The organism is Pantoea sp. OXWO6B1, assembly GCF_001641135.1.
GTDB classification, from domain to species: Bacteria; Pseudomonadota; Gammaproteobacteria; order Enterobacterales; family Enterobacteriaceae; genus Pantoea; species Pantoea allii.
Genome location: NZ_LWLR01000001.1, coordinates 3,070,464 through 3,128,134, shown reverse-complemented (window position 1 = coordinate 3,128,134; position 57,671 = coordinate 3,070,464). Strand labels below are relative to the sequence as shown.

The window sequence follows — 57,671 nt, the reverse complement described above, 5'->3', positions numbered from 1 at the left end:
GCGTGATGACCAGTAACAGGGTCAAAATGATCGCTTGCATAAAACATCATCTCGAAAAAAAAGCTTCAGAGCGGCTGCCCGGAAGCTTTTTTGCATGGGAGTCGAATCAGAAAACGCGCTTGAAGGGCTTCACACTGACTTGCTTATAAACGCCCGCGGCGATATAGGGATCGTCTGCCGCCCAGGCCTGCGCCGTTTCCAGTGACGGGAATTCAGCGACCACGGTAGAGCCCGTAAACCCAGCAACGCCAGGATCGTTACTGTCCACCGCAGGCATAGGCCCGGCAACGATTAGCCGACCTTCTTCATGTAACAACTTCAGACGTGCCAGGTGAGCGGGGCGCACGGCGTTGCGTTTTTCCAGAGAATCGGCGTTATCTTCAGCATAAATGACGTAAAGCAATTGGGCGCTCCCATTAACTCTTAAATTTTGCAACACGGTAAGTGATAGTTAAGTAGAGTGCAAACGAAACCTTGCGTCAATGACCTACGCAGCATATTGGGCTAAATAGGCTTTTTTAGCCGCATCATAAGGAGGTTATTGAAACTGATTGCTATTTGCATTTAAAATCGGGACTTCATTTCATTACTGCGATTGTTATGACCACGCTGACTATGCCCTTACCTAAACGCTCGCCTGTTGCTATGATCTTGTCTGTTGCGCTTCACGGTGCAGTCATTGGCGGGATTCTCTATGCGTCTTTTCATCAGACCATTGAGTTGCCCAAGGCATCGCAGCCGATTAGCGTGACCATGGTTGCACCGGACGTTCAGCCTGAACCTGCAGTCGCTCAACCCGAGCCGCAACCGGAACCCCAGCCAGAACCGGAGCCCGTGCCGGAGCCTCAACCCGCACCAGAGCCGCCGAAGCCCGTGCCTGTGCCGATCCCCAAACCGCAACCTAAACCTAAGCCGAAACCTAAGCCAGAGCCCAGGCACGAACAGCCAAAACGCGAAGTTAAACCGCGTCAGGATGTGAAGCCGCAGGCGAACCCGTTTAAGCAGGATGCGCCTGCAACGCAAAGTAAACCCACGACGGCCCCGAAAAGTACGCCGTCGGCAGCACCGACGCAGAGCGTATCCACCGGGCCTAAAGCGCTTAATATCAGTAAGCCGTCTTATCCGCCTCGGGCTGCGGCATTACGTATCGAAGGACGCGTCAGGGTGAAATTTGACGTGGATAGCGATGGTCGGGTCGATAATATCGACATTCTTTCTGCTGAGCCGCGTAACATGTTTGAGCGCACCGTTAAACAGGCTATGCGGACGTGGCGTTATCAAAGTGGTAAGCCGGGCAGCGGTTTGACGATGAATATCGTGTTCAAAATTAATGGCGGGGCCAGCATCGAGTGACGCCGGGGGCGAAAGTGATGCAGCGGTGAGCGATCTACACGTGACAAGCGCTCACCGCGAACGGGCTGTTAGCGGGATTGTAGATGCATCGCTTTATCAGGAAGGGAATGACTGATTATCCCGCCCTGCGGGCAGTTGGCGAGGCTGTCCTTCGTTATCGACAGCGACATAAATAAACACTGCTTCGGTGGCACAGTAGGTCTGCCCAATCGGTTCAGAAGAGACTTTCTTAATCCACACCTGAACGTTGATCGTCATCGAACTGTTGCCGGTTCGAATACATTGCGCATAGCAACTGACGACATCGCCCACCGCGACGGGTTTTAAAAACGTCATGCCATCGACGCGAACGGTAACAACACGGCCTTCGGCGATCTCTTTAGCCTGAATCGCGCCACCCATATCCATTTGTGACATTAACCAGCCACCAAAGATATCGCCGTTGGCATTGGTATCCGCTGGCATGGCCAGGGTGCGCATCACCATTTCGCCCTGGGGCAATTTATGTTTATCGTCCATTGCTCTGGTTTCTTATGTCATCGTAAGAGAAACGTTGCCCGCTAACACGGGCAACAGGATTATTTTTGTTCTTGTTGCGGCATCTTACGCCAGATATAGACGCCGCTCAGGAGCGTGAACAGCAGCGTAAGGCCGGTCAGTCCAAACACTTTAAAGTTAACCCAGAATGACTGGGGTAACCAAAATGCAACATATATGTTCGCCAGACCACAAATCAAGAAGAACAGTGCCCAGGCAATGTTGAGTTTACGCCAGACGTGCTCAGGCAGCTCCAGCTCTTTACCCAGCATGGTCTGAATTAACGGCTGCTGCATAAACCACTGGCTAAACAGTAACGCCAGCGCAAACAGGGTGTAAATAACCGTGACTTTCCATTTGATAAACTCATCATTATGGAAAACCAGCGTCAGCGTACCGAATACCGCCACCAGAACGAAGGTAAAGATGGTCATTTTCTCGAGCTTGCGATACAGCACCCAGCTCGCCACCAGTGCCAGACCGGTTGCGACAATCAGTGCGCCCGACGCCACGAAAATGTCGTACAACTTATAAAAAATAAAGAAAACAACAAGGGGAAGAAAGTCGAGTAGCTGCTTCATAGTCATTCCAGTTAAGGCTGCCTTTCCAGCCAGTGCGCCGGGCGGCGCACGGACAATCAACGTAACAGCATATAAAGCCGGTACAAATAAATCACTAACAGAGTGGAAACCAGGTTACCTATAGCGGTGAAAATGACCGTTGAAACGTTTATAGGTAATACCGTCAATGAGGTAAAGAAAAACATTACGGCAAGCTTCGCCAGTAACCACAGGATAATGGCAGGGGCAATCAGCTTCACGTTTTTCCATGCCATCCGCATGCTGGCGCGCATCGAGGCGATAACGCCGAGTTTTTCACTGGCCAGAATAATCGGCGACAGTGATAGCACAATAGTCAGCAATACGCCGGGCACCACCAACACCATAAAACCCAGTTGCGCCACTAAGGTGACTAAAAAAGTCAGCAGCAGTAACTTCGGCAGCAAGGGCGCGGCAGCGCCTATCGCACGCAGTGCACTGACACGCTGGCCTGAAGAGACTAACGGAATCAGACAGAGCATACCGCCTAACAGCAGCGTATTCCCCACCAGGCCCGCAAACGTCCCGGCTGCAGAGGCGCGGAGCAGCACCTGTTGCTGTTCGGGTGTCATACTCTGCACCAGGTCAAACAGCGACGTACTGCTTATCTCGCCTTGTTGCAAAATCGCCATTTGATCTTCACCGGGCGTTAAAACGTGTAACAGCATGACCGTCACAAACGCGGTCAGCAGCGACATTAACACCAGGGTGAACAATTGATGACGAAAAAAATTTCCAGTGTCACGGTATAACGAGCTTGCCGTGATAGACATGTACTCTCCTTGAAAGAACCGGGTTAATTAACCCGGCGATTGTACATGTTCTGGAGGCTCGCTGGCACCCGCAACCGGATAACTTTCTGTCATAACAGGTAAAGATGGGTGAAAAAGTGCGGGGAGGCCGTACCGTGCTCTGGCCCGATCGCAACCTTCATTCCAGACACCTTGTTCCCCGGACATGTCAAACTCACGACAGGGTGAGGGCCGGTTCTCATAAATACCGCAGGAAACGCAGCCGCCAATATCGCCTTTAAGGGCGACGCAGCGCGGTGAGCGATCGTTAGTTCCGCGCATATTCCGCATCAACAGACTCAACGGCTCGGTGAGTTCTGTGGGCACCAGACCGCCGGCATCATCGGCTTCAGCCCAGTAAAAAGAGACACGAAAGTGGGCACAGCAGGCACCACAGCTAATACAAGGGTTGATATTTTCGCTCATTTGATCGCCCGCCACCTCTAAGGCATCGAACCAAAATAGTCAGGAAAGAAGAGCAAAGTAATGCGGCGATATTATTTCGGCAAGAGATATTTAGCCTGCAGCAGCAGGTGTAAAATTGACTTGAATCAATTCATTGTTTTTTAAATCATTTTTCTAAGTTGATTTAGATGCATTTACCAAAGAATCGCGCTAAATCTGTGCGGGCAAAAATAATTCAGTGCAGGCATTTAATTTCTCACAGGAGTGAACATGAAACTGGCTAAATGCGCCATGCTGCTGGCGCTTGCGTTACCGCAATTTGCGCTGGCCCATCAGGCTGGCGATTTCTTTGTGCGTGCAGGGAGTGCTACCGTTCGCCCCACCGAAGGCTCGGACAATGTGCTGGGAATGGGGTCCTTTAGCGCCAGCAATGACACCCAGCTGGGCCTAACCTTTACCTATATGGCTACTGACAATATTGGCCTCGAGCTTCTGGCCGCCACGCCGTTTCGTCATAAAGTGGGGCTTGGCCCAACCGGCACCCTGGCGACGGTAAGACAGCTGCCGCCTACGTTGATGGCACAGTACTACTTTTTTGACAGCCAGAGTAAGGTCCGTCCCTATGTCGGCGTGGGGGTGAACTACACCACCTTTTATGATGCGGATTTTAACCAGACCGGACGTGATGCGGGCTTAAGCGATCTGAGTCTGAAAAATTCGTGGGGCGTAGCCGGTCAGGTCGGGCTGGATTATCAGATCAACCGTGACTGGATGCTGAACGCGTCTCTGTGGTACATGGATATTGATACTGACGTGAAATTCAAAGCCGGCGATCAGCAGCAGAACATCCATATGCGCGTTGATCCCTGGGTATTCTTCTTCGGGGCAGGTTACCGCTTCTGATAAAAAAAGGGCCACTGAAAAGTGGCCCTTCGTGTAATGGATACGGCGTTATTTAATTTGCATGTTATTGACGACGGATCTTACGCCGGCCACGCTGCGGGTAACCTGTACTGCATGGTTAGCCATCTGCGGCGAGCTGACAAAACCGCTGAGCTGCACTTTACCCTTAAAGGTTTCAACGTTAATTTCAGTCGATTTCAGCGACTCATCTTTTAACAGTTCTGCTTTCACTTTGGTCGTGATGACTGTGTCATCAATATAACCGCCGGTGCCTTCTTTAGTTGGCGTTGGCGCACAGGCGCTCAGTGTTAATGCAACAACAGCCGCGACCATGGCACTTGCCAGCACTTTAAACCATTTCATTGCTTCTCTCCCTGTCACAAATTGGATGCGACGTTACCATAACGGCGCCTGTTAATTGTGGTGCAGGAAATCCGAAATTAGCAAACCGGTAATGAAAAAAAACAGGGAAATCATGCCTTACCGGACGGTAAGGCATGAAGGCGATTAGCGGGTAGCGGCTTTCAGGTTACCAATGAAGGTTTTCAGGGCATCCAGCATCACCTCGGGTTCGGCCTGATGCTGCTCAATAATTTTGACCACAGCCGAGCCGGAAATCGCACCGGCAGTCCCCGCCGCGAGCGATTCTTTGACCTGTGAGGGTTCGGAAATCCCAAAGCCCTGTAGCGGTGGCGCGGCGTGATATTCACGTAGCTTTGCAATCAGGTGATCCAGCGGCAGGCTGGCCCGCTTCTCAGTCCCGGTGACGCCGGCACGGGATAACAGATAGGTATAACCGCGCCCGTGAGAGGCAATCTCACGTAGTAGCTCATCGCTGGCGTTAGGTGGGCAAATGAAAATTGGCGCAATGCCATGTCGCATCGCAGCCTGGCGGAACGGCGCTGATTCTTCCACAGGCACATCTGCCACAAGCACTGAGTCAACTCCAGCCTGGGCACAACGCGCATAGAACTCATCAATACCGTTGCTGAATACAAGGTTGGCATACATCAGTAAGCCAATAGGTAATTCAGGATATTTATGACGTATAGCTGCCAGCATTTCAAAGCACTGTGCCGTCGTGGTACCGGCCGCAAATGCCCGTAGCGTGGCGCTTTGGATGGTTGGCCCATCCGCTAACGGATCGGAAAAAGGGATGCCCAGTTCAAGCGCGTCAGCCCCACCTTCTACCAGCGCATCAATAATCCGTAATGACAGCGCGGGTGAAGGATCGCCCAGCGTGACGAAGGGCACCAGTGCGCCTTCTTTCTTCGCCGCCAGACGCGTAAACAGTTGATCATAACGTTCCATCAGATTTCTCCCTGCGCAGTCAGAATATCGTGAACGGTGAAGATATCTTTATCACCGCGACCGGAAAGGTTCACCACAATCAGTTGCTCTTTTTCCGGTTCTGCCTCAATCATCTTCAGGGCATACGCCAGGGCATGAGCCGACTCCAGCGCAGGAATGATGCCTTCGGCGCGGCACAGCTTTTTAAAAGCAGCAAGCGCTTCATTGTCGGTGACTGACACATAGTCGGCCCGACCAATGCTGTTGAGATGGGCGTGCTGTGGGCCAACAGAAGGGAAGTCAAGCCCGGCTGAAATTGAGTACGACTCCTCAATCTGCCCCTCATCGGTCTGCATCATCGGTGATTTCATACCGAAATAAATGCCGACGCGACCATGCTTCAGTGGCGCACCGTGTTCACCCGTTTCAATACCGTGTCCCGCAGGCTCAACGCCAATCAGCTTGACACCTTCTTCGTCAATAAAGTCGGCAAACATACCGATGGCGTTGGAACCGCCGCCAACACAGGCGATAATCGCATCCGGTAGGCGACCTTCCTTTTCCAGAATCTGTTTTTTGGTCTCTTCACCAATCATGCGCTGAAATTCGCGCACAATCGTCGGGAAGGGGTGCGGGCCGGCAGCGGTGCCCAGCATATAGTGCGAGGTTTCATAGCTGCCTGACCAGTCACGTAGCGCTTCATTACAGGCATCTTTCAGCGTGGCTGATCCACTGTGTACCGGAATCACTTCGGCACCCATCAGGCGCATACGGAAGACGTTCGGCGACTGACGCTCCACGTCTTTAGCACCCATATAGATACGGCATTTCATGCCCAGTAACGCACAGGCGAGCGCAGAGGCAACGCCATGTTGACCTGCACCGGTTTCGGCGATGATCTCATTCTTGCCCATGCGTTTCGCCAGCAGAGCCTGTCCTAAAACCTGGTTAGTCTTGTGCGCACCGCCGTGCAGCAGATCTTCGCGTTTCAGATACAGGCGGGTTTTTGTCCCTTTTGCCAGGTTGCTGCACAGGGTTAACGCCGTGGGACGGCCCGCATAGTTTTTCAGCAGGTCGGTAAATTCAGCCTGAAATTCAGGATCTTTCTGCGCGCTAACAAAGGCTTCTTCTAACTGTTTTAGCGCTGGCATCAAAATTTGCGGCACATACATGCCGCCGAAGTCGCCAAAATAGGGATTGAGTAAGGTCATGTTTTGCTATCCTTTTTTGTGGCCCGCCACAACACGGGCCCGGTCAATCAGTAGGCGCGAAGCGTCCGGAATACGGCGGCAATTTTGCTGGCGTCTTTAATACCTGGCTCGCTTTCCACACCCGAATTGAAGTCCAGCCCTGCACATCCAAGCTGCGCGGCTTCGACGCAGTTATCGGCACTCAGGCCGCCCGCCAGCATGACATTCTTGAGGTCCTGGCCCTGAAGCAGTGACCAGTCAAATGTCTGGCCCGAGCCGCCGTTGCCATTATCAAAAACATAACGATCCACATGGGGCCAGTTACGCTCAGGCAGGGCATGTTGAATACTCAGCGCTTTCCAGATTTGCACCTGTTCAGGCAAGGCCTGATAAAGCGCAGCTACATAGGCGGGGTCTTCATCACCGTGTAACTGCACGGCGCTGAGCTGTAGCACAGTCACTTTAGTGACAATGTCACTTATTGCTGCGTTGCGGAACACACCGACATACTTCAACGGCGCACCCGCGATAACAGCCCGCGCTTTATCGGTATCAACCTGACGCGGCGAACCCTCGACAAAGATTAACCCACCAAAAAGGGCGCCCGCATCACAGGCGGCGCAGGCATCTTCAGGACGGGTCAAACCACAGACTTTGTTGCTGCCCAGGGTGACACGACGCACTGCCGCATGAAGATCGTCTTCTTCCATTAATGCAGAGCCAATAAGGAAACCATTGGCGAAATGACTTAATTCACGGACATCACGATAGTTGTTAATGCCTGACTCGCTGATGACGGTGATGCCCTGGCCCAGACGGGGTGCCAGTTCGCGTGTCCGATTCAGATCAATCGACAGGTCACGTAAATCGCGGTTATTAATGCCCACCACTTTCGCTTCCAACGCAATGGCGCGTTCCAGCTCCTGTTCGTTACTGACTTCGGTCAGCACGCCCATCTGTAGACTGTGCGCAACCGCAGCAAGCTGACGATACTGCTCGTCATCCACCACTGACAGCATCAGCAGGATGGCATCGGCCTGATAGTAACGTGCCAGATAGATTTGATAAGGATCGATAATAAAGTCTTTGCACAGCACAGGCTGCGTTATGGCCGCACTGACGACAGGTAAAAAGGCGAAGTCACCCTGAAAATATTTCTCATCGGTCAACACGGAAACCGCAGATGCATAGTGGCGATAAACCCCGGCTATCATCTCGGGATCAAAATCATCACGAATCAGCCCTTTGGATGGAGAGGCTTTTTTGCATTCCAGAATAAAGGCAGTGCGGGTGCCCTGCAGTGCGTCATAAAAACTACGGTTGGAAAGCGTAATGCGCTGCTGGAAACTCTCCAGGGGTTGCTGCTGCTTACGTGCCTCAACCCAAATGGCTTTGTCTTTCACGATTTTATCTAACACTGTACCCTGCATGATTATCCTCTTGATGCCAGAGCCACCACGCGCTCATAGGCCTGACCACTACGGATGGCATTGAGCGCACGCTGTGCATTTTCACGGAGATCTTCATTACCAAACACTTTAAGCAGCATCGCCACATTTACGGCAACCGCCTCCTCATGGGCCTGCTCGCCATTACCCTGGAGTAAACGTGTAAGAATGTCACGGTTTTCTTCCGGTGTGCCGCCTGCCAGAGCCTCTTTAGGATGGAAGCCAAAGCCGAAATCTTCCGGGCCGAGCTGATAGCGGGTAATCTCACCTTCACGCAACTCAGCCACATGGGTGACATCGTGTAGCGCCACCTCATCCATTCCGCCACCATGCACGACCGCTGCGCGCTGGTAGCCCAGCACTTTCAGGGTTTGCGCAATGGGCAGCACCAGTTCAGGGCTGTAAACCCCAATCACGGCCAGCGGCGGGCGGGCAGGATTGATCAGCGGCCCGAGCACGTTAAATACCGTGCGGGTTTTCAACTGCTGGCGCACCGGCATGGCATGGCGAAAACCCGTGTGGTACTGCGGTGCAAACAGGAAACAGACATTCAGATCGTCCAGCGCTTTACGGGCCAGCTCGGCAGGCATATCCAGATTGATACCGAACGCAGCCAGCAGGTCAGACGATCCTGATTTGCTTGATACGCTGCGGTTGCCGTGTTTCGCGACTTTCAGCCCGCAGGTTGCTGCGACAAAGGCGCTGGCGGTCGAGATGTTAATGCTGTTACTGCCATCGCCGCCGGTGCCAACAATATCGGCAAAGGCGTAATCCGGGCGTGGAAAGGGTTTGGCATCTTCCAGTAAGGCGCTGGCCGCCCCGGCGATTTCCTCGGGGTTTTCGCCACGCACCTTCATAGCAATCAGAACCGCTGCCAGTTGAGTCGGTTCAAGCTGACCAGTAATAATGGCGCTGAACAGTTGATGACTCTCGTGTTGAGTCAGGATCTGCGACTGGTAAAGTTTTTCCAGAATCGTATTCATACTGTTCTCCCTGTTACTTCGCCAGCGCCCAGGCCAGTGTCTGTTCAAGCAGACGTGCGCCCTGAGTGGTTAAAATGGATTCGGGATGGAACTGGAATCCGCACACACGATCTTTTTCGTGGCGGACCGCCATGACCATGCCGTTGTAGCTGGCATTCACCGTTAATTCGTCCGGCGTATTACTGCCAACCAGCGAGTGATAACGGGCAACGGGAAGGGGATTGCTGAGCCCGGCAAACATCGCTTCACCATCGTGACGAATGGCAGAGGCTTTGCCATGCAGAATTTCGCCGGCCTGACCGACATGGCCGCCATAGGTTTCCACAATCGCCTGATGACCCAGGCAAATGCCGATAATCGGCAGCTTTCCGCGCATCGCGCGCAGCAGCTCTGGCATACAGCCCGCCTCTTTCGGCGCGCCGGGCCCCGGGGACAGCATCAGCACCGGATTATTCATGCTTTGCAGTCGATCGATCAACAGCGATGTCGGCATGTTATTACGGTACACCACCACGTTGTGCCCGAAGGTACGAAGCTGATCGACCAGGTTGTAGGTAAATGAGTCGATGTTATCCAGCAGCAGGATGTCAGCCATCAGAAAATCTCCTTGCAGTGGTGAGCAGTGGCAATCGCGCGCAATACTGCGCGGGCTTTGTTACGGCTTTCATCTGCTTCAGCCTGAGGGTCCGAATCCAGCACCACACCGGCTCCGGCCTGCACGGTGGCTACGCCATCTTCTACATAAGCTGAGCGGATTACGATGCAGGTATCTAAATCACCGTTGGCGGTGAAATAGCCCACAGCGCCACCGTAGATCCCGCGTCGTGTGCCTTCTGCGTCAGCAATCAGCTGCATCGCCCGGACTTTAGGCGCACCGCTCAGGGTGCCCATATTCATGCAGGCGCGATAGGCATGTAGCACGTCCAGGTCATCGCGCAGCGTGCCCACAACCCGCGAGACCAGATGCATCACAAAGGAATAGCGGTCAACTTTCGTCAGGTCGGCAACATAACGACTTCCGGGACGGCAGATACGGGCTAAATCATTGCGCGCCAGATCGACGAGCATCAGGTGCTCGGCCAGTTCTTTGTGGTCTGTGCGCATTTCTAACTCGATACGGCTGTCGAGATCGCGATCCAGCGAACCGTCAGCGTGCCGACCGCGTGGTCGGGTACCGGCAATGGGGTAAATTTCAATCTGACGAGACGCAGCCTCGTACTTCAACGAGCTTTCGGGCGAGGCACCAAACAGTGAAAAATCCTGATCCTGCATAAAGAACATATACGGACTTGGATTGCTGCGTTTCAGCGTATCATAAGCGGCGAGCGCAGAAGGACAGGGCAGCGAAAAGCGGCGTGATGGCACAACCTGGAAGATTTCACCAATGCGAATGGCCTCCTGCATCTTACGCACTACCGCGCAATACTCTTCATCGCTCTGGCTGACGGTCAGCGTCATCGTTTCGACAGGCTGAACGGGCAGCGCCGGTGCAGGCTGTAACATCTGTCCATGCAACTGTTCAATGCGGCGTTGCAGACGTTGAAATTCGTGGGTAGAAGGCGAGAACAGGCTGGCCTGCAGACGTGCGCTGCGCGCCTGGTGATCCAGCACCAGCAGCGTTTCCGCCAGGTAAAAGCAGTAGTCGGGACAGCGTTGCTCACTGCTGAGTTCTGGTAAATCTTCAAAGCCTGCCACCAGATCGTAGGCAAACAGGCCGCCGACAAACACGGCTTCGCGCTCTTCGCTTGGGGAATTCACCAACTGTGGAATGAGACGCAGTGCGTCAAACACCGACAGGGCGCGTAAGCGTGAGTCTTCATCCTGGTGATCCTGCACAGGGGTAAATGTCAGAACACGCCCGTCGGGGCGAGGTTCATTGATGATTTCAGAGGGCAGAGCGTCATCCAGCAGCGGCAGCAGCGCACGGCCATTGTCAGACAAGGCCTGTAAAGTGACGCGGTTTCCTAATGCGCTGATGCGCAGGGCGCTGTCAACAATCATCAGGCTTTTTAAGTTTTCTTTACTGTCGATATCTGCGGATTCAAGCAGCAGTGTCGCCGGGCGAGCGCCGCATAACTGATGAAAAACGGCGGCGGGATCTTCCCGATAGGGCGCGCTGCCGGTAATTAACTTCACTGTCGGTTTTGCATTAAGCATGATGATTTCTCTGAATATCGTCCAAAAAAAAGCCCGCTTGGAGGCGGGCTCAGGTATCTGCACAGTGTTTACGCAAGGTGTGCACGACAACGTCGCCCGTACTGGGAAACATTGCGCCACCAACCCATTAAAAGCGTAATTACAGTTTTCATGATCAAATACCCGTCTGCGGTGAACTTGTGTACTAGTTAACTGGTTCGTGACAAAAATGTCAATACACTTTTTCAGTGGCCGATAAAATCGTTATTATGCTGACCCGATCAGTAGCCAGCAGGAGTTGTTTTGAGCGATATCGCCCGTTTTCCGCTTTACGATCTTCATAGTCACACGCGGGCTTCCGATGGATTGTTGTCGCCGCAGGCACTGGTTGAGCGCGCAGTAGACATGCGCGTTGGGGTGCTGGCAATTACCGATCACGACACCGTCGCGGGTATCCCTGAGGCGCAGCAGGCCGTACTGAATCAGCAACTGCCCATAAAAATTTTAGCCGGTGTTGAGATTTCAACGCTGTGGGAAAACCATGAAATTCATATTGTCGGGTTAAACATCGACATCCAGCATCCGGTGATGACCCAGTTCCTTGCGGGTCAGTATGCGGCGCGACTGGAGCGCGCGCAGCGCATTGCTGAACGGCTGGATAAAGCGCAGATCCCTGACGCACTGGCAGGGGCGCAGCGCTTAGCCGAGGGGGGAATGATTACGCGCGGCCATTTTGCCCGCTATCTGGTCGATCTGGGCAAAGCGAATAACATGGCGCAGGTGTTTAAAAATTATCTGGCGCGGGGCAAAACCGGCTACGTCCCACCGCAATGGTGTACAATTAATCAAGCCATTGATGCGATTCACCATTCTGGTGGCTGTGCCGTGCTGGCACATCCGGGACGCTACGGATTGTCGGCTAAATGGCTAAAGCGCTTGATTGCCAGTTTTAGCGCTGCTGGCGGGGATGCGATCGAGGTCGCACAATGTCAGCAGGCACCCGCTGAGCGCACGCAGTTAGCGCAATATGCCAGAGATAACAATCTGGCTGCATCGCAAGGTTCTGATTTTCATCAACCCTGCCCGTGGATTGAGCTGGGCCGCAAATTGTGGCTACCTGCGGCGGTAGAACCGGTCTGGGAACGTTTTCCCGCAATGGCACCCGCAGTGGAATGTACGGAAAGGGGATAAGAGGTTTCTATGAGTCAACTGTTTCATATTCATCCAGATAATCCACAACCGCGCCTGATTAACCAGGCCGTAGAGTACCTGAATAAAGGCGGCGTGATTGTTTACCCAACGGACTCCGGCTATGCCCTGGGTTGTCGGCTGGAAGAGAAAGGAGCGATGGAGCGAATTTGTCGCATTCGTCAGCTGGACGGTCATCATAATTTCACGCTGATGTGTCGTGATTTATCTGAACTGTCTGTTTATTCTCAGGTGGGTAACAGCGCTTTCCGTCTGCTTAAAAATAACACGCCGGGTAATTACACGTTTATTCTTAAGGCGACGAAAGAAGTGCCGCGTCGTTTGATGAATGAAAAGCGTAAAACGATTGGATTACGCGTACCGTCGAATCCGGTAGCACTTGCCCTGCTTGAGGTGCTGAACGAACCCATGATGTCGACGTCGTTAATTCTGCCGGGTAATGACTTCACGGAATCTGATCCGGAAGATATTCAACAGCGTATTGGCAAGCAGGTCGATCTGATTATCGACGGTGGCACGCTTGGACAGCAGCCCACCACCGTCATTGATCTCACCAGTGATGCACCTGAAGTCGTCCGTGAAGGTGTGGGAGATGTGAAACCTTTTCTGTAACCCACTCAGGTTTTACGGGTGACGGGAATCGTCGCCTGTAACCAGTTTTTAAACTGGCCGTAAGGGATATAAAGTGAAACATCTTTTAAAATCACTTTCCCGCTACGGCCATTTTTAATTGCATCTGAGTAACCTACGATAACCCCACCCAACGTATCGTCGCTGTTATAGACGCCGCCGCCGGACATGCCCTGGACGACTCCCGCATTAGAGGCCATGGCAATACACGGGCTTTTATTCCAGGTATTACGTATCGCCGTGCGCGCCAGATTTACCCCTTTAGACTCAACGGGCAGCGCCGAAATATAGCTGTATCCGTACATTTTTACCGCATCGCCAATATCGGTGCTGCGGAATTGGGTTAGCGTATTTGGCGGATTCTTATGATAAATAATCGCGAGATCGCAATAAGGGTGATAAGACTTCACGCGCTGCACAGCAAATTTTGCCACGTGAGCGGCGGTAAGGCTGTAGTCTGGCGTTAAAGGAATGCTGGTGCCTAATGTACCTAAACCAAGAATGGTAGGGATACCTGTCACGCTCATATCAACGTGCTGCATCGCCGTACGGCTGTACTCAGTATGGCCCACAGAACAACCGCTCAGAGCCAGCGTCAATAACGCTGCGCACACAAACTGTTTTTGCATAGTGGTGTCTTCAGGTGAGCATGTCAGTAAAATCCCTGGTGAAGATTCAAGACATGCAAATTAAAGCTCATCAAGAGCCATATTAACGCAAATATTCCTGATGCGCCGGTGTATATATATTTAATAACAACCAGTTAGCGGTTTTTTCATACAGCGCCGTTTGAAACGTTGCGTCGTCTGTATGCTTATTAGATTAGGGCTGCTAAAAAGGTCGTATAATGGTTATCGGCTGAGATTGCCGCCAGTCCATTTTTTTTAATGTAAATTTATTGTAATGAGAGAGCGAATATCGACACAGCCGTCTGACCAAAAGTGAGTCGGTCAGATGGCATTATTTCGCACAGTATCCCGCAATAATTAAAATTGTACAACATATTTTTTCTTGTACAACTTTGTTGTGGGTTACTCTCTGAAATATCAAGTAAAGATGCGACGGAAAGCGGCGGTAAAGTGCGGTCAATGTGCAAAGCCCACCCTGCGGATGATTAAAAAAATAAATATTTGGCTTAAGTGTGGTTTTCTGCATTTTTAAATTAACTCAAATGACATTCCGCCTGTAAAAATAAAATTTTCTCACCAATATATTTTCACTGCTTTAGACAATTTCACTCGGCTTTTACTGTTATCGCGATAAACCTATAGCGTAGAAATCATTAAATACAAATCTTTTTAATGCGAATTCTCTAAGAAGGGTTAACGGTAAAATTATCTAAAACTGCTGCCGGTGAAACATTAACTTGAATTAAGTAACAAAGCGTTACTTTTTGCTGTTGAGGCAATTTATCGGTCATCAGTGCGCCATTTCACCACAATAAGGCAGGTAAAATTGATGAAACGTGAAGCTATAAAGCGTTTCCTGATGCTTTGCGCTTCACAACATGTCCTGTTGATGGCGAGGATAATCTCGATTCTTTAAGTACAGCGCGTTCATTATTATAATTATGCCTGCCGCTGATATCTGGCAGGGTCTGTTGCCAGACGAATGCGCGCCAGCGCTGCAGAAGGTGGATTCCATCAGGATAGCTGCCTGCCCGCGGTGCGTGTCAGGGCAACGCCATAATACGGGTTACATTACGAGGGACATCCTGTATAATGGGGCCAACAGGAAAATATAACCCATTGATTTTTAAGGTTAAATTCCTAATCCATCCGACGCCTGGGAAGGCGACAATGAGGTAGCTCCATGAGCGAAAAGTTACAAAAAGTCTTAGCGCGTGCTGGTCACGGTTCGCGTCGTGAAATTGAAACGATGATCGCTGCCGGACGCGTTAGCGTTGACGGTAAGCTTGCCACGCTTGGCGATCGCATCGAAAACAGCAAAGCCCTGAAGATCCGTATTGACGGTCATTTGGTTTCTATTGCGGAATCTGCAACGGAAGTCTGCCGCGTACTGGCCTATTACAAACCTGAAGGTGAACTCTGCACACGCAGCGATCCGGAAGGGCGTCCAACGGTCTTTGATCGACTGCCACGGTTGCGCGGTTCGCGCTGGATTGCCGTGGGTCGTCTTGACGTCAATACCTGCGGGTTGATGCTGTTTACCACAGATGGCGAACTGGCTAACCGCCTGATGCATCCCAGCCGTGAAGTGGAACGCGAATATGCGGTGCGCGTATTTGGTCAGGTTGATGACGACAAAATTCGGCAGCTCAGCAAAGGCGTGCAGCTTGAAGATGGCCCCGCCGCATTCAAAACGCTGCGCTTTGCCGGTGGTGAAGGTATCAACCAGTGGTACAACGTGACGCTGACCGAAGGACGGAACCGTGAAGTTCGTCGCTTGTGGGAAGCCGTGGGCGTCCAGGTGAGCCGACTGATGCGTGTTCGTTATGGCGATATCACGTTGCCAAAAGGCGTTCCACGCGGTGGCTGGATGGAGCTTGATCTGTCTGCGGTCAATTATCTGCGTAACATGGTGGGGATGGATGATGAAACCGTCACCAAACTGGCTGTCGAGAAAGACCGTCGCCGCACCAAGGCCAATCAGATCCGTCGGGCCGTGAAGCGCCACAGTCAGACCAGTGGCAGACCTGCCCGCCGTAATCCCGGCAGTAAGCGTAACGCAACCTGATATCGGTTTGCACCTCAGAACAGATTCATTAAAAAAGCCGCAACGATCATCGTTGCGGCTTTTTTGTTTTCTCACTGATCAGGTGACAACGGCTTACCGGTGAAACAGCGGAAACGCACAGGTAATTAACCCACCGGCCATCAGCACCAGGCTGATTAAAATTCCCCACTTAATGGCAAAACGCTGGTGGTCACCGATATCCACCTTCGCCAGACCGACCAGAAGATAGACCGACGGAACCAGCGGGCTCAGTAAATGGAAAGGCTGACCCACAATGGAGGCCCGGGCAATTTCCTCTGCGGAAATACCGTAGCTGGCAGCCGTTTGGGCAATCACAGGCAGGATGCCAAAATAGAAGGCATCGTTAGACATAAAAAAGGTAAAAGGCAGACTGATTAAGGCGGTAAACACGGCGAGATAGGGGCCAAAACTGTGTGGAATAAAGGCCAACAGGCTTTTCGCCATGGCATCCACCATACCGGTTCCCGAAAGGATACCGGTAAAGATACCTGCAGCGAAAATCAGCGCCGTCACGGCCAGCACATTACTGGCATGGGAACCAATACGGGCCTTTTGTTCTTCCAGCGTTGGATAGTTCAGCATCACCGCAATCGCGAAGGCCAGCATAAACAGGATCTGAATGGGCATGGCACCAACAACCAACAGGACCAGCAGCACCGTAGTCAGAACAAAGTTTGGCCAGAACATTTTAGGCCGACGATTGGCTGCACACTCTTCAGCATCACCCAGCCCCAACTCAATATTATCCAGATGATGGTCGCTGATGCTCATCACGCCCAGGCGTTTACGCTCCTGCAAGCCAAACATGAAGGCCAGGCCCACAAGGGCAACACAGGCGATAAAAATGGCAGGCAACATCGGTATGAAAATGTCGAGCGCGTCAATTCGCAACGCGGCAGCGGCACGTGCCGTTGGTCCGCCCCAGGGAGAGAGGTTCATGATGCCGCTGGCAAGGTTAACCAGACAGGTCATCGCCAGCACATTGATGCCCAGCTTACGGTAGAGGGGAAGGAACGCGGCAATAGCAATCATATAGGTGGTTGAGCTGTCACCATCCAGTGAGACCAGCAGCGTCAGTACCGCTGTACCTACCAGCACCTTAAGCGGATCGCCCCGCACGATTTTAAGAATAAAACGCACCAGTGGATCAAACAGGCCAGCATCAATCATCAGGCCGAAATAGAGAATCGAGAAGGTGAGCATGACGCCTGTAGGTGCCAGGGTTTTCACCCCATCCAGCATCATGGCACCCAGCCCCTGGTAGAAACCACCCAGCAAAGCGAACAGGGTGGGAATAAGAATTAGCGCTATCAGCGCTGACATGCGTTTGGTCATGATCAGATACATGAAACAAACAACCATCGTAAAGCCCAGTATGGTCAGCAAAATAACAGCCCTCTCATTGGCAAAAGTTATTCAATTGTTATCGAACAAGATAATAATTTATGGATTTACTTAGCGTGTTAAGGGTTAACCTCTTGTTTTGATTAACCATGCACAAAGAGATGATATTAAAGCTAAATTTTTTTTATCATTTTTTTAACATAAAAGAGTGATCCCGATCGGTTTTTGCGGCCGTTCACCGGGCATTATGTGATTGTGATCAATGACTGATGTAAATCATGGCGGTCAATTTCAGGTAACGGAACTGGAAAGGGCGCGTGAAGCGTAATCGAAAATTTACATTTATGGCTGGCAGGTTGGAGTAAACAGGCGCGTCAGAGATCGCATTTTTGCCGAAACCGACCCAACAGCGCGCTCGCGGCAAGCGGAATTCTGAGGTGCGACGGACGAGGGTTTAACGGTATTGGGCAAGAGGCTCATGTAACGATCGGGTGACAGGCTGACGATCAGGTTTACAGATTTATGCCGAAAAGATGCAGGTCAGACAGGCATCCCGTCTGACCTTTGCTGAATAGCATGTAATAAGGTTACCAGTCTATTCCCTGCTGGGCCTGAATACCGGCGTCAAAAGCATGTTTCACTGGCCGCATTTCCGTGACGGTATCAGCCATATCCAGCAGGGTGCGATGGCAACCACGGCCGGTAATAATCACGCTTTGCTGAGCAGGGCGCTGTTTTAGGGCAGTGACCAGCTCGTCAAGGGGCAGATAATCCATACTGACCATGTAGGTGATTTCATCAAGAATCACCAGATCCAGGCTGCTATCACACAGCATGCGCTTCGCATGCTGCCAGACGGCAAGGCAGGCATCGGTATCGGTCTGGCGATTTTGTGTCTCCCAGGTAAAACCGGTAGCCATCACCTGAAACTCAACACCGTGCTGTTCCAGCATGTTGCGCTCGCCATTTGGCCACTCACCCTTGATAAACTGGATGGCCGCGGCGCGCTTGCCATGTCCACAGGCGCGTAACGCGGTGCCAAAAGCGGCGGTGGTTTTGCCTTTGCCATTGCCGGTAAATACCATCAGGATACCTCTGACTTCACTGGCTGCGGCAATGCGGGCATCCACCTGTTCCTTTAAACGTTGCTGACGTTGCTGGTGGCGTTCGTCCGTCATTATTCAGCTGCTCCGGGTTTTCTGCCTGGCTGAGCATCAAAGCTCATACCGGTTTTACGGCGACTGTCGTCACCCATTAAATAGAGGTAGAGCGGCATAATATCGGCAGGCGTTTTAAGTTTACTGGCATCTTCTTGCGGAAACGCACTGGCACGCATTTTTGTGCGCGTGCCGCCGGGATTGATACAGTTGACGCGTAACGCGTGGTTTTTATATTCATCTGCCAGCACCTGCATCATGCCTTCGGTCGCAAATTTTGATACCGCATAAGCGCCCCATCCCGCACGACCGGTACGGCCCACGCTGGAGGTGGTGAAGACCAGCGATCCACTTTCTGATTTCAACAGCAGCGGTAGCAGGGCCTGGGTAAGGAAAAAGGTCGCATCAACGTTAATCTTCATGACCTGTTGCCAAACCTGCGGATCAAGGTCCGCCAGCGGCATGATTTCCCCTAAAATGCTGGCGTTATGTAATACGCCATCCAGATGCGAAAACTGTTGCGCCAGTTGCCCGGCCAGTTGATGGCACTGCTCTGGCGTTGCATCAGACAAATCAAATACCACCGAGTGCGCCGGGCGCTGATTCAACTGGCCAATCGCCTCTTTGGTGTGCTGCAGCTTTTCCGCGCTACGGCCCAGTAAGATGACTTCAGCCCCATAGCGAGCGTAGGTCAGGGCCGCTTCCCGGCCAATGCCGTCAGAGGCACCGGTGACAAGAATCAGGCGATTCGCGAGTAGATCATTTTTAGGTTGATAGTGCATGTTGGGAGCCTCCCGCAACGTGAGGGTTTCACGCTTTATGCCTCAATTCATGCCATGACGCAATTGGCAATAAGTACATTCTGTGCCAGGTGCTGGCATTTCAGGCGACGGGTCTGGATAAACCAGTTAAACTAACCGTTTGTCAGTAATCCTCTGTTTAATAAGGCGACACGATGGATCTTCTTTTGAGTTATGGACTGTTTTTAGCAAAAGCGGTGACGGCGGTGATTGCCATTGCAGCTATCGTAATGATTGTTGTTAACGCCGCACAGCGCAAACGTCATCAGAGTGGGCAACTCCGCCTGACGCGACTGGGTGATGACTACACCAAAATGAAAGAAGAGCTGCAGCTTGAGAAAATGAAACCTCAGGCTCAAAAGCTGTGGTTAAAAAACAATAAAAAGGCCGAAAAACAAAAGGCCAAAGCAGAGAAACGCGCAGCGAAGCAGGGCAACCAGGAAACCACTAAACCCACGCTTTACGTTCTGGACTTTAATGGCAGTATCGATGCCAGCGAAGTTAAGTCATTACGTGAAGAAGTGTCTGCGGTACTCGCTGTTGCTCAGCCGGGTGATGAAGTGCTACTGCGGCTGGAAAGCCCTGGTGGCATGGTACACGGTTATGGTCTGGCGGCGTCGCAACTGCAACGCCTGCGGGATGCCGGCTTAAACCTTACCGCTGCCGTTGACAAAGTGGCCGCCAGCGGAGGATACATGATGGCTTGTGTTGCCAGCCAGATCGTTTCCGCCCCTTTTGCGGTCATCGGCTCGATTGGCGTCGTGGCGCAAATCCCCAACTTTAACCGTCTGCTTAAGCGTAACGACATTGATGTTGAGCTACATACGGCGGGTCAGTATAAACGCACTCTGACGCTGTTTGGTGAAAATACGGAAGAAGGGCGGGAAAAGTTCCAGCAGGATCTGAATGAAACGCATCTGCTGTTTAAGCAGTTCGTGCATGAAATGCGCCCGTCACTGGATATTGACAAGGTGGCAACCGGTGAGCACTGGTACGGACGCCAGGCCCTGACGCTGGGCCTGGTCGATCGTATCTCTACCAGTGACGACCTTATTATTCAGCATATGGATAAATTTACCGTGCTCGGGGTTAACTATGTGCGCCGCCGTTCAAGGATTGATCGCCTGACTCATAGCGCGGGGCATGTCCTGGAACGCTTAATGCTGAAGTGGTGGCAACGCGGTGACAAACCGCTGTTATAAGGGAAACCCGGCCAAGGCCGGGTTTTTTTATATCAGGTGGTAGCGGGGCGACAGTTCAACCGCGAGGTGTTTAAAAAGATTAAAGACGGCAGTGGTTTTTGCCGTTGGCAGTCCTTGCGCATCCAAAAAATAGGGGCCACGGAAAACGAGGACATCACCCTGTTGACTGACCGCATCGGCTTTGATGTCGGCGAGATAATCATCATGTTGTACAAGCAGCGTATTGGCGATCTCCAGTATTGCCTGAGATGAAATACCCTGGGTCTGATTGTGCATGTGTCGGCTCCTTTTTGACAGTCTGTTAATTCTTTCTATATTACTTGCGTACCGCGTTGTTCGACAAACCGCCGTGAGGGGTAAAAAAGCGGCTTTACTCACAGCAGATGCTAATTAAGTTGCGTAACAGATTTTATCAGGTACAGTGTGGGCGTTTCAGATTCCAGGGATATTGCACCGGGAAGTGCGATTAAGTCAGGGAGAAAAAGCGATTTTTATCATAACGTTGCATGAGCTGTTTTCACTGACCAGAGATTGAGCCCCACGACCTGAAATGAAAAACAGGCGTAGCAAAAGTGAACTTCATGGGTTTTTGGGCATCCAATCCTCTCCCGTAGAGCAGGACGTATTCATTAGGTAAAGGTAAATATGGGTAAAGCACTCGTTATTGTTGAGTCCCCGGCAAAGGCCAAAACAATCAATAAATACCTCGGCAGTGGCTACGTGGTGAAATCCAGCGTGGGCCATATCCGGGATCTGCCGACCAGTGGTTCAACCGCCAAAAAAAGTGCTGAAACCTCGACAGATAAAAAAGTCAAAAAAGTAAAGAAGGACGAGAAGGCCGCACTGGTCAGTCGTATGGGCGTCGATCCCTATCACGGCTGGGAAGCGGACTATCAGATTCTGCCAAATAAAGAGAAAGTGGTTGCTGAACTAAAGGCTTTAGCCGAGAACGCTGACCACATCTATCTCGCAACGGACCTTGACCGCGAAGGGGAAGCCATTGCCTGGCACCTGCGGGAAGTGATCGGTGGCGATGACAAACGCTTTAGCCGCGTGGTGTTTAATGAGATCACCAAAAACGCGATTCGTCAGGCCTTTGAAACGCCGGGCGAGCTGAATATTGACCGTGTGAATGCGCAACAGGCCCGTCGCTTTATGGACCGTGTTGTGGGTTATATGGTTTCCCCTTTGTTGTGGAAAAAAGTCGCCCGTGGCTTATCGGCCGGTCGCGTTCAGTCGGTTGCCGTGCGATTAGTGGTCGAGCGCGAGCGCGAGATCAAAGCCTTCGTTCCTGAAGAGTACTGGGAACTCAACGCCAACCTGACCACACCGAAGGGCGACGACCTGGCGATGGAGGTCACCCACGCGGGTGATAAACCCTTCCGTCCGGTCAATCACGAACAGACACATGCCGCACTGGCGCTGCTTGAAAAAGCGCGTTTTGAGGTTACCGATCGTGAAGATAAGCCAACCAGCAGCAAGCCTGGCGCACCTTTTATCACCTCCACGCTGCAGCAGGCCGCCAGTACGCGCCTGGGCTTCGGCGTAAAAAAAACCATGATGATGGCACAGCGACTCTATGAAGCGGGCCACATTACCTATATGCGTACTGACTCGACCAACCTGAGTCAGGATGCGGTTTCCATGGTTCGCGGCTATATCGACGGCAATTTCGGTAAAAAATATCTGCCGGACAATGCCAATACCTTTGCCAGTAAAGAGAATTCACAGGAAGCGCACGAAGCGATTCGTCCTTCTGATGTAGAGGTGGTGGCCGATCAACTTAAAGACATGGAAGCGGATGCACAGAAGCTGTATCAGCTCATCTGGCGTCAGTTTGTTGCCTGCCAGATGACGCCTGCACAGTATGATTCGACCACGCTGACGGTAGCCGCGGGCGATTACAAACTCAAAGCGAAAGGGCGTACGCTGCGTTTCGATGGCTGGACCAAAGTTATGCCGGCACTGCGTAAGAACGATGAAGATCGCACATTACCGCCGGTTAACGTGGGTGATGAACTGAGTCTGCAGGCGTTGTTGCCAAGCCAGCACTTTACCAAACCACCGGCGCGCTTCAGTGAAGCTTCCCTGGTGCGTGAACTGGAAAAGCGCGGTATTGGTCGTCCGTCAACCTATGCTGCCATTATCTCCACCATTCAGGATCGCGGCTATGTCAGGTCTGAGAACCGCCGTTTTTATGCTGAGAAAATGGGTGAAATCGTCACCGATCGTCTGGAAGAAAACTTCCGCGAGCTGATGAATTACGATTTTACCGCGCATATGGAAAGCAGCCTCGATGAGGTCGCTAACAATCAGGCGGAATGGAAAGCGGTGCTCGATCGCTTCTTCTCTGACTTCAGTCAGCAGCTGGAACAGGCGGAAAAAGATCCCGAAGAAGGTGGGATGCAGCCTAACCAGATGGTATTAACGACCATCGACTGCCCAACCTGTGGCCGCAAAATGGGCATTCGCACTGCCAGCACCGGGGTTTTCCTTGGTTGCTCAGGTTATGCACTGCCGCCGAAAGAGCGCTGTAAGCAAACCATCAATCTGATTCCTGAAAATGAAGTCCTGAATATTCTGGAAGGCGATGATGCTGAAACCAATGCGTTACGTGCACGTCGCCGTTGCGAGAAATGCGGTACGGCCATGGACAGCTACCTGATTGATAACGGACGCAAACTGCACGTTTGTGGTAACAACCCTGAATGCGATGGCTATGAAATCGAAGAAGGCGAGTTCCGAATCAAAGGTTATGACGGTCCCATTGTTGAGTGTGAAAAGTGTGGTTCTGAAATGCACCTGAAGATGGGGCGTTTTGGTAAATACATGGCTTGTACCAATGATGAGTGCAAAAACACGCGCAAGATATTACGCAATGGTGACGTCGCGCCGCCGAAAGAAGATCCGGTACCCTTGCCTGAACTGCCGTGCGAGAAGTCGGATGCCTATTTCGTGCTGCGTGATGGCGCTGCAGGTGTCTTCCTGGCCGCCAACACGTTTCCAAAATCACGCGAAACCCGGGCACCCTTGGTTGAGGAACTGCAACGTTTCCACGATCGCCTGCCTGAGAAGTTGAAATACCTTGCTGAAGCGCCAGCGACCGATCCGGAAGGGAATAAAACCCTGGTCCGTTTTAGCCGCAAAACCAAACAGCAGTATGTTGCTTCCGAAAAAGAAGGCAAAGCCACAGGATGGTCAGCCTTCTATATTGACGGCAAGTGGCAGGAAGCGAAAAAGTAATTCCCCTAAAGGCCAGCGCCCGCTGGCCTTTTTCTTGCCTTATATCAATCCGTTCTACAGTGGTACTTAAAATGCTATAGTGGTTATAGCATTTCCGATCCCTTCTTACTGCTCAGCCATACTTCACCCGCCTGGGCGACAGTACGTCAGCCGGGGATGCGACTCTGTAACCGACCAGGATAAAAACAGATATGAAATTACAGCAGTTGCGCTACATCGTTGAAGTCGTTAACCACAATCTTAATGTCTCGTCGACAGCAGAAGGTCTCTACACCTCGCAGCCTGGGATCAGTAAACAGGTGCGTATGCTGGAAGATGAACTTGGCGTACAAATTTTTGCCCGCAGCGGTAAGCATCTCACCCAGGTGACGCCGGCGGGTGAAGAAATAATTCGTATCGCCCGTGAAGTGCTCTCTAAAGTGGATGCGATTAAGTCCGTGGCCGGTGAACATACCTGGCCCGATAAAGGCTCGCTGTATGTGGCAACCACCCATACGCAGGCACGTTATGCACTGCCCGGCGTGATTAAAGGGTTTATCGAGCGCTATCCGCGCGTCTCACTGCATATGCATCAGGGATCACCGACGCAAATTGCCGAGGCAGTTTCAAAGGGTAATGCCGATTTTGCGATTGCCACAGAAGCGCTGCACCTGTACGACGACTTGATCATGCTGCCGTGCTATCACTGGAACCGGGCTATTGTCGTCACGCCCGATCATCCCCTGGCAGGCAAAGGGCAGGTGACCATTGAGGAACTGGCCGATTTTCCGCTGGTCACTTACACCTTTGGTTTTACCGGACGCTCAGAGCTGGATACCGCCTTTATGCGCGCGGGCCTGACGCCGCGTATCGTCTTTACCGCGACAGATGCGGACGTGATAAAAACTTACGTCCGGCTGGGATTAGGAGTCGGCGTTATCGCCAGTATGGCAGTGGACCCTGTCGCTGATCCTGATCTGGTCAGAATTGAAGCCTCTGAAATCTTCATCAACAGCACCACCAAGATTGGATTTCGCCGCAGCACCTTCCTGCGTAGTTACATGTATGACTTTATCCAGCGCTTTGCGCCGCATCTGACGCGCGATGTGGTGGATACGGCGGTGGCGCTGCGTTCTAACGACGATATTGAAGCCATGTTTAAGGATATAAAGCTGCCGTTTAAGTAACCGGTAGGTGCAATCCATTAGTCTCAGGCTGCTTAGTGCAGCCTTTTTTTTGTTTGAACGTTAGCGCCATGCTTAGGTTGAAAAGTTTTATTATTTTTTTGTTAATGCTGTGTCGATCACATGTTTAAAGTTTGCTGTATCTTAAATGCGAATTACGACACATTTTTGACGTGATATCTTTGCGACTCGCCAGGATAATTCCCATACTCCAGTTAAGCCTTGACGGTAAAGCGTTTATTCAGGGGCTGCAGAAAGAGGAGTTTAGTTATGGCTGGATCTAAAGTTAAATTAACTCAAATTTTTGTGACCGCGATTCAGGTTTATTAATAATAAGTAATTAATCGTTACTTAAGTAATTTTAACCGTTTTGATAAATTGCGTTAATCGTTTTGTGCAATAAAAATTACTGGATTTTTGGCCTTAACGGGTTTAGGATTCTTCCTAAATCTTAATCGATGTTATCAATCGTTTTGTTGAGAGTGATTATCAAAAACTATGACTACGAGACTGACTGTAGACCCGGGTTTCCCGGTTAAAAGCACCAAGGTTAAGCGCTCAGGTAACACTCGTCGCAACGCCTGGTTGACTGTATTCGCTGCCTCAGCGCTGTTCTGGGTTGTTGTAGCATTAATGATTTGGCGCATTTGGGGTTAAGCCATGTGGGCAAACGCACTCTGCCATAAGCACACGACCACCACTCGTCAGCACCGTCTCTCTGGCTACAAAGCAAAAGAGCCGGTTGCAAAGGCGGAAAAAGTGTCTATCCCCGAGAACTGGGATTTAAATGATCATCAACGTAATTTCATCGAGTCTTTTCTGGACCCGAAAGCAAAATAATTAAACATCGCTCTTTTCTTTTAGACACATCTTCTGTCATTCAGGCTGCTTAATTAAGCCCTTTTCACACGCAGTATAAAAGATGACATCCCTTAAAAAGGATGGTTGTACGGCTTTTTATTGCCCATTCGGCGCAGGAGTAATCTTATGAATATGATTAAAATGACCTGGTTCAGTGCCTATGCTTTCTCCTTTACCGTGTGGATGACCGCGTTTTGGGCTGCCCTGTAATATAACGATTCCGGTTTATAAAAAATGCCTCGTAATTTTACGAGGCATTTTTGTTTGCGTCAGATTGTAGCAATTGGTGTTGTAATCAAAACGTTAACAGAAAAGTGGTCTATCTTTATACTAAACCTTGTTGTCTCTGAGGTTTAAAGACCATGATTATAAAGGAGGAGCTATGTCGTTAACACTACGCGAGCAGAGTCAGGAAACACTGCAGGTAGATAATCAAAACTATCACATCTTCAGTCTACCTCGCGCATCACAACATCTGGGCAACATTGACCGCTTGCCCAAGTCCATGAAAGTCCTGCTCGAAAACTTGTTACGTTGGCAGGATGGTGACTCTGTTACGGCAGAGGATATCCAGGCTCTCGTCGACTGGCAGAAAACAGCCCATGCCGATCGCGAGATTGCCTACCGTCCGGCACGTGTATTAATGCAGGACTTCACCGGTGTGCCGGCGGTGGTCGATCTGGCCGCCATGCGCGAAGCGGTTAATCGCCTCGGTGGTGACGTGGCGAAAGTGAATCCACTTTCACCTGTCGATCTGGTAATCGACCACTCGGTAACAGTGGACCATTTTGGCGACGATGAGGCTTTTGAAGAGAACGTGCGCCTGGAAATGGAACGTAACCACGAACGTTACGTTTTTCTGCGCTGGGGCCAAAAGGCCTTTGACCAGTTTCGGGTCGTACCGCCAGGTACCGGTATCTGTCACCAGGTGAATCTGGAATACCTGGGTAAAGCTATCTGGCAACAAAAAATTAACGGCGAAAACTATGCCTGGCCCGATACGTTAGTCGGCACTGATTCTCATACCACGATGATTAATGCCCTTGGCGTACTGGGATGGGGCGTGGGCGGGATAGAGGCGGAAGCCGCCATGCTGGGGCAGCCCGTCTCCATGCTGATTCCCGACGTGGTCGGTTTCAAACTCACCGGTAAACTGCGCGCCGGTATTACCGCGACCGACCTGGTGCTGACCGTTACGCAAATGTTGCGTAAACATGGCGTCGTCGGCAAGTTCGTCGAGTTCTATGGCGATGGTCTGGCTGACCTGCCGCTGGCTGACCGCGCGACCATTGCTAACATGGCACCAGAATATGGCGCGACCTGCGGATTCTTCCCGGTTGATGAAGTGACGCTGAGCTATATGACGTTAACCGGCCGCGATGCGGAGCAGGTGGCGTTAGTCGAACACTATGCTAAACGTCAGGGCCTGTGGCGAAACGCTGGCGACGAGCCTATTTTCACCAGCAGCCTTGCGCTGGATATGAATCAGGTAGAGTCAAGCCTTGCCGGTCCTAAGCGCCCACAGGATCGTGTGTCGCTGGGCGATGTGCCTGCCGCTTTTGACGCCAGTAATGAACTTGAAGTCAATCACGCACAAAAACCACATAAGCAGGTTGAGTACACCGACAGTGCAACCGGGCTGACGCATACGCTGACCGATGGCGCAGTAGCTATTGCGGCGATCACCTCCTGTACCAATACCTCTAACCCCAGCGTCCTGATGGCCGCAGGCTTACTGGCGAAAAAAGCGGTAGAGCGTGGTTTAAAACGTCAGCCGTGGGTGAAAGCGTCCCTGGCACCGGGCTCCAAAGTGGTGTCCGACTATCTGGCCGTCGCGCAGCTTACGCCGCACCTTGATAAACTGGGTTTCAACCTGGTGGGCTACGGCTGTACCACCTGTATTGGTAACTCGGGTCCGTTGCCGGATGAAATTGAGTCTGCGATTAAAGAAGGCGACCTGACGGTGGGGGCGGTGCTGTCGGGCAACCGCAACTTTGAAGGGCGAATTCATCCGTTGATTAAAACCAACTGGCTGGCCTCTCCACCGCTGGTGGTCGCCTATGCGCTGGCAGGTAATATGAAGATCAACCTGCAAACCGAACCGCTTGGACAGGATCGTGATGGCAAGCCAGTCTTCCTGAAAGATATCTGGCCGTCACCTGAAGAGATTGCGACCGCCGTACAGCAGGTGACCAGCGATATGTATCATAAGGAGTACGCGGAGGTCTTTGACGGCACGCCAGAGTGGCAGGCAATCAAGGTGAGTGAAGCGGCAACCTATGACTGGGATGAAGGTTCCACCTATATTCGTCTGTCACCTTTCTTTGATGACATGGAGAAAGAACCTAAACCGGTTAAAGATATTCATGGCGCGCGCCTGCTGGCGATCCTTGGCGACTCGGTTACCACCGACCACATTTCGCCTGCCGGTAGCATTAAAGCCGAAAGTCCGGCGGGTCGTTATCTGCTGTCGCATGGCGTTGAGCGCAATGATTTTAACTCCTATGGTTCACGTCGCGGCAACCACGAAGTGATGATGCGCGGTACGTTTGCCAACATCCGTATTCGAAATGAAATGGTGCCTGGCGTTGAAGGTGGCTATACCAAACACTATCCCAGCGGTGAACAACTGGCCATTTACGATGCTGCGATGAAATATCAGGCTGAGGGCGTACCTTTGGCAGTGATTGCGGGGAAAGAGTACGGGTCGGGTTCCAGCCGTGACTGGGCCGCGAAAGGGCCGCGTCTGCAAGGCGTTCGCGTGGTTATCGCCGAATCTTTTGAGCGTATTCACCGTTCCAACCTGATTGGTATGGGCATTTTACCGCTGGAATTCCCACAGGGTGTCACGCGTAAAACCCTGGGTCTGAAGGGGGATGAGTCGGTGGACGTTGAAAATCTGTCTCAGCTTAAGCCGGGATGTACCGTTTCGGTTACGTTAACGCGAGCTGATGGCAGTAAAGAGACGCTGGACACGCGCTGCCGCATTGATACCGGTAATGAGCTGACCTATTACCGCAACGATGGCATCCTGCACTACGTCATTCGCAACATGCTTAACTAATAAGACAGCCGGGGCGACCCGGCTGTTTCATTCAGGACTTAGGCAACAGATGGCCCATTTTTTCTGCTTTAGTATCAAGATAGTGCGCATTTTCAGGATTGCGCCCCACCACCAGCGGCACGCGCTCAACAATGTTAATCCCGGCTTCGCTGAGAATCTCGACTTTGCGCGGATTGTTAGTCAGCAGACGAACTTCATTCACGCCGAGTAACTTGAACATATCCGCGCACAGGGTGAAGTCACGCTCGTCAGCGGCAAAACCCAACTGATGATTGGCTTCAACGGTGTCGTATCCCTTATCCTGTAAAGCATAGGCACGAATTTTATTCAGCAGGCCAATGTTGCGACCTTCCTGGCGGTGATAAAGCAGTGCACCACGGCCTTCTTCCGCAATGGCATTCAGCGCAGCTTCAAGCTGGAAGCCACAATCGCAACGCAAACTGAACAGCGCATCGCCAGTCAGACACTCGGAATGGACGCGAGCCAGCACTGGTTGATTATCATTAATATCGCCAAAGACCAGAGCAACGTGGTCATGACCGGTTGCCAGTTCTTCAAAACCTACCATCAGGAAATCTCCCCATGGCGTTGGCAGTTTGGCTTCTGCCACCCGTTTAAGCTGCATGTGACTCTCCAGAACCCTCAAAGGATGCACTATCATCATAATAGTGCACAGGCCGATGCGGCCTGACAAACGAGGAATATTGTGCCACAACCGCGAGGCAGGCTGTTAATCTGTGTAAACGATTGTTGTGATAAAGCACGATTATCTAATCTGAAAAGGTTATGTTATTCTTTTTTAAGCTAAAGTTATGCTTTTGTTATAGGTTTTCACCAGGAGAAAGGAAAAGGGATGGTTAACATCTTTCAACGTACGCTGGCCGGAATGGTGCTGCTGCTCATTATGCCTGTTGCGGTCGGCTTGTCCGGTTGGCAGTGGCAGCCTGGCGAAAGTAATACGTTTCTTAAGATCTTGTTCTGGATGACGGAAACGGTCACGCGGCCCTGGGGCATGCTGACCAGCCTGGTGTTAAGTGCCTGGGTGATGTGGTGCCTGCGTTTCAGGCTTAAACCGGCGCTACTGCTGCTGTTGATCATGAACGCTACGATTTTAGCCGGCCAGTACACGAAATCCTTTATCAAAGAGCGGGTGCAGGAACCGCGCCCTTATGTTGTCTGGCTGGAGAAAACCCACGGGCTGGATGATAAGACCTTTTACCAGTTGAGCCGCGAGCAACGTGGCCAGCGCGTCACCGAGCTGATCGCGGATGAGTCGCACATTCCCGGCTGGCTGAAAAAACACTGGGCATTTGAAACGGGTTTTGCTTTCCCATCCGGACATACCATGTTTGCCGCCAGTTGGGCCTTGCTGGTCATCGGTTTGTTATGGCCGCGTCGGCATTATAAAACCATCGTGCTTGTCGGCGTCTGGGCCGTGGCCGTAATGGGCAGTCGCTTGCTGCTGGGTATGCACTGGCCGCGCGATCTGGCCGTTGCCACTTTCATTTCCTGGCTGTTGGTTGTCCTGGCGACCTGGCTCGCCCAACGCTTCTGTGGCCCACTGAGCTTGCCGCCAGAAGAACAGCAAGAGGTCGCTGAACGGGACCAAGGATTGTAATTGCAACATTCAGCACCATATCTTTATCTTGAGATTGAGCAAAAGCGCGTCATCTGATGCTGCCAGGAGCAGTATTTTTGCCGTAATTTTGGCATAATTCTTTTCGACTACCTCACAACGGGATGCACTGTGAAATATTTGCTGATTTTTTTAGTGGTTTTGGTCATTTTTATCATTTCCGTGACCCTTGGCGCGCACAACGACCAGGTTATCACCTTTAACTATCTGCTGGCGCAGGGCGACTTCCGTATCTCCACCTTACTGGCAACCCTTTTTGGTGTTGGCTTTTTGCTGGGATGGGTTATCTGTGGGCTCTTCTGGTTACGTATTCGCGTCTCTCTTGCCAATGCGCAGCGTAAAATTAAGCGTCTGCAGGCGCAGGTCGATCAGAGCACGCCAGGCACAAGTGGTAAACCGCTGCCGCCGGCTGTGCAGGAATAAGCCTCCATGTTAGAGCTGCTGTTTCTGTTACTTCCTGTCGCCGCTGCCTATGGATGGTACATGGGCAGACGCAGTGCGCAGCAGGACAAGCAACAGGAATCAAACCGCCTGTCGCGTGATTACGTGGCGGGGGTAAACTTCTTACTCTCCAATCAACAAGATAAAGCGGTCGACCTGTTCCTTGATATGCTCAAGGAAGACAGCGGCACCGTTGAAGCCCACCTTACGCTTGGCAATTTGTTTCGTTCCCGGGGCGAGGTTGATCGCGCTATCCGCATCCATCAGTCCTTAATGGAAAGCGCGTCACTAAGCTACGAACAGCGCCTGTTAGCGATTCAGCAACTGGGGCGGGACTACATGGCGGCAGGCCTTTACGACCGTGCCGAAGACATGTTCAAACAGCTGACGGATGAGACGGATTTTCGTATTGGCGCACTGCAACAACTTCTGCTTATCCATCAGGCGACCAGCGACTGGCAGCAGGCTATTGACGTCGCCGAGCGGTTGGTAAAGCTGGGTAAAGACCGGCAGAAAGGTGAGATTGCCCACTTTTATTGTGAACTCGCCCTGCAGGCGATGAGCAGCGACGACCTCGACAGAGCCATGACGCTGCTGAAAAAGGGGGAGTCGGCCGATCGGCAGAGCGCTCGCGTCTCTATTATGATGGGCCGTATCCTGATGGAAAAAGGGGAGTACGCAAAAGCCGTCGAGCATTTGCAGCGCGTTCTGGATCAGGATAAAGAGCTCGTCAGTGAAACCCTACCGATGCTGGAGACGTGTTTTCAGCGCCTCAACCAGCCTGATGCCTGGGCAGAATTCCTTAAGCGTTGTGTTGACGAGAATACAGGTGCTGCAGCGGAGCTTTATCTTTCAGAGATTCTGGAGCGGCAGCAGGGCGCCGAAGCCGCGCAAAATTACATTAATCATCAGTTACAACGTCACCCCAATATGCGCGTCTTTCATCGCCTGATGGAGTTTCACCTGCACGAGGCAGAAGATGGGCGTGCAAAAGAAAGCCTGATGGTGCTGCGCGATCTGGTTGGCGAACAAATCCGCACCAAGCCACGCTATCGCTGCCACAAATGCGGCTTCACGGCGCATGCGCTTTACTGGCACTGTCCTTCATGCCGGACCTGGTCATCCGTTAAACCGATTCGCGGACTCGATGGACAATAGCCCCGAAGCGCTGGCGTCGGTCGCTTTTTTTAGTTACAACATACTATTGGCGTTTATTCAAAATAACAGTCCAGCTCCGTGCGCATATCGCTTAGCAGAACAACAGGGATTGTGATGCGAAAAGCAGGCAGGTAGAATGCGTGCCGTTTGTCTAACGCGCCAGCAGGTGCCTACTGCAGAGGAAATAGCATGGCCTTATCCCAGACTTCGCCGGTGGTAGTGGCGCTTGATTACCACGATATGAATAGCGCGCTGCACTTTGTCGATCAGATAGAGCCGGGCAGTTGCCGCCTGAAGGTGGGCAAAGAAATGTTCACCTTGTTTGGCCCGCAACTTGTGAAAACCCTGCAGCAGCGTGGATTCGACATCTTTCTCGACCTGAAATTTCACGATATCCCCAATACCACCGCTCGTGCGGTTGCCGCCGCTGCCGATCTCGGTGTCTGGATGGTGAATGTTCACGCGAGCGGCGGGGCACGTATGATGAATGCCGCCCGTGAAGCGCTGCTGCCATTTGGTCAGCAGGCGCCTTTGCTGATTGCCGTTACCGTCCTGACCAGCATGGATGCCGATGACTTATTGGGCCTTGGGATCACCGTGTCACCCGCAGAGCAGGCTGAGCGACTGGCAAAACTGACGCACGAATGCGGACTTGATGGCGTGGTCTGTTCGGCACAGGAAGCCGCGCGGTTCAAACAGGTTATCGGTCATGATTTCACGCTGGTTACGCCAGGAATCAGGCCCCTGGGTAGTGACGCAGGGGATCAACGTCGCGTCATGACGCCGCAGCAGGCCCGGCTTGCTGGCGTGGATTATATGGTAATAGGACGTCCTGTTACTCAGTCCGCGGACCCCGCAGCGACGCTAAAGGCGCTACTGCAGGATTTGGAGACGGTAAAATGAGCCGTGATAACCCTTTAGTCTATTCTACGGACGCAGGTCGCCTTACTCAGTCCGAGCCAAAGGCAGAACGTCCTAAAGGTGACGGAATTGTCCGTATCCAGCGCCAAACCAGCGGACGAAAAGGCAAGGGCGTTTGCCTTATTACCGGCGTGGATATGGATGAATCAGCGTTGAATCAGCTGGCCGCTGAACTGAAGAAAAAATGCGGTTGCGGCGGCGCGGTAAAAGAGGGTGTGATTGAAATTCAGGGCGACAAACGTGACTTATTAAAAAGCCTGCTGGAAGCCAAAGGGATGAAGGTCAAACTGGCGGGTGGATAAAAAAACCGGGCTACAAAGTAGCCCGGCTTGTTATGTAGATGCGCTGCGTAGCCGTTATTATTTATTGTAATGCGGTTCTTAGTGAACCTGATGACCGATGATACCACCCACTGCTGCACCGCCGACGGTACCCAGCGCGCTGCCGTTGGTTAATACAGAACCCCCAATTGCACCGGCACCTGCACCGATTGCGGTGTTACGGTCACGCTTAGACCAGTTTGAACAGCCACTTAACGCCATAACCAGCGTGGTTGCTAATACAACAGCGGTCATTTTTTTCATTGTAATTGTCATAAACTTCTCCTTTATTGTGTATGCAGAGGCAACACAGTAAGTATAGCTGTGAAATTTTTTCAGGCCGCCTGTGTCGCATTATTACCGCATCCCTTTTGGTATAAAAACGCCAGACACCATGGAAGATCTGTTTGTAGCGGCTGAAAAGCATCATCGACAGGTGGATCTGTCGGATGCCTGACAGAATTCTATTCATTTTGAAGAATTTCCGAAGATAGATAATTCTTAATTCGCAGCACAATTTTTCATTCACAGCCATTTTCCGCTGCTTTTTAGCCATTTGCTCCATAACGCTTTTCCTGCCTGCTCAGCAGAATATTAAGACCCTTCTCAGCAGGAGAAAAAAATGCTGGAACATCTTAAACAACAGGTTCTGGAAGCTAACCTGGATCTCCCCAAATATAACCTTGTCACCTTTACATGGGGAAACGTCAGCGCCATTGACCGTGAGCAAGGCCTGTTAGTGATTAAACCTTCCGGCGTCAGCTACGATGTGATGAAAGTTGAGGACATGGTAGTGGTGAATCTGGCCACCGGTGAGGTGGTTGAAGGTGAGAAACGCCCTTCATCCGACACCGCAACGCACCGGGCGCTATATCTGGCCTGGCCCGAGGTTGGCGGAATTGTCCATACACATTCCCGCCACGCTACCATCTGGGCACAGGCAGGCCGCCCGATTCCTGCCTGGGGCACCACGCACGCGGATGATTTCTACGGTGAAATTCCCTGCACGCGAGCAATGCGTGACGAAGAGATCAAGAACCAGTATGAGTGGAATACAGGTGAGGTGATTATTGAAACCTTCGCACAACGCGGGCTTTCCCCGACCGCCATCCCAGCGGTGCTGGTAAACTCGCATGGTCCTTTTGCCTGGGGCAAAGACGCACATGCGGCGGTGCACAGTGCGGTGGTGCTGGAAGAGGTGGCCTACATGGGATTGTTTAGCCAGCAACTCACTGCCGGTCTTCCGCCTATTCAGCAAACCCTGCTTGATCTGCATTATCTGCGTAAGCACGGTGAAAATGCCTGGTACGGCCAGAAATAATTATGGGGGCGCAGCCTTGTCTGCGTCCTGACCCGTTTATTGCTGGCGGCATGTTAAGCGGTTTTCAGTCTCATCAATACCCGTTATAGGTTCGCGTCTTTCTGCGATTTAGCCTGACTTTATCAAGAAAGCATACTAATCATTTAAACCGAATGCATCGGGGATCACTCTGGAATTTATGTTGTAAATCAATCTCTCATTTGGTCTGGCCTCACTCTGGATTAGGCTGATGTGGCGCAATTAGCGCATCAAAATAACAGAGGATGAGACAATGACCGTGATTAACCAACCCACATGCAGACTGTTTTCCGAAGCCGGACACACTACGCAGTTAGTTGCCTATTACGAGGAAGGACGTCGCACCATGTGGATGATGTTGCGCGCCCAACCACGCCCCAGTTTTAATCATGAATTGATCGAAGAAATCATGAACCTGAGTTATACCGCTCAGCGTTCGGGCTTACCTATCGATTTCTGGGTAACAGGCTCGTTAGTACCACAAATGTTCAATGCCGGTGGCGATCTGCGCTTTTTTGTGGAATGTATTCGCAATAACCGCCGTGAAGCTTTGCGTGCCTATGCACGGGCTTGTGTTGACTGCATCCACTCGGCCGCCCGCGGATTTGATACCGGCGCGGTTACGCTCGCGATGATTGAAGGCAGTGCCCTTGGCGGCGGTTTTGAAGCCGCGCTGGCACATCACTTTATCCTGGCCCAGAACAATGCCCGGATGGGCTTTCCTGAAATCGCCTTTAACCTGTTTCCGGGAATGGGAGGCTACTCGTTAGTGGCGCGGCGTTCGGGCATGAAACTGGCTGAAGAGCTGATCATGGAAGGTGAGTCCCACAGTGCTGAATGGTACGAAACGCGCGGCTTAGTGGATAAGGTATTTCAACCGGGCGACAGTTACCGGGCTACCCGCACGTTTATCGATACATTGCGGCCAAAACTCAATGGCGTTCGTGCCATGTTAAAGGCGCGCCAGCGGGTATTACAGCTGTCACGCGCTGAATTAATGGATATTACCGAGGACTGGGTAGATTACGCATTTACGCTCGAAGCGAAAGATATTGCCTATATGGAACGTTTAGTACAGTTACAAAACCGCCACAGCGCATCACTGCGTAAAGCGGGTTAGCGATCTAGACGCGGGCAGGATGCTGAGCCAGCCAGTGCCCAAACTGTTCTGCGGGCATTGGTTTTGCGTAAAAATAGCCTTGTCGCCCATCGACGCCGCTTTTCACGACAAACTCTTCTTCATCGACAGTTTCAATGCCTTCGGCGATCACCTGCAAATCCAGCGCTTTCGCCACCGCGACAATGGCCCTGACGAGAGACTGCGATACTGGCCGTTTGTTCACATTTCGGATAAAGCTTTGATCCAGCTTAATGGCATTAATGGGCACGCGCGCCAGCTGCGACAGGGAGGAGTAGCCGGTGCCAAAGTCATCAAGGTGAATCTGCGCGCCCAGTTCCTGGAATTTACGCATCAGCTTCAACGCTTCGGCTTCATTCTCTATCAGGCAGCTTTCCGTCAGTTCAATATCTACTGGGGACTCGGTCAAACCCGCATCCGTCAGGGCTTGCTTCAGGTCACTGTAGATCGATTGATCGAGCAACTGACGCGCCGAGACGTTCACCGCGACGCGCAGGTGAATATTCTGCTGCCGCCAGGCAAGAATCTGCTTCAACACATTGAGCATGACCCAGCGACCAAGCGGCACGATCAGGCCGGACTCTTCCGCATAGGGGATAAATTCGCCGGGTGATACCAGCCCGCGCTCTGGCGAATTCCAGCGGACCAGCGCTTCCGCACTGCGTACTTTACCGTCAGAATCGACTTTGGGCTGGTAATGCACTAATAGATGGTCCTGCTCCAGCGCTTTACGCAAATTGGTATCGAGCCAAAGGTATTCAAAAACCCGCCGGTTCATCTCTTCAGCAAAAACACAATATCGACCGCGGTTATTCTCTTTGGCGTGATACATCGCCGTATCGGCGTTACGAATCAGACATTCACGATCTTCCCCATGCAGCGGGGCAAGGGCGATGCCGACTGAACAGCCGCTGTAAACTTCGATCAGGCCAATGCGAAACGGCTGACGCAGGCGATCGAGAATACGCGTGGCCATTGCCTCCAGCGCCGCCTGGCTGGTGTGTTCCGCCAGCACGACAAATTCATCACCGCCCAGCCGCCCGAGTGTCTGGTTTTTGCTCAGACAGCTCAGGATAGCCAGAGAAACGGCCTGTAACAGCTGATCGCCAAACATATGACCGTAGGCATCATTAACTTTCTTAAAGTTATCTAAATCCAGATAGACCACGCCGGTTTCGCTGCCTTCTGCACGCTCCAGCGCCTGGCTAATCTGCTGATGAATCGCATGACGATTGGGCAGGCCAGTAATACCATCGGTATTGGCCATAACGCGCAGTCGTTCCTGCGCGCGGCGTTCTTCCGTGATATCCGTTCCTGAACAGATGAGGAAAATTTCATTTTTACCGCTGCCGCTGTGAACAAACTTATTACGAAACAGAAACAGTCGCTGTCCCTTCATCGTTTTGATCCAGCGTTCGACTTCATAGGAGTTACCGTCGCGGAAGAAACCCGCAATGTTACGACGTGAGGCGGCAGCTTCCTGTTTGGTCATAAACAGCTGAAAAACATTCCGACCGATCACGTCCTGTTCATACAGGCCGGTGTACTCTTCACTGAGTCGGTTAAAGCGTTGAATGTTGCCGCGCTGGTCCAGGATCACAATGACGGAATTGGCTTCCGAAACGACCTGTTCAGCAAAAGACAGACCCAGCGTCAGGTCGCGAGCCACGGCCGAGGTATCACCCCATGCCGACGCGGTACCGGCCCAGACGGATTTATTGATCCTGCGACCAACAAAATGCATGGCGACCTGCTCGCCGTGTATTGTTAACGTCAGATTTATACTGGAAGTGATAACCGGCATCGCGCGAAGCAAACTGCATTGACCCGGCGTCAGGGGAACAGCCACGCTGGTGTTCGATGATTCATCTAAGGCAAATAGCAGCGCATCACTGTCCGCGTTTAATCGCCAATGAGGGCTGGTTGTACCAAACAAGGTATACAACAATGATTGCCCTTGTTCATCGGTCATGGTCACTCCCTCCAGGAAGTACATTGCTGGCGTTATCTCGTTATTTTAGCAACAGTATTCATCAACTGATGCCAGCACAAGATGAAACTGTATTTATTTTACTTTCCAGAAAAAACGGGCATAAAAAACCCCGCCGAAGCGGGGCTCAGTTTATGTTCAGCACGGACATTTACCCAGCTTTCCGGCCTGACTGGGAAAGCGGGCATCCAGACAATAACGATGAAACTCCCGCTCGCTCATCGGTGTCATTTCAGGATGCCGCCGCCGCATGTGCTGCAGGTATTTTTGATAATCCTGCACGCCAACCATCAAACGAAAACTTTGCTGAAGTCCCTGCCACAGTGCACGCCAGCGAAAGCCGGTGCGAACAGGGGTGGAAAGTAAATCGCAACGCATAATATGCCAGCTACCCTGGGGGCGCGCTACGCGATGGATGCTGTCATACATGGCGCACCTCCTTACGCAATTCCACATCTGACTCATGCGTGGTAGGCACGTTGCTGCTTAGCGCACGGCGAATCACAAAGAAGGCGGCAATCAGCATCGTGACGGCAACCAGCATAAAGAACCCGCACAGGGCAGCATTAATCTGGTTACTGAATACGATGGTTTGCATATCGGCCACGGTTTTAGCTGGCGCGATGATAACGCCTTCATCCAGACCTTTTCGGAATTTATTGGCTTGAGCAAGGAAACCAATTGACGGTTTTTCGTGAAAAATCTTTTGCCATCCCGCTGTCATCGAGGTAATAAACAGCCAGATCGTGGGCAGAATCGTCACCCATGCATAGCGCTGCTTTTTCATCTTGAACAGCACCACCGTGCCCAGGATCAGCGCCATAGAGGCCAGCATCTGGTTACCAATCCCAAACAGTGGCCACAAGGTGTTGATACCGCCCAGTGGATCGATAACGCCCTGATAAACGAAGAAACCCCAGCCGGCGACGGCGACGGTGGTCCCTGACATATTGCCCAGCCATGAACGGTTGTTCGCCATAGACGGCACGACCGTGCCAACCAGATCCTGCACCATAAAGCGGCAGGCGCGGGTACCGGCATCCACGGCGGTCAAAATAAACAGGGCTTCAAATAAGATGGCGAAGTGGTACCAGAAGGCCATCATGGCGCGGCTGTTAAACACCTCAGTAATGATATGTGCCATGCCGACTGCAAAGGTCGGCGCACCCCCGGCACGTGACAGGATGGAGGCTTCGCCCACATCCCGGGCGATACCGCTTAACATCTCAGGCGTGACCACAAATCCCCAACCATTGATGACCTGAGAGGCATTTTCTACCGTGGTACCAATCAGTGCCGCGGGCGAGTTCATCGCAAAGTACACACCCGGGTCCAGTACCGAGGCGCAAATCAGCGCCATGATGGCCACGAACGACTCCATCAGCATGGCACCGTACCCAATAAAGCGAATATGGCTTTCGCGCTCAATCAGCTTAGGTGTGGTTCCGCTGGATACCAGCGCATGGAAGCCGGAGATAGCGCCACAGGCAATGGTGATAAACAGGAACGGGAACAGGGCGCCAGAGAAGACCGGCCCCGAGCCGTCAATAAATCGGGTCACGGCAGGCATTTTCATTTCTGGCATGGCAAAGATGATGCCCACAGCCAGCCCGACAATGACGCCGATTTTCAGAAAGGTAGAAAGGTAATCCCTCGGGGCCAGCAGCAGCCAGACCGGTAGCACTGAGGCGATAAAACCATAGATGACCAGCACCCAGGTCAGCGAGGTGCCTTTCAGCGTAAAGAACGGGCCCCAGTAAGGATGCTGTGCGACATCACCACCGTAAATAATGGCCGCCATCATCAGCACAAAGCCGATCAACGAGACTTCGGCGATTTTACCCGGGCGCAGAAAGCGCATATAGATGCCCATAAACAGCGCAATCGGAATGGTCGCCGCGATGGTAAACAGCCCCCACGGACTGTTGGCCAGGGCTTTCACCACCACCAGCGCCAGCGCAGAGAGAATAATGATCATCACGCCCAGCGCACCCAGCATAGTAATCACACCGGCAAAAGCGCCCAGCTCCTGACGCGCCATTTCGCCTAACGAACGGCCATCACGTCGCGTAGAGATAAACAGAATCAGGAAATCCTGAACGGCGCCCGCCATCATCACCCCGATCAGAATCCAGATAGTGCCAGGCAGAAAACCCATCTGTGCCGCCAGAATCGGGCCGACCAGCGGGCCAGCACCGGCGATAGCCGCAAAGTGGTGACCAAACAGCACCCACTTATTGGTGGGAACATAGTCAAGACCATCGCTGAGGCGCTCAGCTGGCGTCAGACGGCGGTCGTCCAGTTCAAAAATATTGCGGGCGATAAACAGGCTGTAAAAACGATAAGCGATGCTGTAAAAGGCAACTGCGGCAACCACCAGCCAGACTGCGTTGACGTGCTCGCCGCGGTTAAGCGCCAGCATCGCGAACGCACCCGCGCCAATTAACGCCACTGCTAACCAAAGCACGCCGTTTTTGACGTTCTTCATAACTCACTCCTTGTAGAGACCGAATGGAAGGCGATCGAAGACAACGAGCTAACGTTAATGTAATGGAATGTAAGTGGAAGTTAATAAAGATAAAACTGTGAAGCGCGGAGCAAATTTAGCACGCACATGCAGAGGGAAGGCGAGGTGGAATGTGTCGGCGGGACAGACAAGGCTGTCCCACCGGTTTAGTCTCAGGCTGCGGGGCGTGCAACGACGCTGCGCGTTTCCATGCGGACTTCAGCAATGGTCACGTCAATCACGTCGGATACGCGGTAAACCACATCACCTTTAATCTGTACTGTACCGCTTTCCTGGCTGCAAACCAGTTCGTCACGCACGGCATGCAGGAACGGCGCTGGAATGAACGCCACGGCACCATTTTCCAGCAGGCGGACGCGCATGCCACCACGAGAAACATCGATGATTTCCGCGCTGAACTTACGATCCGTAGCCGCAAAGGGCGACAGGTAACGGGCATAGAGCCAGTCGCCCACGTCACGCTCCGCCATGCGGTTAAGACGACGACGTTCACTCATGGTGACCGTCAGCGCATCATCCGGACGACCGATTTGCTCACCGCGCACGATGGCCTTCAGCAGACGATGGTTGATCATGTCGCCAAACTTACGGATTGGGGAGGTCCAGGTGGCGTAAGCGTCCAGCCCCAGGCCAAAGTGCGGGCCCGGTTCGGTGGTGATCTCCGCATAGGTCTGGAAACGACGAATACGGCTGTCGAGGAACTGAGTAGGCTGTGCATCCAGTTCACGGCGCAGTACGCGGAACCCCTCCAGCGTGGTGATAGCCTGCGGATCGGCGGTAATGCCGTGAGTCGCCAGCACAGCGGCGGCCTGCTCGGCATTCGCCGTATCGAAACCCGCGTGAACGTTGTAGATACCAAAACCCAGCTTTTCGCGCAGCACATTGGCGGCACAGATGTTTGCCAGGATCATGGCTTCCTCAACAATCCGGTTCGCAATACGACGCGGTTCGGCGATGATTTCCAGCACTTCCCCTTTTTCGCCCAGCAGAAAACGGTAGTCAGGACGATCTTTAAACACCAGCGCATGGTTTTGACGCCATTCAGCACGGGACTGACACAAGCGATGCAGCAGGCGGATCTGGTTAGCGATAGCCTCGTTTTGCGGTTGCCATTCGCCACTGTTTTCCAGCCAGTCGGAAACCTCGTCGTAAACCAGTTTGGCTTTTGACTCGATCCAGGCTGCAAAGAACTGAACATCGTCAGCCAGGCTACCATCCTGAGCAACCGTCACGCGGCACGCCAGAACCGGACGACGCACGTCAGGGCGCAGCGAGCAGACATCGTCTGACAGCTCACGGGGCAGCATCGGGATATTAAAGCCCGGCAGATAGTTCGTAAACGCACGTTGCGCCGCCAGCTTATCCAGCTCGCTACCTTCTGCGACATAGGCAGTGGGATCGGCAATGGCGATGGTCAGACGCAGTGCGCCATCGTCCAGTGCTTCGGCATACAGCGCATCGTCCATATCTTCAGTGCTGGCGCTGTCGATAGTCACGAAATCCAGGGCGGTCAGATCTTCACGCGTCAGGTTTTCGTCCAGCATGTCGCCAAAGCCGATTTCTGGCGCTTCACGCTCCAGATTATGACGTGACAGTGTCACCCACCACGGGGCGAGGGGGTCGTCGGCTTTGACAATGAATTCGGTGAGTTCGGCATAAAAGCCACGGTCGCCTTTCAACGGATGACGACGCATTTCAGCGACGGCCCAGTCGCCATTCTGGAAATCATGGGTCAGTCCGCGCACCGGACGACACTGAATGGCCTCTTTCAGCAGCGGATGATCGGGCACGATAGAAAGACGGTCGTCTTTTTTCTGCACGCGGCCAACAAAGCGGCCCAGAAAAGGCTCAACCAACGTTTCTGGCTCTGCGCTTTCACGATCTTTATCGCTGTGGATGACGGCAACAATGCGGTCGCCATGCATCACTTTTTTCATCTGCGGCGGCGGGATGAAATAACTTTTTTGTGCATCGACTTCCAGAAAGCCGAATCCCTTCTCGGTGCCTTTTACAACGCCTTCTGCACGCGGCGTTTGCGAATGAAGCTTCTCTTTAAGCTGCGCAAGCAGCGGATTATCCTGGAACATGATTTTTACGTTTCGTGGCCTAATAGCGGCTGACAGTTTTACGCGAATCGGGGTCTCGCGGCAAGGCAAAAAGCCGGACGAACCGGCTTTTTGCCTGGAGAAAAGCCTGAATCAGGCGATACGTTGGGTGGTCAACGCCTGCGACAATTCCAGCTTAACCGGCACCGATTTCGAGGTCGGTGTGCCGCTGATATCGCCATAGCTGTTTAACGGGACCAGCGGGTTAGTTTCAGGATAGTAGGCCGCCAGATTGCCACGCGGAATGTTGTAAGGCACCAGTTTGAAGCCGCTCACGCGACGGGTGATGCCATCATTCCACAGGGTTTCAATATCCACATTCTGGCCTTCACTAAACCCTAACTCAGCCATGTCGTCGGGGTTAATAAAGACGACTTCACGCTGGCCGTACACGCCGCGATAACGATCGTCGAGACCGTAAATCGTGGTGTTGTACTGGTCATGCGAGCGCAGGGTTTGCAGCGTGAAAGGCACTTCCTGATCAAGCTTCGGAAACAGCGACTCGGGCAGCGCTGCCGGGTTAAACTCGGCCTTACCGGTCGGCGTATTAAAACGCAGCTCTGCCGCGGCATTGCCAAGATAGAAGCCACCAGGCTGATCGCATTTGGTATTGAAGTCGGCAAAACCGGGAATGGTTGCCGCAATATGATTGCGAATCAGGTTGTAATCAGCCGCCAGATCTAACCACTTCACCTTGTCATCACCGAGAACCGCATGGGCAATACTGGCAACAATCGACGTTTCAGAACGCTGTGTTTCCGCCAGAGGAATACCGACACCTTCTGACGCATGCACCATGCTGAACGAATCTTCCACGGTAATGAACTGGTTACCTGTCGCCTGCAGATCGCGTTCGGTACGACCCAATGTCGGCAGGATCAACCCTTCATGACCCGGCACCAGGTGGCTACGGTTGAGCTTGGTGCTGATGTGCACAGTCAGACCACAGCGAGATAAAGCTTCTTCAGTTCGCGGAGAATCCGGTGCTGCGGCGGCCAGATTACCGCCCAGGGCGATAAGAACCTTAATTTCATCACGCAGCATCGCGTTCAGGGCTTCAACGGTGTTATGGCCTGCCGCACGCGGAGGCTCAAAGTCAAAGTGCTGACCAAGCGCATCCAGGAAAGGTTTGGACGGCTTTTCATCAATGCCCATGGTGCGGTTGCCCTGAACGTTACTGTGACCACGCACAGGACAGAGGCCGGCCCCTTTTTTACCTAACTGACCAAACAGCAGCTGCAGGTTGGTGATTTCACGCACCGTATCAACCGAATGCTTGTGCTGCGTAATGCCCATTGCCCAGGTGCAGATCACCCGATCGGCGCTCTGATAGATCGCTGCCGCTTCGCGGATTTGTGCTTCTGTCAGGCCCGACTGCGCCACAATCTGCATCCAGTCTGTGTTATCTACGGCGTCGAAGTACGCCTCAACGCCGTGCGTTTTGGCGTTCAGGAAGGCCTGATCGAACAAGCCGCTTTCGCCCGCTGCAATACGCGCGCGATGGGTTTCCAGCAGGGCTTTCACCATGCCGCGCACGGCCGCCATATCACCGCCAAGATGGGGTTGATAATAGGCAGAGCTGATGGTGCCCGCTTTGGAGGTCACAATTTCGAGCGGCTTTTGCGGATCGGCAAAACGCTCCAGACCGCGCTCACGTAGCGTGTTAAAGGTAACGATTTTAGCACCATGATCGGCCGCGTGACGCAGGCTGTGCAACATGCGTGGGTGGTTAGTGCCTGGGTTTTGCCCAAAGACAAAAATGGCATCGGCATGATCAAAATCGTCAAGACGAATGGTGCCTTTACCCACACCGATGCTGCGTTTCAGCCCAGCACCGCTGGCCTCGTGACACATATTGGAGCAGTCCGGGAAGTTATTGGTGCCTGACATGCGGCCAAACAGTTGATAAAGCCAGGAGGCTTCATTACTGGCGCGACCCGAGGTGTAAAGCTCCATCTGATCCGGATTATCCATCGCCTTAATGTGTTTCGCGATGAGCGCATAGGCGTCATCCCAACTGATGGGTTCGTAATGGTCGCTTTCAGCGTTGTAGCGTAACGGATGCGTCAGACGGCCCTGATATTCCAGGAAGTAGTCACTTTGCGCATACAGTGTCGTAACGCTGTGTTTCGCGAAAAAGTCGGTATCGACCACGCGGCGCGTCGCTTCCCAGGTCACGGCTTTCGCCCCGTTTTCGCAAAAGCTAAATGTACTTTTATTATCATCGCCCCAGGCGCAGCCTGGGCAGTCGAAGCCACGAGCTTTGTTCATGCGCATTAAATTGCGCAGATTTTTCAGGGCAGCTTTACTGTCGAAAACAAAACGTGTGGTAGCTTCCAGTGAACCCCAGCCGCCCGCTGCGGCACGGTATGGTTTAATTTGACGCTTGAATTTCATCATAGGTGCAGGCTTATTTTTATGTTGGTCGAATGTTGCAAGGATATATCCTGATGGTAAATATTAGTGTGCTATCGACGACAAAGCTTGTCTAATTGATTGGCTTAATGGTGCGATAGCTGGCGTTTATCGTGGTGGCGCGCCAACTGTGATGATGTTCATGTTTTACCTTCTCGTAACCTCTCCATAACGGGTGTTATCGGCACATCGCGCTAATACTTGCTGTTTAAAACAGAAAAGGGCGCGACACCATGAAACAACTCACCAGCCAGATCCATGCGTTTGGCAAGGCGTTGATGATGCCGATTTCGGTGATCGCAGCGGCCGGTATCTTTCTGGGGCTGGCGGCGGCAATGCAGAATCCCGCCGTCACCGGCGAAGCTTTCGCACACATGCAGGTTGCCCAGCTCATCATCGGGTTTATTCGTAAAGTGGCCGGCGCGCTGTTTGCTAATCTGCCGCTATTCTTTGCCGTCGCCAGCGCCATTGGACTGGCGAAAGCAGAAAAGCCTACCGCAGCCTTTGCCGCCGTTATCGGCTATATCGCCATGAATGTCGGTATCAATGCCACGCTGGCGGCGAAGGGCATTACCGCAGCCACAACCACGCCGCAGGCGCTGCAACAGGCCGGGCTGGATCAGACCACAGCCATGATGACCTCGGCTGAGTACATTCAGATGCTGGGTATTTTTACCTACAATATGAGCGTACTGGGCGGTGTGATTGCCGGGCTGATCACCGTGATGCTGCATAACCGCTTTTATACGCAGCAGTTACCCACGGCGATCAGTTTCTTTGGCGGGCGTCGCTTTGTGCCGATCGTGACGGTGGTGTTCCTGCCGCTGATCGGCATCTTACTGGCGCTGGTCTGGCCGACCATTGGCGAAGGCATTGCCTGGGTGGGACAGATGATCGGCCGGAGCGGGCAGTACGGGGCATTTCTGTTGGGGGCTTCGGAACGCATTCTGATCCCCACGGGCCTGCATCACATCCTGAACGAAACCGTGCGCTTCACGCCCATTGGCGGCATGGCTATCGTGGACGGACAGACGATTGTCGGTGCGTTAAACATCTTTAATGCCTCGCTCACCCATCCCGGACTTATCCCGGACGCGACGCTTCGCACCGCCACCCAGTTCCTGGCCCAGGGAAAAATACCGGTCATGATGTTTGGTCTGCCTGCTGCTGCCCTGGCGATTTATCACACCGCGCGGCCTGAACACAAACAGCGCGTCAGGGCGCTGGTGATGGCTGGAGCACTGACGTCATTCACTACTGGCATCACCGAACCGCTGGAGTTTTGCTTTATCTTCGTTTCGCCGGTGCTCTACCTGCTGCATGCATTTTTAACCGGTCTGTCATTTATGCTGATGTCGATGCTGCATTTGATGATTGGAAATGTGCAGGGCGGTGTGATCGATCTGGTGGTCTTTGGCATGCTTGGCGGCAGTAAAACCCACTGGTGGTGGACGCTGGCGCTTGGGGTGATTTACGCCCCGGTTTATTACTATTCTTTCCGCTTTATTATTACCCGTATGCATGTTGAAACGCCGGGACGTGAAACGGATGATGAAAAACCACAGCTGGTTGAAGGCAGCGAGCGCACCAACGTGATCATCAGTGGTCTGGGTGGCGCAGCCAATATAGAGGATGTCGATTGCTGCTTCACGCGTTTGCGGGTTCGGGTCAAAGACATGAAAGAAGTGGTGGATCAGACGCTAATGAGCACCGGTGCCAATGGCATCAACCGCGTTAGTGAACATGATGTGCAGGTGATTTACGGCCCGCAGGTAGAGAAAATTGCACAAGAGGTGAAAGCGGCCCTGGGCGTCGGGTAATCACCATTCACCCAGTAAAGGTACAAGTGGGGGCCAGTCCCTTCAGCAAGTGATACCGGTCGTTCGATTTTGAGGATAAAACAATTATCGAACGTCCGTCCCAGCCTGTACCTACGGCAGCTCTCTTTAAGCGCTCTTGTTATCTTCCCCGTCACCGTCCTGATAATCGTGCAAGGATTCACCCAATAAACGCCCTGGCTTTCAACGTCATCCTAAGCCGCTCTGCGCTTTCGTTTTAAGCCGTATGGCCCACCAGGTTCCTGTCACAGCAGCAAAGATGATTGCGGTTGCAGGTAAGCCGATGAATAAAAGTGCTGCGTTCGCAGACATTTGATCTTCACCCTTTACCGGGCCATTAATGAAGCGGGCAAGTGATGGGAATACAATAATAAAGAGACCCGCGCCAACCGCCAGGCCAGCCAATGACGCCAGACATATTTGCAAAGAACGCTTCATATAATCTTCCAGAACCAGATTTCACGGGAGTTGAAGAAATCGCTGAGCACACCTTCCCAGTGTAGTCCCCACTGAATTCGGAGATAGCTTGATCTTGATGTCACTCGCTCGCCATTCCACAGGTCGATATGGTCTCCTGACCGGTTAGCAAAGCTCTCGCTTCCTCTGCGCCAGTAATCTTTAAAAAAAATGATGCCTGTCTGTCCGCGCAGCGTCTGTTCGAAGTTTTCAGGGTTTACTTTCACCGCACTGAAAACACCCGGAATTGCCGTTTTCTTTAGGGCGTTGGCCAGTTCTTCAGCCCTTAGCACATGACCAGCCTCCTTAGGATGATACCAGCACTGGGCTACTTTCAGGCGGCTTACATCGTATCCGCAGCGGGTTAATGCAGTGCCAATACGGATTGCGCACTGGTCATCAAAGGCTTTATGTCCATCGGGTTTGCGGCATGGATTGGCATCGCCTTTTACCTCAGGGTGTGCCTCCCAGAGCTGGGAAAATTTAATGGTCACTTGAAAATCCCTTATCAGTTCGAACCAGAAAAGATATTACCGGGAAGTTGGCTTTAATTACTACTCATACTGTCACGTTATAAAACCCGTCATCGACAGAAAAAAAGTCCCGTAAAAAAGAGCTGGGCAGAATGTGGTGACTGACTTTTTACGGCGTCGATGACTTTAGATATCAGCATGGGTGACACATCGGCTTCGTAAATTTCTTTGAAGGTGGCAACGATTTTGCGGATGGTCATGCATTTGGCATAAAGGAATAAGATCCGGCTGTCCAGGTGCGTTACGTACCTTTGATGCGTCTTAATCAACTGCGGTCCGAAGGTGTTTTCACGGTCACGAGGCGTGTTCAATTCCATCTCGCCGTCATCGCACAACAAGGTAGTTTTGATTTAGCCAGTTCAGCCACAGGGGGGGTTATGTTTTTTGTTAATAAATTGCCTGTATGGGCAGGGGGAGTGAACACACTAAAACAGGCAATTACACAATTTTAATTACAGTCTCCGCAGCTGCCGTGCTTTGGCGTTCGAAAGCCTAGTGCGTCATCAGCCTTCACCATAATACCCGTCAACGGTCTCTCCTCACGTTCGGTTTCTATGACTTTAACAAATTCATTACAATACATAAGTAATACTTTATGTTTCATTTTGTGATCGGGACTTGTACTTTACCGGTAACACTCTAAGGTAAGAGATGAATGTCAAATACACGCAATGAGCAGGGGGTTATTTATGGCTAAACACAGTCTGATTAAAATCTTTGAAATATCAGCAATTGTTATCTTCGCTTTGGTGGTGATCTACTTATTGGTCACGGGCGTTCTCTCTTCCACCGGCATTGATCACGCCTGGCCTTATCCGCACAAGTAAGCACCTGCAACACCAGGGAAACACCAATAAAAATTACAAATTAATGCGTTTATAAGATCATCAACACCGGTATTCACCTGTGAATGCTGACAACGCTCCCCCGATTATCTGACCTGCCATTGTGACAGCCACCTTCATAACCTTATTGCGCTCTGAATATGTTGCGTCTGTTTAAGGCCTTCGCGGTATTGGTTACGGCACTATCTCTGACTGGCATTCTGTTAATCCATCGGCACATAATAGGTATTCATAAAAACGGTGTTACGGCGGGTAAAGAAAATCGACATCAAACAGCTCATCTACCTTTGCAATCTCGAACGCGAGCGCCATTTTGGTCGTGCCGCCGAAGCCAGCTTTGTCAGCCAGCCTACCTTATCGATGCGGTTAAAAAACCTGGAGCGTGAGCTGGGTCTGTCGCTGATCAACCGCAGCAACAATTTTGCGGGTTTTACGCCGGAAGGCGACAGGGTACTGGCCTGGGCGCGGGAAATCGTTTCGGTTTATCAGGGACTCAAGCTGGAGGTCGAGTCGTTAAAACACGGGGTGAACGGTACGCTTCGTCTTGGTGTTGTTCCGCAGTGCAGCGTTTCGCTGGCGCAGTTGTTAAAAGCGGTGCAGGCGCGCTATCCACAGCTGGATTACCGTATTGCCGTATTAAGCGCCGATCAACTGCTGGAAGCGCTGAACAGCCATACGGTCGATGTGGGCATTGGCTTTTTTGAAATGGCGACGTTGCGGGAACTGCATTTTCAGGCATCCCTGCTGCCGGATAGTGGCGTGGAAGCCGTTTTTCATCCCGACCATTTTCAGCACTTATGCGCGCATGAAACGCTTGACCTGCCAACGCTGGCACAGCAGCCGCTGTGTCTGGCGGAGCCAACCCGCTATTTTCGCCGCTATCTGGATATGACGTTTCGCGACGTCGCGCTGGTGCCGCGCGTGGTGGTCGAAAGCGCGTCCATCATGCAGCTGTTACAGTGCACCCAGGTCGGTCTTGGCGTGCTGATCTCACCACGAGGACATTTACTGCCCGCCTCATTACATGGACTGGAAAAACGGACCATTGCAATGCCTAAAATGGCGCGCCAGGCGGCGCTGGTCGTCGCCGAACCTGGCCGGGCGACGCCGCTGGCGCAACATTTTTACGATGAAGCGCGCAGTCATCTCGATAGCTAGCGGGCTTCACCGCAGGCATAAAATAAACGGCTGTTCCAGTTGGCCAGCGCGATGGACTGAATCACGCTGAACCGCGCGGCATGTGACCAGCCTGCGTCAGCCAGCGGCTGAAGATCGCGCGCGTTAAAGCGCTCCGGCTGGCGGGTCAACTGCGCGGCCAGGGTCATAATCACTTGCTGTTCACCCGGCAGTTGCGCCGCATCCACTTCATCCAGCAGATTTTTAGCGTCTGTAGCCTGCTGACAGAGCCAGCGGCTGCCCAGAATCCTTGCCGCAGTGGCCTCTACAGATGAGGTCAGCGTATTTTCAAGCTCATGACGCAGGGCAAACCAGCTCTGCAATAACCCGGCAGCGTGCGCCAGCAGCCAGACAGCATCCTGAAGTGCGGGCGAGCCCTGGCACTGCGTGACCGCAGCATGTTGCTCCTCACTGGCATAACGCGGCTCCAGCGGCGTCAGGACCGGCTGCCACTGCCAGGGCTGATCAAACGTCGCTGCCTCGGCATCCGGGGCAGGTGACATCCCCGGCATCCAGCGTACCGGCAATTCCAGCAGAGCATGAATACCGGCAATGACGCGCGCCTGATAGCAGACAAAGCCCACTAAATGGTTAAGGGTGACGATATCGGCTTCGCTCAGCCCGGCCGCATGCAGCGCACGAATACTTTCAGCCGTGATTAGCGCAGGCTGCATCGCCAGCAAGCGCGCATATTGCGTAATTTGTGTCAGGCGATTGTTACTTTCACGGGAGGAATCTGGACCCGGCAGGGGATTCAGTCGGGCGGAATAGTGATTACACAGGCGCTGAATGCCTGTCACCTGGGCGACGGTCAGCGCGGTACTTAACCGATCATACAGCGTGAGCGTATGCGTCAGCGTGGTATTCACCTGGTCAGGAAACAGCCGGAGAACGACGTTGTGGGCGATCTGTATCGCGGGCTGGTCTGTCTGGAGTAAAGGCTGAATAACGGAGGCTTCCTGTGCTAACCCCAGTAAAAACCGGTCATCGACATGGGCGGCTTCAGGAAAAAGTGGGGCAGCCTGTACGGTCCGCGGGCGGGTCTGACTTTCGTAAAACCAGTGATCCTGGCCGGGATAGCGGCGTTGTTGCATCATCCGTCCTTTTGCAAAATCTGATGCGGCGCAGGCGGTGATTTAGTCGCAGGCCGCAGGGCTGACTTATCGTCGCCCACGGGCAGTTCAGGGCAAAAGACCAATCGGTGATAAATAATAGCGATAAGGAATAACGAGGCAATCGGGCGGGTACAGCACAGGGCGAGCAAGGCTCGCCCGTGAGGAAACTTATTTCAGTTCCAGTTCGTTCATGGCGGCGATACTGAAGCCACCGTCAACGTGAACGATTTCACCGGTGATACCACCCGCCAGATCGGAACACAGGAAGGCAGCGGAGTTACCCACATCTTCGATAGTTACCGTACGGCGAATAGGGGTTACCGCTTCACAATGGGCCAGCATCTTACGGAAATCTTTGATGCCTGACGCTGCCAGCGTACGAATCGGACCCGCAGAAACGGCATTAACACGCACGCCTTCTGGACCCATCGCGTTAGCCATGTAACGCACGTTAGCTTCCAGAGACGCTTTTGCCAGGCCCATAACGTTGTAGTTAGGGATAGCGCGTTCTGCACCCAGGTAAGACAGGGTCAGCAGAGCAGCGTTCGGGTTCAGCATGGCACGGCACTCTTTAGCCATTGCAACAAAGCTGTAGGCGCTGATGTCGTGCGCGATTTTGAAACCTTCGCGGGTTACGGCATTAACGTAATCGCCATCCAACTGGTCGCCAGGCGCGAAACCGATGGAGTGCACGAAACCGTCAAATTTTGGCCAGGTCTTTGCCAGCTCAGTGAACAGGGATTGGATGCTTTCATCTTCTGCAACATCACAAGGCAGCACGATGTCGGAACCCAAATCTTTGGCAAACTCTTCCACACGACCTTTCAGTTTGTCGTTTTGGTAGGTGAAAGCCAGTTCTGCGCCCTGTTTGCGCATCGCCTGTGCAATACCGTAGGCGATGGAAAGTTTACTGGCAACACCAGTAATCAGAATGCGCTTACCGGAAAGAAAACCCATAGCTGTAATCCTTATGGTCATGGTAGTTGGCGGTCGTGTTGTTTAAATAATAGACGACCGACGTTAATCGACGTGCGGATTCTAGCACGTCTGCTTGAAATCAGGAAAAACGCACAGCGTTTTCCACTATATGCCGCAAAATCAACGCTCCCGCCGCCAGGCTTCAGCCGTTAAGGCCTCACCAAAATGGCTGTTGATCAGACGTTTTGTCATCTCATGCAGTGGCGACGCAAGCACGTCTGCCGTGCCGCCGCGCTCCACCACTTCGCCGTGATGCATGACCAGCACTTTATCGCTGATATGCTTCATCATACCAAGATGCTGGGTCACATAAATGTAAGCGATACCGTGCTTTTCTTGTAGCTCCAGCATCAGATTGACCAGTTGTGAACGCATGGTCATATCCAGGGAGGCAAGAGCCTCATCGGCCACAATCACTTTGGGTTGCAGGATTAACGCACGGGCCAGGCCAAGACGCTGCTTTTGGCCCGGTGCCAACATATGCGGATAGTAACCGGCGTGATCGCGCAGCAATCCCACCTGGCGCAGGGTGGTAATAATGCGCTTTTCCCGCGCCTCAGCGTCCAGATCGGTATTCAGGCGCAGCGGCAGGTCCAGAATCTGGCTCACGCGCTGGCGTGGATTCAGCGAGGTTGATGGGTCCTGGAAGATCATACGAATGCGCTGGCTGCGATAGCCGTAATCGCCAAAGCTCAGCGGGTGATCGTCGATAATAATCTGACCGTCGCTGGGAGCAACGGTGCCGCTGAGCATTTTTGCCAGCGTGGATTTGCCTGAACCGTTTTCGCCAATAATCGCCAGAGTCTGCTTTTCACGCAGCGTAAAGCTGACGGATTTCACCGCCTCAACATGCTGACGACGAAACAGGCCGGTGCGGTAACGAAAGGTTTTGCTGAGATTGCGGACTTCCAGCAACGTTTCCATCTTATTGGCCCTCAACGTTGAGCGGGAAGTGGCAGGCATACAGGTGCGATCGCGTGCCGGTGAGCCGTGGCGCTTCTACACATTTGCGTTGTGCGTAGGGGCAGCGCGGCCCCAGACGGCAACCGATAGGCAGGCTTTCCAGCGATGGAATCGCACCGGATAAGGTATTGAGACGGCTCTTATGCGGAAGCGGACGACCAAAGTCAGGCATGGCACGAATCAATGCCTGCGTGTAAGGATGATGCGGTGTGCTCATCAGGTCTTCGCTTTGCGCCGTTTCTACGGTCTGACCGCAGTACATCACGTTAATGCGGTTTGCCCACTGGCTCATGGTTCGCAGGTCATGGCTAATCAGCAAAATGGTGGTGTTATTGTTCTGGTTAAGCCGGCTCAACAGGCGAAATATCTGCGCCTGTGTGGTCGGCTCCATCGCGTTAGTCGGCTCGTCAGCAATCAGCAGGCGGGGTTGATTCGCCAGGGCGATGGCGATCATCACTTTTTGGCATTCGCCCTCGGTTAACTCGTAAGGAAAACTGCGCATAATGTCGGTGTGATCTTTAATGCCCACCCGATGCAGCAACTCAATAGCCCGGCTTTTACGCCAGAACCAAAAGCGCTTCATCCACGCGCCTTTATAGGTCCAGCGCGGAATCGCCTGCATCAGTTGACGGCCGACACTTTCCGACGGATCGAGACAGGATTGCGGCTCCTGAAAAATCATCGAAACGTTATGACCGACGATGCGACGTCGCTCGCGCGGGGACAGGCGCAGCAGATCGACGTCATCAAATACCATACGGTCTGCGGTAACACGCCAGTTATCGTTGGTCACGCCACAGATGGCTTTGGCGACCAGACTTTTGCCCGAACCGGACTCACCGACCAGACCGCGGATTTCCCCTTCACTGAGCGACAGGTTAATGCGGTCCACCGCTTTAACCGGGCCATCAGCGGTCATGAACTCAATCGTCAGATTACGAATATCCAGTAACGGCATTATTCTACTCCCGCCTCAACGGCCCGACGAATGCCATCACCGAGCAGGTTAACGACTAATACGCTGACCATCAGGGCGGCACCGGGCAACATCACCGTCCAGGGAGCCACATAAACCAGTTCCAGCGAATCACCCAGCATCGCCCCCCATTCCGGCGAGGGCAACTGGGCACCAAGGTCAAGAAAACCCAGAGCGGCAATATCAAGAATAGCCATGGAGAGCGCGCGCGTAATCTCACTGATCAACATCGGTAACACATTAGGCAAAATCGCGTGCCACATAATATTGATGCTGGTCGCGCCGTCGAGACGGGCCGCCACCACATACTCTTTTTCCAGTTCGTCGTGGACGGCGCTGTAAATTTCGCGCACCAGCCGTGGCATCAGCGCCAGCCACACCGCCAGCAGCGCATGTTCAAGACGAGGGCCGAGAAAGGCCACCACAATGATGGCCAGCAGCAGGGAAGGTATCGACAGTAACGTGTCCAGCACGTGGTTCAGCACCGCAGAGCGCACGCCGTGCGTCATACCCGCCACAATGCCCAGCACCAGCGCCCAAAAGGTGGCAAACAGCGTCACCAGAATGGCAGAACCTACCGTCGGGGCAACGCCATTGAGTAAGCGGCTCAGTAAATCACGCCCCAGGTCGTCAGTGCCGAGAAAAAATGAGACTTCACCGTAGCGCGACCAGGAGGGCGGCAGCAGCTGATAACCCAGAAATTGCTGGTCGATGGGATAGGGTGCCAGGAAATGCCCAAACAGGCAGAGCAGCAGCAGTGCGCCAAAGCCGTACAGGCCAATCATCGCCGGCATATCGCCATAAAAATGGTGCCAGCTTTGACGAAACGCGCTGGGCAGGCGCTTTTCGGCGTAGATGTTATCGTAAGGCATACCATTCCTTATGTTTCAGCGGATTCAGCGCCGCACCGACAATGTCAGAGAGGACGTTCACCACGATCACTACGCCACCGGTCACCATCACACCGGCGGATATTGCCGCATAGTCCTGCTGGCGAATCGCGTTAATCAGCCAGCGCCCCAATCCGGGCCAGTTAAACACCATTTCCGTAATCATCGCCAGGGTTAACATGCTGGAAAACTGTAAGCCAAGACGCGGAATCACAGGGGGAAGCGCGTTGTGTAATACGTGGCGGCGAATCACGGTAAAGCGGGATAATCCGCGGGTGGCGGCCGCCTTCACATAGTTCTTATCGACGACGTCGCTGGTGCTGATGCGCAACAAACGCACGATCTCGGTGGTGGGGGCCATCGCCAGAACGGTAACCGGTAAAATCAGATGCATCAGTACGCTAATCATCATCTCATGTCGCCATGGCGAGTGACTGAGCCAGGCATCAATCAACGCAAATCCGGTAATGTTTTGAACAGGATACAGCAGGTCATAGCGCCCGGATACGGGCAACCAGCCCAGCGTCAGTGAGAAGAACAGGGTAAACAGCAGCGCGAGCCAGAACACCGGAATAGAAAATCCCAGCAGGGCCAGCGCGCTGATCACCTTATCCTGCCATTTATGCCGCATGGCACCGGCACAAATTCCCAACGGAATGCCGACGATCAGAGCCAGGGTGAACGCCATCAGGCACAGCTCCATCGTAGCGGGGAAGACTTCGCGCAGCTGTACGCCAATCTCCTGACCATTGGTGCTGGACACGCCAAAATCCAGCTGCAGCATGCCTTTAAACCAGAACCACCAGGCGTCAAACAGCGATGCGCCTTCCAGCGGTGCATTCGGCGTGAAATAGCTCAGGCTGAAACTCACCAGGGAAAGAAAAAACAGGGTAATGACCAGCAACACCAGGCGACGCAGAATATAGATGATCACTTAACGATCCTCTCGCTCATCACGATAAACGCCGGCAAACGAAGCGTTACCAAACGGACTTAATACCAGACCTTTAATATCATGCCGATAGGCTTGCAGGCGCAGGGATGAAGCCAGCGGCAGCACGGGCAGCTCGCGCGCCAGAATCTGCTGCGCCTTATCGTAGTTATCAATGCGGCCAGACAACTGCTGTGACAGCAAGGCATTTTTTAACGTGTCGTCAAACGCGGGCGAACACCAGTGAGCATAGTTGGTCTGGGAACTGATGGCCGCACAACTCAGCAGCGGGCGAAAGAAGCTGTCAGGATCGTTACTGTCGGTTGCCCAGCCTGCCAGCGTCAGATCGTGGTTCATCGCCATCAGCTGTGCCTCCTGAAAACGGCCTTCAACCGGGACGATAGTGACGCGCACGCCAATTTGCGCAAGATCGGCCTGAATAAGTTCGGCCGTTTTAAGCGGTGCTGGGTTCCAGGACTGCGAGGCGGAAGGCACAACCAGACGCAGATGAAGATCTTTTACTCCCGCTGCCCCAAGCGCTTCTCTGGCTTTTTTGGGATCGAAACCCGTAATGCTGGCATCGGTATCATAAGCCCAGGACGCGCGAGGTAAAATCGAGGCGGCCGTCTCAGCGGTGCCGTAGTAGATGGATTCCATCAGACGCTCATTATTAATCGCCAGCGCCAGCGCGTGACGAACGTCCGGCCGGTCGAGCGGCGGTTTGCGGGTGTTAAAAGCCAGATAAGCGATGTTCATGCCGGGGCGCAGGGTCATGCGCAGCCGGGGATCGTCGCGCAGAATCGAGATTTGGCTGGCGGCGGGATAGGCGAGAACGTCGCATTCGCCCGTGAGCAACTTCGATAACCGTCCTGTTCCTCCGGCACCAAGATCGATAACCACCTGCTGCAGGCGCGGCACGCCTTTCCAGTAATGTGGGTTCCGCGCCAGACGAATATATTGCCCGCTGCGGTATTCGCTCAGCTGGAACGGGCCTGTTCCCACCGGTAGCCGGTCCAGCTCTTCCTGATGGCCCACTTTGTCCAGACTGTCGGCGTACTCTTTCGACAGAACGGGCGCGTAATGTGTCGCCAGATGCCAGAGAAACGAGGCGTCCGGGCTGTTAAGGCGGAACTCGACGGTGTCGTTATCGATTTTTTTAATGCTCTGAACCGAATCGGCAAACTGCAGGCTGTCGAAATAGGGGTAATAGCCGCCGTTAACATTATGCCAGGGATGTTTGCGATCAAACATGCGGGCAAAGCTGAAAACGACGTCATCGGCATTCATCGCGCGCGTGGGTGCAAAGTTTGAGGTGTGCTGAAACTGTACCCCGTGGCGCAGGTGAAAACGGTAGGTCGCGCCGTTATCACGCACTTCCCAACTGGCGGCCAGATCGGACTGCAAACGGTAGGTGTAAGGATCGACATCCAACAGGCGGTCATATAACTGGGCAGCCAGCGTATCCACCGTTAAGCCACTGCTGGCCATCTGCGGATTAAACGTGTTCAGCGTGCCATTAACGCAATAGACGAATCCGCTTTGACGAATATCTCCAGCCGGTGTTGGCGCAGACCAGGCAGGCGCGCTTAACACGCTGAGACTCAGTAACAGCGAAGGAATTAGTTTTAACATAGAACTCAACGATTCTCAGGCATTAGGCAGAGTGTATCGCAAAGCGGGCGCGGCCCCAAATACGCATCGTCGATTGCCGGTTTTTCGCGCACCTGAGCGTAGAAAGAAGCGGCTAATGCTTCCTGGCCCGATTCCGATGGGGTTGTACCCGGGCGGGTTCGGCCAGGTTGGCGGCGCGAAAGGCATCACCGTCGTCACCTTGTTGAATGCAATGCAATGTGAAGCGCGACCAGCCCGTTGCAGCAGGGTAAAGGCGACGGGTGCGTGGTAATAAAGGCGCAGCATTGGTGTGGAAATGAGAAAAATTCTCAACAACCCCTTT

53 protein-coding genes, 2 pseudogenes and 1 other annotated feature (1 of these 56 only partly in view) are annotated in these 57,671 nt (G+C 52.8%); of the genes and pseudogenes, 21 read left to right on the top strand and 34 right to left on the bottom strand.

Annotation, left to right across the window (positions count from 1 at the left end):
• Both A6A26_RS25770 and A6A26_RS16790 read right to left on the bottom strand, forming a co-directional pair.
• On the bottom strand, positions 1 to 40 hold the beginning of the coding sequence (locus A6A26_RS25770) for a hypothetical protein (protein WP_164484316.1). It extends 134 nt beyond the left edge of the window; 40 of the gene's 174 nt are visible here — the first part of the coding sequence; the start codon lies at positions 38 to 40; its stop codon lies beyond the left edge, outside the window.
• Positions 41 to 106: 66 nt separating this feature from the next.
• A complete protein-coding gene (locus A6A26_RS16790; protein WP_014605725.1) occupies positions 107 to 403 on the bottom strand; it encodes a YciI family protein in 297 nt (98 codons plus the stop codon).
• A gap of 197 nt (positions 404 to 600) precedes the next feature.
• Here A6A26_RS16790 and tonB point away from each other — a divergent pair, with 197 nt between their 5' ends.
• On the top strand, positions 601 to 1,353 hold the full coding sequence (tonB, locus tag A6A26_RS16785) for a TonB system transport protein TonB (protein WP_063879790.1): 753 nt from the start codon (positions 601 to 603) through the stop codon (positions 1,351 to 1,353).
• A 96-nt stretch (positions 1,354 to 1,449) separates the two neighbouring features.
• Here the strand turns inward: tonB and yciA are convergent, their stop codons facing one another.
• From yciA to A6A26_RS16765, 4 genes are read right to left on the bottom strand one after another with little or no spacing between them, the layout of a single operon-like run.
• Positions 1,450 to 1,872 carry an acyl-CoA thioester hydrolase YciA gene (gene yciA, locus A6A26_RS16780; RefSeq protein ID WP_063879789.1) on the bottom strand — a complete coding sequence of 141 codons (423 nt, stop codon included), beginning with the start codon at positions 1,870 to 1,872 and terminating at the stop codon, positions 1,450 to 1,452.
• A 59-nt stretch (positions 1,873 to 1,931) separates the two neighbouring features.
• Positions 1,932 to 2,471, bottom strand: coding sequence for a septation protein A (locus A6A26_RS16775; RefSeq protein WP_063879788.1), 540 nt, complete (start codon positions 2,469 to 2,471; stop codon positions 1,932 to 1,934).
• A 56-nt stretch (positions 2,472 to 2,527) separates the two neighbouring features.
• Positions 2,528 to 3,262: a YciC family protein gene (locus A6A26_RS16770; protein ID WP_063879787.1), complete on the bottom strand. Its 735-nt coding sequence runs from the start codon at positions 3,260 to 3,262 to the stop codon at positions 2,528 to 2,530.
• Between the two features lie 27 nt (positions 3,263 to 3,289).
• Entirely contained in the window at positions 3,290 to 3,706 is a 417-nt protein-coding gene (locus A6A26_RS16765) for a YkgJ family cysteine cluster protein (RefSeq protein WP_063879786.1), read from the bottom strand.
• Positions 3,707 to 3,955: 249 nt separating this feature from the next.
• On the opposite strand from A6A26_RS16765, the gene ompW reads away from it, so the two are divergent.
• A complete protein-coding gene (gene ompW, locus A6A26_RS16760) occupies positions 3,956 to 4,588 on the top strand; it encodes an outer membrane protein OmpW (RefSeq protein WP_063879785.1) in 633 nt (210 codons plus the stop codon).
• A 48-nt stretch (positions 4,589 to 4,636) separates the two neighbouring features.
• On the opposite strand, the gene A6A26_RS16755 is transcribed toward ompW, so the two are convergent.
• The 6 genes and pseudogenes from A6A26_RS16755 to A6A26_RS16725 all read right to left on the bottom strand — a co-directional run bounded on the left by A6A26_RS16755 (position 4,637) and on the right by A6A26_RS16725 (position 11,656).
• Positions 4,637 to 4,951, bottom strand: a complete 315-nt coding sequence (locus A6A26_RS16755; RefSeq protein WP_014605729.1) for a BON domain-containing protein — start codon at positions 4,949 to 4,951, stop codon at positions 4,637 to 4,639.
• A gap of 144 nt (positions 4,952 to 5,095) precedes the next feature.
• Complete coding sequence (gene trpA / locus A6A26_RS16750; RefSeq protein WP_063879784.1) at positions 5,096 to 5,899, bottom strand: tryptophan synthase subunit alpha; 804 nt, start codon at positions 5,897 to 5,899, stop codon at positions 5,096 to 5,098.
• Positions 5,899 to 7,089 (bottom strand): tryptophan synthase subunit beta, encoded by a 1,191-nt coding sequence (gene trpB, locus A6A26_RS16745; RefSeq protein ID WP_063879783.1) that lies wholly within the window; start codon positions 7,087 to 7,089, stop codon positions 5,899 to 5,901. The genes trpA and trpB overlap by 1 nt, the downstream gene beginning before the upstream one ends.
• A gap of 47 nt (positions 7,090 to 7,136) precedes the next feature.
• On the bottom strand, positions 7,137 to 8,498 hold the full coding sequence (gene trpCF / locus A6A26_RS16740; protein ID WP_156506676.1) for a bifunctional indole-3-glycerol-phosphate synthase TrpC/phosphoribosylanthranilate isomerase TrpF: 1,362 nt from the start codon (positions 8,496 to 8,498) through the stop codon (positions 7,137 to 7,139).
• A 2-nt stretch (positions 8,499 to 8,500) separates the two neighbouring features.
• Positions 8,501 to 10,094, bottom strand: a pseudogene (gene trpD / locus A6A26_RS26055) (bifunctional anthranilate synthase glutamate amidotransferase component TrpG/anthranilate phosphoribosyltransferase TrpD).
• The gene (locus tag A6A26_RS16725) at positions 10,094 to 11,656 is read right to left on the bottom strand and encodes an anthranilate synthase component 1 (RefSeq protein WP_063879779.1); all 1,563 of its coding nucleotides are present in this window, start codon (positions 11,654 to 11,656) and stop codon (positions 10,094 to 10,096) included. Before A6A26_RS16725 ends, trpD begins: the two are co-directional and overlap by 1 nt.
• 23 nt (positions 11,657 to 11,679) lie before the next feature.
• Positions 11,680 to 11,784 (bottom strand) — a sequence feature (Trp leader region).
• Positions 11,785 to 11,938: 154 nt separating this feature from the next.
• Between A6A26_RS16725 and A6A26_RS16720 the strand changes: the two genes are divergently transcribed.
• The gene (locus A6A26_RS16720) at positions 11,939 to 12,826 is read left to right on the top strand and encodes an RNase RNM (RefSeq protein WP_063879778.1); all 888 of its coding nucleotides are present in this window, start codon (positions 11,939 to 11,941) and stop codon (positions 12,824 to 12,826) included.
• Between the two features lie 9 nt (positions 12,827 to 12,835).
• The gene (locus tag A6A26_RS16715) at positions 12,836 to 13,456 is read left to right on the top strand and encodes an L-threonylcarbamoyladenylate synthase (RefSeq protein ID WP_063879777.1); all 621 of its coding nucleotides are present in this window, start codon (positions 12,836 to 12,838) and stop codon (positions 13,454 to 13,456) included.
• Positions 13,457 to 13,461: 5 nt separating this feature from the next.
• Here the strand turns inward: A6A26_RS16715 and A6A26_RS16710 are convergent, their stop codons facing one another.
• Positions 13,462 to 14,103 (bottom strand): hypothetical protein, encoded by a 642-nt coding sequence (locus A6A26_RS16710; protein ID WP_063879776.1) that lies wholly within the window; start codon positions 14,101 to 14,103, stop codon positions 13,462 to 13,464.
• A gap of 1,183 nt (positions 14,104 to 15,286) precedes the next feature.
• On the opposite strand from A6A26_RS16710, the gene rluB reads away from it, so the two are divergent.
• Complete coding sequence (rluB, locus tag A6A26_RS16705; RefSeq protein WP_063879775.1) at positions 15,287 to 16,171, top strand: 23S rRNA pseudouridine(2605) synthase RluB; 885 nt, start codon at positions 15,287 to 15,289, stop codon at positions 16,169 to 16,171.
• A 93-nt stretch (positions 16,172 to 16,264) separates the two neighbouring features.
• On the opposite strand, the gene A6A26_RS16700 is transcribed toward rluB, so the two are convergent.
• From A6A26_RS16700 to A6A26_RS16690, 3 genes are all read right to left on the bottom strand, one after another.
• Positions 16,265 to 17,578 carry a CitMHS family transporter gene (locus tag A6A26_RS16700; RefSeq protein ID WP_063879774.1) on the bottom strand — a complete coding sequence of 438 codons (1,314 nt, stop codon included), beginning with the start codon at positions 17,576 to 17,578 and terminating at the stop codon, positions 16,265 to 16,267.
• 545 nt (positions 17,579 to 18,123) lie between these two features.
• Entirely contained in the window at positions 18,124 to 18,714 is a 591-nt protein-coding gene (gene cobO, locus A6A26_RS16695; protein ID WP_063879773.1) for a cob(I)yrinic acid a,c-diamide adenosyltransferase, read from the bottom strand.
• Positions 18,714 to 19,475 carry a YciK family oxidoreductase gene (locus A6A26_RS16690; RefSeq protein ID WP_063879772.1) on the bottom strand — a complete coding sequence of 254 codons (762 nt, stop codon included), beginning with the start codon at positions 19,473 to 19,475 and terminating at the stop codon, positions 18,714 to 18,716. The genes cobO and A6A26_RS16690 overlap by 1 nt, the downstream gene beginning before the upstream one ends.
• Positions 19,476 to 19,648: 173 nt before the next feature.
• Between A6A26_RS16690 and sohB the strand changes: the two genes are divergently transcribed.
• On the top strand, positions 19,649 to 20,695 hold the full coding sequence (gene sohB, locus A6A26_RS16685) for a protease SohB (RefSeq protein WP_063879771.1): 1,047 nt from the start codon (positions 19,649 to 19,651) through the stop codon (positions 20,693 to 20,695).
• A 27-nt stretch (positions 20,696 to 20,722) separates the two neighbouring features.
• Here the strand turns inward: sohB and A6A26_RS16680 are convergent, their stop codons facing one another.
• Positions 20,723 to 20,971: a YciN family protein gene (locus A6A26_RS16680; protein WP_063879770.1), complete on the bottom strand. Its 249-nt coding sequence runs from the start codon at positions 20,969 to 20,971 to the stop codon at positions 20,723 to 20,725.
• A 369-nt stretch (positions 20,972 to 21,340) separates the two neighbouring features.
• Between A6A26_RS16680 and topA the strand changes: the two genes are divergently transcribed.
• The 5 genes from topA (at position 21,341) to acnA (ending at position 29,026) form a co-directional block, all read left to right on the top strand.
• On the top strand, positions 21,341 to 23,938 hold the full coding sequence (topA, locus tag A6A26_RS16675; RefSeq protein WP_063879769.1) for a type I DNA topoisomerase: 2,598 nt from the start codon (positions 21,341 to 21,343) through the stop codon (positions 23,936 to 23,938).
• Positions 23,939 to 24,129: 191 nt separating this feature from the next.
• Complete coding sequence (gene cysB / locus A6A26_RS16670; RefSeq protein WP_063879768.1) at positions 24,130 to 25,104, top strand: HTH-type transcriptional regulator CysB; 975 nt, start codon at positions 24,130 to 24,132, stop codon at positions 25,102 to 25,104.
• A gap of 495 nt (positions 25,105 to 25,599) precedes the next feature.
• Positions 25,600 to 25,758: a YmiA family putative membrane protein gene (locus A6A26_RS24915; RefSeq protein WP_074181023.1), complete on the top strand. Its 159-nt coding sequence runs from the start codon at positions 25,600 to 25,602 to the stop codon at positions 25,756 to 25,758.
• Positions 25,759 to 25,761: 3 nt separating this feature from the next.
• Positions 25,762 to 25,941 carry a hypothetical protein gene (locus tag A6A26_RS24910; RefSeq protein ID WP_074181022.1) on the top strand — a complete coding sequence of 60 codons (180 nt, stop codon included), beginning with the start codon at positions 25,762 to 25,764 and terminating at the stop codon, positions 25,939 to 25,941.
• Positions 25,942 to 26,344: 403 nt separating this feature from the next.
• A complete protein-coding gene (gene acnA / locus A6A26_RS16665) occupies positions 26,345 to 29,026 on the top strand; it encodes an aconitate hydratase AcnA (RefSeq protein ID WP_063879767.1) in 2,682 nt (893 codons plus the stop codon).
• Between the two features lie 31 nt (positions 29,027 to 29,057).
• On the opposite strand, the gene ribA is transcribed toward acnA, so the two are convergent.
• On the bottom strand, positions 29,058 to 29,651 hold the full coding sequence (gene ribA / locus A6A26_RS16660) for a GTP cyclohydrolase II (protein WP_063879766.1): 594 nt from the start codon (positions 29,649 to 29,651) through the stop codon (positions 29,058 to 29,060).
• Positions 29,652 to 29,879: 228 nt separating this feature from the next.
• Here ribA and pgpB point away from each other — a divergent pair, with 228 nt between their 5' ends.
• The 5 genes from pgpB (at position 29,880) to yciH (ending at position 33,484) form a co-directional block, all read left to right on the top strand.
• Positions 29,880 to 30,644, top strand: coding sequence for a phosphatidylglycerophosphatase B (gene pgpB, locus A6A26_RS16655; RefSeq protein WP_063879765.1), 765 nt, complete (start codon positions 29,880 to 29,882; stop codon positions 30,642 to 30,644).
• Positions 30,645 to 30,773: 129 nt separating this feature from the next.
• Positions 30,774 to 31,085, top strand: a complete 312-nt coding sequence (locus tag A6A26_RS16650) for a LapA family protein (protein ID WP_063879764.1) — start codon at positions 30,774 to 30,776, stop codon at positions 31,083 to 31,085.
• A gap of 6 nt (positions 31,086 to 31,091) precedes the next feature.
• Positions 31,092 to 32,261, top strand: a complete 1,170-nt coding sequence (lapB, locus tag A6A26_RS16645) for a lipopolysaccharide assembly protein LapB (protein WP_063879763.1) — start codon at positions 31,092 to 31,094, stop codon at positions 32,259 to 32,261.
• 189 nt (positions 32,262 to 32,450) lie between these two features.
• Positions 32,451 to 33,164: an orotidine-5'-phosphate decarboxylase gene (gene pyrF / locus A6A26_RS16640; protein WP_063879762.1), complete on the top strand. Its 714-nt coding sequence runs from the start codon at positions 32,451 to 32,453 to the stop codon at positions 33,162 to 33,164.
• Positions 33,161 to 33,484 (top strand): stress response translation initiation inhibitor YciH, encoded by a 324-nt coding sequence (gene yciH, locus A6A26_RS16635; protein WP_063879761.1) that lies wholly within the window; start codon positions 33,161 to 33,163, stop codon positions 33,482 to 33,484. The genes pyrF and yciH overlap by 4 nt, the downstream gene beginning before the upstream one ends.
• Before the next feature lie 78 nt (positions 33,485 to 33,562).
• Here the strand turns inward: yciH and osmB are convergent, their stop codons facing one another.
• Entirely contained in the window at positions 33,563 to 33,778 is a 216-nt protein-coding gene (osmB, locus tag A6A26_RS16630) for an osmotically-inducible lipoprotein OsmB (RefSeq protein ID WP_063879760.1), read from the bottom strand.
• 346 nt (positions 33,779 to 34,124) lie between these two features.
• Between osmB and araD the strand changes: the two genes are divergently transcribed.
• Both araD and A6A26_RS16620 read left to right on the top strand, forming a co-directional pair.
• Positions 34,125 to 34,823, top strand: coding sequence for an L-ribulose-5-phosphate 4-epimerase (gene araD, locus A6A26_RS16625; RefSeq protein ID WP_063879759.1), 699 nt, complete (start codon positions 34,125 to 34,127; stop codon positions 34,821 to 34,823).
• Positions 34,824 to 35,094: 271 nt separating this feature from the next.
• On the top strand, positions 35,095 to 35,961 hold the full coding sequence (locus A6A26_RS16620) for a crotonase/enoyl-CoA hydratase family protein (protein ID WP_063879758.1): 867 nt from the start codon (positions 35,095 to 35,097) through the stop codon (positions 35,959 to 35,961).
• Between the two features lie 4 nt (positions 35,962 to 35,965).
• On the opposite strand, the gene pdeR is transcribed toward A6A26_RS16620, so the two are convergent.
• The 5 genes from pdeR to A6A26_RS16595 form a co-directional block, all read right to left on the bottom strand.
• Complete coding sequence (pdeR, locus tag A6A26_RS16615) at positions 35,966 to 37,951, bottom strand: cyclic di-GMP phosphodiesterase (protein WP_063879757.1); 1,986 nt, start codon at positions 37,949 to 37,951, stop codon at positions 35,966 to 35,968.
• 156 nt (positions 37,952 to 38,107) lie between these two features.
• Positions 38,108 to 38,398: a YbdD/YjiX family protein gene (locus A6A26_RS16610; protein ID WP_063879756.1), complete on the bottom strand. Its 291-nt coding sequence runs from the start codon at positions 38,396 to 38,398 to the stop codon at positions 38,108 to 38,110.
• Positions 38,391 to 40,457, bottom strand: a complete 2,067-nt coding sequence (locus A6A26_RS16605; protein WP_063879755.1) for a carbon starvation CstA family protein — start codon at positions 40,455 to 40,457, stop codon at positions 38,391 to 38,393. The genes A6A26_RS16610 and A6A26_RS16605 overlap by 8 nt, the downstream gene beginning before the upstream one ends.
• A 191-nt stretch (positions 40,458 to 40,648) precedes the next feature.
• Positions 40,649 to 42,583 (bottom strand): exoribonuclease II, encoded by a 1,935-nt coding sequence (locus A6A26_RS16600; RefSeq protein WP_063879754.1) that lies wholly within the window; start codon positions 42,581 to 42,583, stop codon positions 40,649 to 40,651.
• Positions 42,584 to 42,694: 111 nt separating this feature from the next.
• Entirely contained in the window at positions 42,695 to 44,998 is a 2,304-nt protein-coding gene (locus A6A26_RS16595) for an FdhF/YdeP family oxidoreductase (protein ID WP_063881188.1), read from the bottom strand.
• 251 nt (positions 44,999 to 45,249) lie between these two features.
• Here A6A26_RS16595 and A6A26_RS16590 point away from each other — a divergent pair, with 251 nt between their 5' ends.
• Positions 45,250 to 46,836 carry a PTS transporter subunit EIIC gene (locus A6A26_RS16590; RefSeq protein WP_063879753.1) on the top strand — a complete coding sequence of 529 codons (1,587 nt, stop codon included), beginning with the start codon at positions 45,250 to 45,252 and terminating at the stop codon, positions 46,834 to 46,836.
• A 207-nt stretch (positions 46,837 to 47,043) separates the two neighbouring features.
• Here the strand turns inward: A6A26_RS16590 and A6A26_RS16585 are convergent, their stop codons facing one another.
• The 3 genes and pseudogenes from A6A26_RS16585 to A6A26_RS16575 form a co-directional block, all read right to left on the bottom strand.
• Positions 47,044 to 47,292, bottom strand: a complete 249-nt coding sequence (locus A6A26_RS16585) for a hypothetical protein (RefSeq protein WP_082875201.1) — start codon at positions 47,290 to 47,292, stop codon at positions 47,044 to 47,046.
• Positions 47,289 to 47,804: a T6SS effector amidase Tae4 family protein gene (locus tag A6A26_RS16580; protein ID WP_216639865.1), complete on the bottom strand. Its 516-nt coding sequence runs from the start codon at positions 47,802 to 47,804 to the stop codon at positions 47,289 to 47,291. Before A6A26_RS16580 ends, A6A26_RS16585 begins: the two co-directional genes overlap by 4 nt.
• A gap of 140 nt (positions 47,805 to 47,944) precedes the next feature.
• Positions 47,945 to 48,184: pseudogene (locus A6A26_RS16575) on the bottom strand (transposase); the annotation flags it as partial.
• A 348-nt stretch (positions 48,185 to 48,532) separates the two neighbouring features.
• Here A6A26_RS16575 and A6A26_RS25765 point away from each other — a divergent pair.
• The gene (locus tag A6A26_RS25765; RefSeq protein WP_172823899.1) at positions 48,533 to 48,670 is read left to right on the top strand and encodes a hypothetical protein; all 138 of its coding nucleotides are present in this window, start codon (positions 48,533 to 48,535) and stop codon (positions 48,668 to 48,670) included.
• A 279-nt stretch (positions 48,671 to 48,949) separates the two neighbouring features.
• On the top strand, positions 48,950 to 49,846 hold the full coding sequence (locus A6A26_RS16570; protein ID WP_063881185.1) for a LysR family transcriptional regulator: 897 nt from the start codon (positions 48,950 to 48,952) through the stop codon (positions 49,844 to 49,846).
• Here A6A26_RS16570 and A6A26_RS16565 read toward each other — a convergent pair.
• The 7 genes from A6A26_RS16565 to sapA form a co-directional block, all read right to left on the bottom strand.
• Entirely contained in the window at positions 49,843 to 50,958 is a 1,116-nt protein-coding gene (locus A6A26_RS16565) for a CMD domain-containing protein (RefSeq protein ID WP_063879752.1), read from the bottom strand. The genes A6A26_RS16570 and A6A26_RS16565 overlap by 4 nt on opposite strands.
• Before the next feature lie 189 nt (positions 50,959 to 51,147).
• Positions 51,148 to 51,936, bottom strand: a complete 789-nt coding sequence (fabI, locus tag A6A26_RS16560) for an enoyl-ACP reductase FabI (protein ID WP_063879751.1) — start codon at positions 51,934 to 51,936, stop codon at positions 51,148 to 51,150.
• Positions 51,937 to 52,077: 141 nt separating this feature from the next.
• Entirely contained in the window at positions 52,078 to 52,881 is an 804-nt protein-coding gene (gene sapF / locus A6A26_RS16555) for a putrescine export ABC transporter ATP-binding protein SapF (protein WP_063879750.1), read from the bottom strand.
• 1 nt (position 52,882) lies between these two features.
• On the bottom strand, positions 52,883 to 53,878 hold the full coding sequence (sapD, locus tag A6A26_RS16550; protein WP_063879749.1) for a putrescine export ABC transporter ATP-binding protein SapD: 996 nt from the start codon (positions 53,876 to 53,878) through the stop codon (positions 52,883 to 52,885).
• The gene (gene sapC / locus A6A26_RS16545) at positions 53,878 to 54,768 is read right to left on the bottom strand and encodes a putrescine export ABC transporter permease SapC (protein WP_063879748.1); all 891 of its coding nucleotides are present in this window, start codon (positions 54,766 to 54,768) and stop codon (positions 53,878 to 53,880) included. The genes sapD and sapC overlap by 1 nt, the downstream gene beginning before the upstream one ends.
• Positions 54,755 to 55,720: a putrescine export ABC transporter permease SapB gene (gene sapB / locus A6A26_RS16540; RefSeq protein ID WP_063879747.1), complete on the bottom strand. Its 966-nt coding sequence runs from the start codon at positions 55,718 to 55,720 to the stop codon at positions 54,755 to 54,757. The genes sapC and sapB overlap by 14 nt, the downstream gene beginning before the upstream one ends.
• Positions 55,721 to 57,349, bottom strand: coding sequence for an ABC transporter substrate-binding protein SapA (gene sapA / locus A6A26_RS16535; protein WP_063879746.1), 1,629 nt, complete (start codon positions 57,347 to 57,349; stop codon positions 55,721 to 55,723).
• Between the last annotated feature and the right edge of the window lie 322 nt (positions 57,350 to 57,671).

Bases quoted from the DNA above. Each gene is read 5' to 3' on its own strand.
- tonB (WP_063879790.1), top strand. From the start codon at position 601: ATGACCACGCTGACTATGCCCTTACCTAAACGCTCGCCTGTTGCTATG.
- yciA (WP_063879789.1), bottom strand. From the start codon at position 1,872: ATGGACGATAAACATAAATTGCCCCAGGGCGAAATGGTGATGCGCACC.
- A6A26_RS16775 (WP_063879788.1), bottom strand. From the start codon at position 2,471: ATGAAGCAGCTACTCGACTTTCTTCCCCTTGTTGTTTTCTTTATTTTT.
- A6A26_RS16770 (WP_063879787.1), bottom strand. From the start codon at position 3,262: ATGTCTATCACGGCAAGCTCGTTATACCGTGACACTGGAAATTTTTTT.
- A6A26_RS16765 (WP_063879786.1), bottom strand. From the start codon at position 3,706: ATGAGCGAAAATATCAACCCTTGTATTAGCTGTGGTGCCTGCTGTGCC.
- ompW (WP_063879785.1), top strand. From the start codon at position 3,956: ATGAAACTGGCTAAATGCGCCATGCTGCTGGCGCTTGCGTTACCGCAA.
- A6A26_RS16755 (WP_014605729.1), bottom strand. From the start codon at position 4,951: ATGAAATGGTTTAAAGTGCTGGCAAGTGCCATGGTCGCGGCTGTTGTT.
- trpA (WP_063879784.1), bottom strand. From the start codon at position 5,899: ATGGAACGTTATGATCAACTGTTTACGCGTCTGGCGGCGAAGAAAGAA.
- trpB (WP_063879783.1), bottom strand. From the start codon at position 7,089: ATGACCTTACTCAATCCCTATTTTGGCGACTTCGGCGGCATGTATGTG.
- trpCF (WP_156506676.1), bottom strand. From the start codon at position 8,498: ATGCAGGGTACAGTGTTAGATAAAATCGTGAAAGACAAAGCCATTTGG.
- A6A26_RS16725 (WP_063879779.1), bottom strand. From the start codon at position 11,656: ATGCTTAATGCAAAACCGACAGTGAAGTTAATTACCGGCAGCGCGCCC.
- A6A26_RS16715 (WP_063879777.1), top strand. From the start codon at position 12,836: ATGAGTCAACTGTTTCATATTCATCCAGATAATCCACAACCGCGCCTG.
- A6A26_RS16710 (WP_063879776.1), bottom strand. From the start codon at position 14,103: ATGCAAAAACAGTTTGTGTGCGCAGCGTTATTGACGCTGGCTCTGAGC.
- rluB (WP_063879775.1), top strand. From the start codon at position 15,287: ATGAGCGAAAAGTTACAAAAAGTCTTAGCGCGTGCTGGTCACGGTTCG.
- cobO (WP_063879773.1), bottom strand. From the start codon at position 18,714: ATGACGGACGAACGCCACCAGCAACGTCAGCAACGTTTAAAGGAACAG.
- A6A26_RS16690 (WP_063879772.1), bottom strand. From the start codon at position 19,475: ATGCACTATCAACCTAAAAATGATCTACTCGCGAATCGCCTGATTCTT.
- sohB (WP_063879771.1), top strand. From the start codon at position 19,649: ATGGATCTTCTTTTGAGTTATGGACTGTTTTTAGCAAAAGCGGTGACG.
- A6A26_RS16680 (WP_063879770.1), bottom strand. From the start codon at position 20,971: ATGCACAATCAGACCCAGGGTATTTCATCTCAGGCAATACTGGAGATC.
- topA (WP_063879769.1), top strand. From the start codon at position 21,341: ATGGGTAAAGCACTCGTTATTGTTGAGTCCCCGGCAAAGGCCAAAACA.
- cysB (WP_063879768.1), top strand. From the start codon at position 24,130: ATGAAATTACAGCAGTTGCGCTACATCGTTGAAGTCGTTAACCACAAT.
- A6A26_RS24915 (WP_074181023.1), top strand. From the start codon at position 25,600: ATGACTACGAGACTGACTGTAGACCCGGGTTTCCCGGTTAAAAGCACC.
- A6A26_RS24910 (WP_074181022.1), top strand. From the start codon at position 25,762: ATGTGGGCAAACGCACTCTGCCATAAGCACACGACCACCACTCGTCAG.
- acnA (WP_063879767.1), top strand. From the start codon at position 26,345: ATGTCGTTAACACTACGCGAGCAGAGTCAGGAAACACTGCAGGTAGAT.
- ribA (WP_063879766.1), bottom strand. From the start codon at position 29,651: ATGCAGCTTAAACGGGTGGCAGAAGCCAAACTGCCAACGCCATGGGGA.
- pgpB (WP_063879765.1), top strand. From the start codon at position 29,880: ATGGTTAACATCTTTCAACGTACGCTGGCCGGAATGGTGCTGCTGCTC.
- lapB (WP_063879763.1), top strand. From the start codon at position 31,092: ATGTTAGAGCTGCTGTTTCTGTTACTTCCTGTCGCCGCTGCCTATGGA.
- pyrF (WP_063879762.1), top strand. From the start codon at position 32,451: ATGGCCTTATCCCAGACTTCGCCGGTGGTAGTGGCGCTTGATTACCAC.
- yciH (WP_063879761.1), top strand. From the start codon at position 33,161: ATGAGCCGTGATAACCCTTTAGTCTATTCTACGGACGCAGGTCGCCTT.
- osmB (WP_063879760.1), bottom strand. From the start codon at position 33,778: ATGACAATTACAATGAAAAAAATGACCGCTGTTGTATTAGCAACCACG.
- araD (WP_063879759.1), top strand. From the start codon at position 34,125: ATGCTGGAACATCTTAAACAACAGGTTCTGGAAGCTAACCTGGATCTC.
- A6A26_RS16620 (WP_063879758.1), top strand. From the start codon at position 35,095: ATGACCGTGATTAACCAACCCACATGCAGACTGTTTTCCGAAGCCGGA.
- pdeR (WP_063879757.1), bottom strand. From the start codon at position 37,951: ATGACCGATGAACAAGGGCAATCATTGTTGTATACCTTGTTTGGTACA.
- A6A26_RS16610 (WP_063879756.1), bottom strand. From the start codon at position 38,398: ATGTATGACAGCATCCATCGCGTAGCGCGCCCCCAGGGTAGCTGGCAT.
- A6A26_RS16605 (WP_063879755.1), bottom strand. From the start codon at position 40,457: ATGAAGAACGTCAAAAACGGCGTGCTTTGGTTAGCAGTGGCGTTAATT.
- A6A26_RS16600 (WP_063879754.1), bottom strand. From the start codon at position 42,583: ATGTTCCAGGATAATCCGCTGCTTGCGCAGCTTAAAGAGAAGCTTCAT.
- A6A26_RS16595 (WP_063881188.1), bottom strand. From the start codon at position 44,998: ATGAAATTCAAGCGTCAAATTAAACCATACCGTGCCGCAGCGGGCGGC.
- A6A26_RS16590 (WP_063879753.1), top strand. From the start codon at position 45,250: ATGAAACAACTCACCAGCCAGATCCATGCGTTTGGCAAGGCGTTGATG.
- A6A26_RS16585 (WP_082875201.1), bottom strand. From the start codon at position 47,292: ATGAAGCGTTCTTTGCAAATATGTCTGGCGTCATTGGCTGGCCTGGCG.
- A6A26_RS25765 (WP_172823899.1), top strand. From the start codon at position 48,533: ATGGCTAAACACAGTCTGATTAAAATCTTTGAAATATCAGCAATTGTT.
- A6A26_RS16565 (WP_063879752.1), bottom strand. From the start codon at position 50,958: ATGCAACAACGCCGCTATCCCGGCCAGGATCACTGGTTTTACGAAAGT.
- fabI (WP_063879751.1), bottom strand. From the start codon at position 51,936: ATGGGTTTTCTTTCCGGTAAGCGCATTCTGATTACTGGTGTTGCCAGT.
- sapF (WP_063879750.1), bottom strand. From the start codon at position 52,881: ATGGAAACGTTGCTGGAAGTCCGCAATCTCAGCAAAACCTTTCGTTAC.
- sapD (WP_063879749.1), bottom strand. From the start codon at position 53,878: ATGCCGTTACTGGATATTCGTAATCTGACGATTGAGTTCATGACCGCT.
- sapC (WP_063879748.1), bottom strand. From the start codon at position 54,768: ATGCCTTACGATAACATCTACGCCGAAAAGCGCCTGCCCAGCGCGTTT.
- sapA (WP_063879746.1), bottom strand. From the start codon at position 57,349: ATGTTAAAACTAATTCCTTCGCTGTTACTGAGTCTCAGCGTGTTAAGC.